55 protein-coding genes and 2 tRNA genes (2 of these 57 only partly in view) are annotated in these 56,287 nt (G+C 58.0%); 33 read left to right on the top strand and 24 right to left on the bottom strand.

Going from position 1 to position 56,287, the window contains the following annotated elements:
* The 4 genes from ADS46_RS01440 to ADS46_RS01455 all read left to right on the top strand — a co-directional run.
* Positions 1-645, top strand: the 3' portion of a protein-coding gene (locus ADS46_RS01440; RefSeq protein WP_066315290.1) for an O-succinylhomoserine sulfhydrylase. The gene continues 555 nt to the left of window position 1, outside the view; only the last 645 of its 1,200 coding nucleotides appear in the window; the start codon falls outside the window, past its left edge; its stop codon occupies positions 643-645.
* A 190-nt stretch (positions 646-835) separates the two neighbouring features.
* Positions 836-1,381: a cytochrome b gene (locus ADS46_RS01445; protein ID WP_066315292.1), complete on the top strand. Its 546-nt coding sequence runs from the start codon at positions 836-838 to the stop codon at positions 1,379-1,381.
* A gap of 79 nt (positions 1,382-1,460) precedes the next feature.
* Entirely contained in the window at positions 1,461-2,045 is a 585-nt protein-coding gene (locus ADS46_RS01450) for a YceI family protein (protein WP_066315294.1), read from the top strand.
* A 140-nt stretch (positions 2,046-2,185) separates the two neighbouring features.
* Positions 2,186-3,472, top strand: a complete 1,287-nt coding sequence (locus ADS46_RS01455; RefSeq protein ID WP_066315491.1) for an MATE family efflux transporter — start codon at positions 2,186-2,188, stop codon at positions 3,470-3,472.
* Here the strand turns inward: ADS46_RS01455 and ADS46_RS01460 are convergent.
* The 4 genes from ADS46_RS01460 to ADS46_RS01475 all read right to left on the bottom strand — a co-directional run bounded on the left by ADS46_RS01460 (position 3,462) and on the right by ADS46_RS01475 (position 7,506).
* Positions 3,462-4,949 (bottom strand): uracil permease, encoded by a 1,488-nt coding sequence (locus tag ADS46_RS01460; protein ID WP_066315307.1) that lies wholly within the window; start codon positions 4,947-4,949, stop codon positions 3,462-3,464. The two genes, ADS46_RS01455 and ADS46_RS01460, sit on opposite strands and share 11 nt — an antisense overlap.
* An 89-nt stretch (positions 4,950-5,038) precedes the next feature.
* Positions 5,039-6,229 (bottom strand): aromatic amino acid transaminase, encoded by a 1,191-nt coding sequence (locus ADS46_RS01465; protein ID WP_066315309.1) that lies wholly within the window; start codon positions 6,227-6,229, stop codon positions 5,039-5,041.
* A complete protein-coding gene (locus ADS46_RS01470; RefSeq protein ID WP_066315311.1) occupies positions 6,230-6,568 on the bottom strand; it encodes a 4a-hydroxytetrahydrobiopterin dehydratase in 339 nt (112 codons plus the stop codon).
* A 41-nt stretch (positions 6,569-6,609) separates the two neighbouring features.
* A complete protein-coding gene (locus ADS46_RS01475; protein WP_066315320.1) occupies positions 6,610-7,506 on the bottom strand; it encodes a GGDEF domain-containing protein in 897 nt (298 codons plus the stop codon).
* Between the two features lie 295 nt (positions 7,507-7,801).
* Between ADS46_RS01475 and cobA the strand changes: the two genes are divergently transcribed.
* The 4 genes from cobA to dcd all read left to right on the top strand — a co-directional run bounded on the left by cobA (position 7,802) and on the right by dcd (position 11,411).
* Positions 7,802-8,608, top strand: a complete 807-nt coding sequence (cobA, locus tag ADS46_RS01480; protein ID WP_066315322.1) for a uroporphyrinogen-III C-methyltransferase — start codon at positions 7,802-7,804, stop codon at positions 8,606-8,608.
* A 161-nt stretch (positions 8,609-8,769) separates the two neighbouring features.
* The gene (locus ADS46_RS01485; RefSeq protein WP_066315324.1) at positions 8,770-9,888 is read left to right on the top strand and encodes a kinesin; all 1,119 of its coding nucleotides are present in this window, start codon (positions 8,770-8,772) and stop codon (positions 9,886-9,888) included.
* Positions 9,889-10,032: 144 nt separating this feature from the next.
* Positions 10,033-10,833: an iron-sulfur cluster carrier protein ApbC gene (apbC, locus tag ADS46_RS01490; protein ID WP_066315328.1), complete on the top strand. Its 801-nt coding sequence runs from the start codon at positions 10,033-10,035 to the stop codon at positions 10,831-10,833.
* Between the two features lie 11 nt (positions 10,834-10,844).
* Positions 10,845-11,411 carry a dCTP deaminase gene (gene dcd / locus ADS46_RS01495; RefSeq protein WP_066315332.1) on the top strand — a complete coding sequence of 189 codons (567 nt, stop codon included), beginning with the start codon at positions 10,845-10,847 and terminating at the stop codon, positions 11,409-11,411.
* A gap of 77 nt (positions 11,412-11,488) precedes the next feature.
* On the opposite strand, the gene purN is transcribed toward dcd, so the two are convergent.
* Positions 11,489-12,229: a phosphoribosylglycinamide formyltransferase gene (gene purN, locus ADS46_RS01500; RefSeq protein ID WP_066315333.1), complete on the bottom strand. Its 741-nt coding sequence runs from the start codon at positions 12,227-12,229 to the stop codon at positions 11,489-11,491.
* A complete protein-coding gene (gene purM / locus ADS46_RS01505; protein ID WP_066315335.1) occupies positions 12,226-13,299 on the bottom strand; it encodes a phosphoribosylformylglycinamidine cyclo-ligase in 1,074 nt (357 codons plus the stop codon). Before purM ends, purN begins: the two co-directional genes overlap by 4 nt.
* A 196-nt stretch (positions 13,300-13,495) precedes the next feature.
* Here purM and ADS46_RS01510 point away from each other — a divergent pair, with 196 nt between their 5' ends.
* Positions 13,496-14,596 (top strand): AI-2E family transporter, encoded by a 1,101-nt coding sequence (locus ADS46_RS01510; RefSeq protein ID WP_066315342.1) that lies wholly within the window; start codon positions 13,496-13,498, stop codon positions 14,594-14,596.
* Positions 14,593-15,297, top strand: coding sequence for a DnaA regulatory inactivator Hda (gene hda / locus ADS46_RS01515; protein ID WP_066315345.1), 705 nt, complete (start codon positions 14,593-14,595; stop codon positions 15,295-15,297). Before ADS46_RS01510 ends, hda begins: the two co-directional genes overlap by 4 nt.
* A 121-nt stretch (positions 15,298-15,418) precedes the next feature.
* On the opposite strand, the gene ADS46_RS01520 is transcribed toward hda, so the two are convergent.
* Positions 15,419-15,793 carry a phasin family protein gene (locus ADS46_RS01520; RefSeq protein WP_066315349.1) on the bottom strand — a complete coding sequence of 125 codons (375 nt, stop codon included), beginning with the start codon at positions 15,791-15,793 and terminating at the stop codon, positions 15,419-15,421.
* Positions 15,794-16,085: 292 nt separating this feature from the next.
* Between ADS46_RS01520 and ADS46_RS01525 the strand changes: the two genes are divergently transcribed.
* Entirely contained in the window at positions 16,086-17,474 is a 1,389-nt protein-coding gene (locus ADS46_RS01525) for a class II fumarate hydratase (protein WP_066315360.1), read from the top strand.
* Here ADS46_RS01525 and ADS46_RS01530 read toward each other — a convergent pair.
* On the bottom strand, positions 17,471-18,541 hold the full coding sequence (locus tag ADS46_RS01530; RefSeq protein ID WP_066315363.1) for an endonuclease/exonuclease/phosphatase family protein: 1,071 nt from the start codon (positions 18,539-18,541) through the stop codon (positions 17,471-17,473). The genes ADS46_RS01525 and ADS46_RS01530 overlap by 4 nt on opposite strands.
* Positions 18,542-18,728: 187 nt before the next feature.
* On the opposite strand from ADS46_RS01530, the gene ADS46_RS01535 reads away from it, so the two are divergent.
* Both ADS46_RS01535 and ADS46_RS01540 read left to right on the top strand, forming a co-directional pair.
* Positions 18,729-18,805, top strand: a tRNA-Val gene (locus tag ADS46_RS01535).
* A 42-nt stretch (positions 18,806-18,847) separates the two neighbouring features.
* A tRNA-Val gene (locus ADS46_RS01540) sits at positions 18,848-18,924 on the top strand.
* Positions 18,925-19,028: 104 nt separating this feature from the next.
* Here ADS46_RS01540 and ADS46_RS01545 read toward each other — a convergent pair.
* From ADS46_RS01545 to ADS46_RS01560, 4 genes are all read right to left on the bottom strand, one after another.
* Entirely contained in the window at positions 19,029-19,508 is a 480-nt protein-coding gene (locus ADS46_RS01545) for a GAF domain-containing protein (RefSeq protein WP_234346741.1), read from the bottom strand.
* 90 nt (positions 19,509-19,598) lie between these two features.
* Entirely contained in the window at positions 19,599-20,384 is a 786-nt protein-coding gene (locus tag ADS46_RS01550; protein WP_066315367.1) for a MetQ/NlpA family ABC transporter substrate-binding protein, read from the bottom strand.
* Positions 20,385-20,477: 93 nt separating this feature from the next.
* Positions 20,478-21,131 carry a methionine ABC transporter permease gene (locus ADS46_RS01555; RefSeq protein WP_066315370.1) on the bottom strand — a complete coding sequence of 218 codons (654 nt, stop codon included), beginning with the start codon at positions 21,129-21,131 and terminating at the stop codon, positions 20,478-20,480.
* Positions 21,112-22,155, bottom strand: a complete 1,044-nt coding sequence (locus ADS46_RS01560) for a methionine ABC transporter ATP-binding protein (protein ID WP_066315373.1) — start codon at positions 22,153-22,155, stop codon at positions 21,112-21,114. Before ADS46_RS01560 ends, ADS46_RS01555 begins: the two co-directional genes overlap by 20 nt.
* A 434-nt stretch (positions 22,156-22,589) precedes the next feature.
* Here ADS46_RS01560 and ADS46_RS01565 point away from each other — a divergent pair, with 434 nt between their 5' ends.
* From ADS46_RS01565 to moaE, 10 genes are all read left to right on the top strand, one after another.
* Entirely contained in the window at positions 22,590-23,219 is a 630-nt protein-coding gene (locus ADS46_RS01565; RefSeq protein WP_066315376.1) for a riboflavin synthase, read from the top strand.
* A gap of 230 nt (positions 23,220-23,449) precedes the next feature.
* Positions 23,450-24,748, top strand: a complete 1,299-nt coding sequence (locus ADS46_RS01570) for an NCS2 family permease (RefSeq protein WP_066315380.1) — start codon at positions 23,450-23,452, stop codon at positions 24,746-24,748.
* 30 nt (positions 24,749-24,778) lie between these two features.
* Positions 24,779-25,324 carry an adenine phosphoribosyltransferase gene (locus ADS46_RS01575; protein ID WP_066315382.1) on the top strand — a complete coding sequence of 182 codons (546 nt, stop codon included), beginning with the start codon at positions 24,779-24,781 and terminating at the stop codon, positions 25,322-25,324.
* A gap of 7 nt (positions 25,325-25,331) precedes the next feature.
* Entirely contained in the window at positions 25,332-25,811 is a 480-nt protein-coding gene (gpt, locus tag ADS46_RS01580; RefSeq protein WP_066315383.1) for a xanthine phosphoribosyltransferase, read from the top strand.
* Positions 25,812-25,813: 2 nt separating this feature from the next.
* Entirely contained in the window at positions 25,814-26,497 is a 684-nt protein-coding gene (gene ung, locus ADS46_RS01585) for a uracil-DNA glycosylase (RefSeq protein ID WP_199825169.1), read from the top strand.
* A 91-nt stretch (positions 26,498-26,588) separates the two neighbouring features.
* Positions 26,589-27,218, top strand: a complete 630-nt coding sequence (gene upp / locus ADS46_RS01590; protein WP_066315389.1) for a uracil phosphoribosyltransferase — start codon at positions 26,589-26,591, stop codon at positions 27,216-27,218.
* An 89-nt stretch (positions 27,219-27,307) separates the two neighbouring features.
* Positions 27,308-28,555, top strand: coding sequence for a uracil-xanthine permease family protein (locus tag ADS46_RS01595; protein ID WP_066315397.1), 1,248 nt, complete (start codon positions 27,308-27,310; stop codon positions 28,553-28,555).
* 26 nt (positions 28,556-28,581) lie between these two features.
* The gene (mobB, locus tag ADS46_RS01600; RefSeq protein ID WP_066315399.1) at positions 28,582-29,145 is read left to right on the top strand and encodes a molybdopterin-guanine dinucleotide biosynthesis protein B; all 564 of its coding nucleotides are present in this window, start codon (positions 28,582-28,584) and stop codon (positions 29,143-29,145) included.
* Between the two features lie 4 nt (positions 29,146-29,149).
* The gene (gene moaC, locus ADS46_RS01605; RefSeq protein ID WP_066315400.1) at positions 29,150-29,956 is read left to right on the top strand and encodes a cyclic pyranopterin monophosphate synthase MoaC; all 807 of its coding nucleotides are present in this window, start codon (positions 29,150-29,152) and stop codon (positions 29,954-29,956) included.
* A 2-nt stretch (positions 29,957-29,958) separates the two neighbouring features.
* Positions 29,959-30,411 carry a molybdopterin synthase catalytic subunit MoaE gene (gene moaE / locus ADS46_RS01610; RefSeq protein WP_066315401.1) on the top strand — a complete coding sequence of 151 codons (453 nt, stop codon included), beginning with the start codon at positions 29,959-29,961 and terminating at the stop codon, positions 30,409-30,411.
* 28 nt (positions 30,412-30,439) lie between these two features.
* Here the strand turns inward: moaE and ADS46_RS01615 are convergent, their stop codons facing one another.
* Positions 30,440-32,035 (bottom strand): ribonuclease J, encoded by a 1,596-nt coding sequence (locus tag ADS46_RS01615; protein WP_066315402.1) that lies wholly within the window; start codon positions 32,033-32,035, stop codon positions 30,440-30,442.
* Between the two features lie 273 nt (positions 32,036-32,308).
* On the opposite strand from ADS46_RS01615, the gene purU reads away from it, so the two are divergent.
* Complete coding sequence (gene purU / locus ADS46_RS01620) at positions 32,309-33,163, top strand: formyltetrahydrofolate deformylase (protein ID WP_066315405.1); 855 nt, start codon at positions 32,309-32,311, stop codon at positions 33,161-33,163.
* Here the strand turns inward: purU and lexA are convergent.
* Positions 33,160-33,819, bottom strand: coding sequence for a transcriptional repressor LexA (lexA, locus tag ADS46_RS01625; RefSeq protein WP_066315408.1), 660 nt, complete (start codon positions 33,817-33,819; stop codon positions 33,160-33,162). The genes purU and lexA overlap by 4 nt on opposite strands.
* Positions 33,820-34,116: 297 nt before the next feature.
* On the opposite strand from lexA, the gene ADS46_RS01630 reads away from it, so the two are divergent.
* The 4 genes from ADS46_RS01630 to ADS46_RS01645 are packed head-to-tail and all read left to right on the top strand — an operon-like array spanning position 34,117 to position 36,991.
* Positions 34,117-34,794, top strand: a complete 678-nt coding sequence (locus ADS46_RS01630; protein WP_066315412.1) for a TetR/AcrR family transcriptional regulator — start codon at positions 34,117-34,119, stop codon at positions 34,792-34,794.
* Complete coding sequence (locus tag ADS46_RS01635) at positions 34,772-35,296, top strand: L,D-transpeptidase (protein ID WP_066315414.1); 525 nt, start codon at positions 34,772-34,774, stop codon at positions 35,294-35,296. The genes ADS46_RS01630 and ADS46_RS01635 overlap by 23 nt, the downstream gene beginning before the upstream one ends.
* Positions 35,297-35,355: 59 nt before the next feature.
* Positions 35,356-36,381 (top strand): beta-N-acetylhexosaminidase, encoded by a 1,026-nt coding sequence (gene nagZ, locus ADS46_RS01640; RefSeq protein ID WP_066315417.1) that lies wholly within the window; start codon positions 35,356-35,358, stop codon positions 36,379-36,381.
* A 31-nt stretch (positions 36,382-36,412) separates the two neighbouring features.
* Positions 36,413-36,991 (top strand): hypoxanthine-guanine phosphoribosyltransferase, encoded by a 579-nt coding sequence (locus ADS46_RS01645; RefSeq protein ID WP_066315419.1) that lies wholly within the window; start codon positions 36,413-36,415, stop codon positions 36,989-36,991.
* A gap of 12 nt (positions 36,992-37,003) precedes the next feature.
* Here ADS46_RS01645 and ppsR read toward each other — a convergent pair whose 3' ends face one another.
* Positions 37,004-37,837, bottom strand: coding sequence for a pyruvate, water dikinase regulatory protein (gene ppsR / locus ADS46_RS01650; protein WP_066315422.1), 834 nt, complete (start codon positions 37,835-37,837; stop codon positions 37,004-37,006).
* A gap of 227 nt (positions 37,838-38,064) precedes the next feature.
* On the opposite strand from ppsR, the gene ppsA reads away from it, so the two are divergent.
* Together ppsA and ggt are read left to right on the top strand one after the other, a co-directional pair.
* Positions 38,065-40,440: a phosphoenolpyruvate synthase gene (gene ppsA, locus ADS46_RS01655; RefSeq protein WP_066315428.1), complete on the top strand. Its 2,376-nt coding sequence runs from the start codon at positions 38,065-38,067 to the stop codon at positions 40,438-40,440.
* 105 nt (positions 40,441-40,545) lie between these two features.
* On the top strand, positions 40,546-42,336 hold the full coding sequence (ggt, locus tag ADS46_RS01660) for a gamma-glutamyltransferase (protein ID WP_066315429.1): 1,791 nt from the start codon (positions 40,546-40,548) through the stop codon (positions 42,334-42,336).
* Between the two features lie 6 nt (positions 42,337-42,342).
* Here ggt and ADS46_RS01665 read toward each other — a convergent pair whose 3' ends face one another.
* The 3 genes from ADS46_RS01665 to acnB form a co-directional block, all read right to left on the bottom strand.
* Positions 42,343-44,226: a glycerophosphodiester phosphodiesterase family protein gene (locus tag ADS46_RS01665; RefSeq protein WP_066315431.1), complete on the bottom strand. Its 1,884-nt coding sequence runs from the start codon at positions 44,224-44,226 to the stop codon at positions 42,343-42,345.
* A 60-nt stretch (positions 44,227-44,286) separates the two neighbouring features.
* Complete coding sequence (gene rraA, locus ADS46_RS01670) at positions 44,287-44,778, bottom strand: ribonuclease E activity regulator RraA (RefSeq protein WP_066315433.1); 492 nt, start codon at positions 44,776-44,778, stop codon at positions 44,287-44,289.
* Between the two features lie 153 nt (positions 44,779-44,931).
* Entirely contained in the window at positions 44,932-47,535 is a 2,604-nt protein-coding gene (acnB, locus tag ADS46_RS01675; RefSeq protein ID WP_066315436.1) for a bifunctional aconitate hydratase 2/2-methylisocitrate dehydratase, read from the bottom strand.
* 419 nt (positions 47,536-47,954) lie between these two features.
* On the opposite strand from acnB, the gene ADS46_RS01680 reads away from it, so the two are divergent.
* Complete coding sequence (locus tag ADS46_RS01680) at positions 47,955-48,608, top strand: tRNA-(ms[2]io[6]A)-hydroxylase (protein WP_066315439.1); 654 nt, start codon at positions 47,955-47,957, stop codon at positions 48,606-48,608.
* 30 nt (positions 48,609-48,638) lie between these two features.
* Positions 48,639-52,538, top strand: a complete 3,900-nt coding sequence (locus ADS46_RS01685) for an AAA family ATPase (RefSeq protein WP_066315441.1) — start codon at positions 48,639-48,641, stop codon at positions 52,536-52,538.
* 74 nt (positions 52,539-52,612) lie between these two features.
* On the opposite strand, the gene ADS46_RS01690 is transcribed toward ADS46_RS01685, so the two are convergent.
* The 4 genes from ADS46_RS01690 to queC are packed head-to-tail and all read right to left on the bottom strand — an operon-like array spanning position 52,613 to position 55,057.
* Positions 52,613-52,867, bottom strand: coding sequence for a YkgJ family cysteine cluster protein (locus tag ADS46_RS01690; protein WP_066315443.1), 255 nt, complete (start codon positions 52,865-52,867; stop codon positions 52,613-52,615).
* Entirely contained in the window at positions 52,864-53,697 is an 834-nt protein-coding gene (locus ADS46_RS01695) for a 6-pyruvoyl trahydropterin synthase family protein (RefSeq protein ID WP_066315446.1), read from the bottom strand. Before ADS46_RS01695 ends, ADS46_RS01690 begins: the two co-directional genes overlap by 4 nt.
* On the bottom strand, positions 53,697-54,344 hold the full coding sequence (gene queE, locus ADS46_RS01700; protein ID WP_066315448.1) for a 7-carboxy-7-deazaguanine synthase: 648 nt from the start codon (positions 54,342-54,344) through the stop codon (positions 53,697-53,699). The genes ADS46_RS01695 and queE overlap by 1 nt, the downstream gene beginning before the upstream one ends.
* Positions 54,344-55,057: a 7-cyano-7-deazaguanine synthase QueC gene (gene queC, locus ADS46_RS01705; protein WP_066315451.1), complete on the bottom strand. Its 714-nt coding sequence runs from the start codon at positions 55,055-55,057 to the stop codon at positions 54,344-54,346. Before queC ends, queE begins: the two co-directional genes overlap by 1 nt.
* A 181-nt stretch (positions 55,058-55,238) precedes the next feature.
* On the opposite strand from queC, the gene ADS46_RS01710 reads away from it, so the two are divergent.
* Positions 55,239-55,655 (top strand): SRPBCC family protein, encoded by a 417-nt coding sequence (locus ADS46_RS01710; RefSeq protein ID WP_066315457.1) that lies wholly within the window; start codon positions 55,239-55,241, stop codon positions 55,653-55,655.
* Positions 55,656-55,740: 85 nt separating this feature from the next.
* On the opposite strand, the gene ADS46_RS01715 is transcribed toward ADS46_RS01710, so the two are convergent.
* Together ADS46_RS01715 and ADS46_RS01720 are read right to left on the bottom strand one after the other, a co-directional pair.
* Complete coding sequence (locus ADS46_RS01715; RefSeq protein ID WP_066315459.1) at positions 55,741-55,980, bottom strand: DUF2789 domain-containing protein; 240 nt, start codon at positions 55,978-55,980, stop codon at positions 55,741-55,743.
* A gap of 79 nt (positions 55,981-56,059) precedes the next feature.
* Positions 56,060-56,287: the final stretch of an asparaginase gene (locus ADS46_RS01720; RefSeq protein WP_066315460.1), read on the bottom strand. Its footprint extends 810 nt past the window's final position; only the last 228 of its 1,038 coding nucleotides appear in the window; its start codon lies off the right edge, out of view — the gene reads right to left on this strand; it ends in the stop codon at positions 56,060-56,062.

Below are 56,287 nucleotides of genomic sequence, written 5' to 3' on the forward strand. Positions count from 1 at the left end.
ATCGACAACTGCTTTTTGACACCGGCCCTTCAACAGCCCATCGCGCTGGGGGCTGACCTGGTGATTCACTCCGCAACCAAGTACCTCGATGGGCAGGGGCGTGCGGTAGGCGGTGCCGTGGTGGGTAAACACGAGGTGCTGGAAGAGGTGTTTGGCGTCGTGCGCACCTGTGGCCCCTGCATGAGTCCGTTCAACGCCTGGATATTTACCAAAGGGTTGGAAACGCTCTCGCTGCGGATGAAGGCTCACTGTGAACAGGCTCAAACCCTTGCCGAATGGCTTGATGCCCACCCAGCGGTTAACAAGGTGTTCTATAGCGGCCTGGTCGACCATCCGCAGCATGAACTCGCCAGGCAGCAGCAGGACGGCTTTGGCGCGGTGCTTGGGTTCGAGGTCCTCTATGGTCAGGAGGGCGCGTGGCAGGTGATCGATGCGACCCGCATGCTGTCGATCACCGGCAACCTGGGAGATGTCAAAACGACGATCACCCATCCCGCCACGACCACACATGGTCGCTTGAGCGATGAGCAACGAGCGGCTGCCGGTATTTCGCCGGGGCTGGTGCGTGTCGCCGTCGGGCTGGAAAACCAGCGAGACATTCAAAATGATCTCGCCAGAGGGTTGGATGCCTTGCTGGCAGGTTAGTCGCCTGCCAAACGCGATCTGAAACCGGCCCATGGCCGGTTTTTTTAGCCCGTCTTGATTATGTAAAGGCGTTGTCCAACGTTTTTTACGAATGGTGTGTTCTGCTTTTTTCAGCGGTTTACAATCCATTTTGCCGCTATCATCACTTTCAGATCACGCCTAAGGAAGGCGTCCAAGAAAGGAATATCCGATGTGGGGAAACACGCAAGCTGGCTGGGGCATCATCAGTATTATGTTGCACTGGCTAAGTGCCATCACGATTGTCGGGCTCTTTGCCTTGGGCTGGTGGATGACCGGGTTGGGGTATTATGACCCTTGGTACAATCTGGGCCCCTGGGTACATCGCTCGATTGGCATGCTGCTTTTCGCCGCGACCCTGGCGCGCATCGCCTGGCGGTGGTCGCAGCCTACGCCCCGGGGGCATGGAAGCCGACTTGCCATTCTGATGGCGCACCTGGGCCACGTAATGCTGTATGTCACCCTGCTTGTGGTCATGACCACGGGGTATTTGATCTCCACTGCGGATGGAAGTGGTATTAATGTCTTTGACTGGTTCGTCGTGCCTGCGCTGGTGCATGGTTTGCCACAACAGTCGGTGATTGCCGGTGACCTGCATTGGTACAGCGCCTGGGCCTTGATGTTGCTGGCTGTGGGGCACTCGCTGGCAGCCTTCAAGCACCACTTTCATGATCGCTACGACACATTACGGCGTATGTTGAAACCCACATCGCGTTGACGTATCAGGCTTTCCCGACGGGATGGCTTCAAGGAGCACCTTTCAAGACGGTGCTTTTCATCGAGAAAGGAGTTGCAGCATGTTGAAGAAAACCTTACTGACCACGGCCGTTGCCGCCGCAGGGCTTGTCACGCTGGGCCAGGCTCAGGCAGCTGATTACACCATCGATACTGAGGGGCAGCACGCCTTTGTACAGTTCAAGATCAGCCATCTGGGCTATTCCTACATCCTGGGTAGCTTTGAAGATTTCTCGGGTGAGTTCAGCTACGACGCCGATGATCTCGATGCATCATCTGTCGACATGGAAGTCCAGGTAAGCAGCCTGAACAGCAACCATGGCGAACGCGATCGTCACATTTTGAGCAGTGATTTCCTCAACGCAGAAGAATATCCCACGGCTACCTTTACCTCGACAGGTTTTGAGTCGACCGGTGATGATGAAGGTGTGGTGACCGGCGATCTGACCCTGCATGGTCAAACCCAGGAAATTGAAATGCCCGTCACCCTGATGGGCGAAGGCGAAGACCCCTGGGGTGGCTACCGTGCTGGCTTTGAAGGCAGCACCATGATTACGCTGGGCGATTTTGGTATTGATATGCGCGACTTCCCCGAAGCCATGCATGAGCTGGAGCTTTATGTGACCTTCGAAGGTATTCGCCAGTAATTCAGCGCTTCTAAAAGCGCCACCACGCCTTCGGGGGTGGTGGCGTTTTTTGCGTTTATTCAACAGGAGTATAGGTGTTGGCGGCTAGCACTCAGCAAACGGCAGGATTGGGCAAAACCCTGTGGCGGCAAACCTGGCCGATGGCGATTGGGGTATTGTCGCTACTTGGGTTTCAACTGGTTGATAGCGCCTTTATCGCCCGCTTGGGCACGGTGCCGCTGGCTGCCCAGTCGTTCACCTTCCCGCTGTCGTTTCTGATCATCGGGATTCAGGTGGGGATGGGGATCGCCATCGCGGCGTTGATATCCCGTGCGCTGGGGGCTGGTGAAAAGGCCCGTGCCAAGCGGTTGAGCAGTCTGGTGCTGATGGCGGGTGGCGCCGTGATTGCTTGTCTGGCTATGCTGCTGTGGGCCTTTCAGATGCCGATATTCAGTTTGTTAGGCGCCGAAAGCAACACCTTTGGGTATTTGCGCAGCTATTGGCCGCCGCAGCTGTTATCGGCCTGGCTAGGGGCACTGCTCTATTTTGTCTACAGCGTTTTTCGTGCCCATGGCGATACCCGGCTGCCGGGAAAAATGATGGTGATCACCAGTCTGATCAACCTGGCCCTGGATCCCGTACTGATCTTCGGCATAGGGCCGTGGCCCGGCTGGGGGCTGCCGGGAGCCGCCTGGGCGACGGCGATTGCCTTTGGCTTTGGGTTGCTGGCAACCGGGGGCCGTTTGTGGAAACGCGGCTGGGCTTCGCGAGAAGGGCTATGGCAGGAAGGTCGGCAGTCTTGGCGGCCTTTCATGGGCATTGCGGCACCGGCCATGGTGAGTCAGCTTATGCCGCCCCTGGCCGCCATGCTGGCGATTTCGGTGGTGGCTGGCCTGGGTGAGAGCCAAGTCGCTGCCTGGGGATTGGCAAGCCGCCTGGAAACGCTGTCGTTAATGGTGATTTTAGCCATGACGATGTCGTTGCCGCCCTGGCTGGGGCGTTGCTATGGGGCCGGTGATTGGGACCAGATCCATCGTCTCCTGCGCCTGGCGCTGGGTGTGGCGGTGGTCTGGCAGTTGACCCTGGGTATATTGCTGGCGCTGGGGGCGCCCTGGCTTGGCATGGCGCTGGCAGGCAACCCGGATGTGCAGCATGAACTGGTGCTGCTGATTCGCTTCCTGCTGCCAAGCTATGCGGCGCTTGGCGTCTGTATGCTGGTGGTATCCGCGGGCAATGCGCTGGGGTGGCCATTACGTGCGATGCTACTGTCTGGCGCACGCTTGTTTGTGTGCTACTTACCCTGTCTGTGGCTCGGTGAGCAATTGGCCGGATGGTGGGGATTGGCCGCCGGAGCGGCCTTGGGTAATGTGCTTGCCGGGTTAGTCGCCTGGCTGCTGCTGAGACGTATTCTGTCCCGTCCTCACCGGCAAGCGGGGGTTACGGGCTAGATGATGTGGGCTTTTCCTGAAACGCAAAGTAGCCGAACAAAAGTGCCATCGCCAGATAGCCCATGCTGAAACTGGGTGCCGCGTTGATGCCGAGCTCTGACGCGTGCATCAAGCCGACAAACGAGAAAGCCGCTGCGATCAGGGCGAAGATGGCTGCCCGTCGAAACTGATGATCGATCACGGAGACCGTCATGGCGCCCAGGAAAATGGCCATGAACATGGCGCCCTGACCGGTGGCCACAATGGCGGTGGAAATATCGCTGACGATGTCTTCAGCGCCGCGGTTAAAGCGCGTCATCACGTAGTTGGCAAAGTAGGGCAGCATGGCCAGCGCGACCGCGGGGTAGTAACGGCTGTCGTTGGACTGAAACGCCGTGGCGATCATGGAAATGCCCACAAAGACCAGGATAGGAGCGACCACCGAGACGGGGATGATCGCCGAAATCATGGCGATTAACCCGAACATGGTGGCGATGGCGTAAACGGCCCCGTTCAGCAGGCTATAGCCACGCCCGGCCCCCATCCACTTCGCCCCAACGGTGGCAATATACACCGTGGTGGGGAAGACGCCGCCAAACAGGGCTCCCAGCATGGTGCCTACCCCATCGACCGCCTGGCATTCACGTACGTCGTACTTGTCGCCGGCGGCTTCCATGGCCTCGACGTTGTTCATGGTTTCGATGGCGTTATACAGCGTAATCGGCAACACCACGGTCAGAATGGCGAGCATGCCAGTGGCCAGCAGCCCCAGGCCTTCCCACCAGGCCAGATTGGGCAGCAGCGGGTAAAAACCCAGGTGAGTAAAGGCGTCGCTGAAGCGATCTCCACCTGCATCACCAATCAAGTAGGCCATTGCGGTGCCCAAAATGATCGCGAATAGCGAGGTGGGGATTTTCAGTGGCATGCTGACCCGGGCAAGCAAGCCGACAATAATGATGGCCAGCACCAGCAAGCCAATCACCGGCATTTCCAGCGTTTTGAACAACATTTCGCCAGCAATAAAGGTCAGCGCCACCCCGGCAACGGCGCCGAGCATGGCAGCTCGCGGAAGATGATATTGCACCCAGCGGCCGATCAGGCTGATGGCGGCTTCAATGGCGCCGCTGATAAAGCAGGCGGCTACTGCCACTTGCCAGGCGAGGGTGACATCTCCTGTCAGCTCCTTGGCGGGCAGCAAGACGCCGAACAGGAAGACGAACATGACCGGCGTGGAAATGCCGTAGGACAAGGCGGTCACATCCGTGCGCTGCTCTTTGCGGGCTAGCCGTGAGGCGCTCCAGGCGTAATAGAAATTGCCGACCATCACGGCAACCGCCGCGCCGGGCAGCACTTGTCCATAGACGATGGAGGCAGGAAAACCCATGCCAAGCATGGTGATGGCAATGATGACAAAGTTCGCAATGTTGTTCTGGAACAAAGCGAAGAATGCGTCGGTGTCTTCTTTCTTGTACCACGGGTAGTGATGTTGCGTCGCCATGACTGCCTCTGGTTAATGGGGTATCGGTGAGGGGCTAAACAAAAATGCCCAGGCAAGCCTGGGCATGGAAACGCACTTTGCCTGCGTGTCTAGTCGTTAACCGCGGCAATCGCCTTCGCCAGGTAAGGCAGGTTTTCCTGGGAGAAACCGGCCACGTTGGCGCGACCCGAGCGCACCATATAGATACCGAACTCGTCGCGCAGTCTGTCGACCTGTTCCGGCGTCAGGCCGGTGTAGGAGAACATGCCGCGCTGCTCGGCAACACACGCATACTTCTCATCCAGCCCGTAGGGTTTCAGGGCTTCGACGAAATCACGACGCAGGGTGTTGATGCGGTCGCGCATTTCGGTCAACTCCTCGCGCCACATGGCGGACAGTTCAGCGTCATGCAGAATCTCGCTGACAATGGCACCGCCGTGTGCGGGCGGGTTGGAGTAGTTTTCCCGCGCGACAATGGCGACCTGTGAGCGGATGTTTTCCATCTGCTCGGCATCTTTAGCCACCATGATCAAGCAGCCGGTGCGCTCGCAGTAAATGCCGAAGTTTTTCGAGCACGAGCTGGTGATGATGACCTCGTCCAACTGCTCGGCAAACAGCCGAACACCGTAGGCATCTTCATCCAGGCCTTCTCCGAACCCTTGATAGGCAAAGTCGATGAGCGGCAGTAGCTGGCGCTCTTTAACCACCTCGAGCACTTGCTGCCACTGGGACTTGGAAAGGTCGAACCCGGTAGGGTTGTGGCAGCAGGCGTGAAGTACGACCACATCGCCTTTGGGGATCTTCTTCAACGCCCCCAGCATGCCGTCAAAGTCGAGGCGGTTATCGGGGTCGACATAGGGGTACTTGTGCAACTCGATACCTGCGGCGGTAAAGATGCCATGGTGATTGGGCCAGGTCGGGTCGCTGACCCAAATGCCCCTGTCGGGCAGTTGGGTGGCAATGAAATCGGCCGCTAGACGCAGTGCCCCCGTACCCCCAGGCGACTGGGTGGCACTGGCACGATTGGCTTCCAGTACGGGTGAACTGGCACCCAGTACCATTGGCAGCACAACGCCCCCGTAGGCGGGAGCGCCGTGGGAACCAATATAGGTTTTGGTGGTTTCATTGCTGAGCAAGCGAGCTTCGGCCTCTTTGACCGCACGCATTACCGGCGTATTGCCGTGCGCATCGCGGTAAACGCCAACGCCTAAGTCGACTTTCTGAGGATTGGTGTCTTTTTTGAAAGCTTCGATTAGCCCAAGAATGGCGTCTCCGGGGACTCGCTCAATATGCTCAAACATTTATTCGGCTACCTCGTCGGTTCTAGCGGCAAGAATGAAATCATTTTGGTGCAGACCATCAATCGCGTGGCTCCACCAGGTGACCGTGGTTTTCCCGTACTCGGTGGTGATCACGGGGTGGTGGCCCGCCTGTTCGGCCAGTTCGCCCACGCGCTGTGTGAACGCCAGCGCATTGGCAAAATCACGAAACGTAAAGCTGCGTGACAGCTTCATAATGCCATCGTGATCGACAATTCGCCACTCGGGTAGGGTCTTTAGCTGGCTTTCGCACTCGCTACGCGTCATGGGCCGTGCGTCGCCGCTGCAGGGTTCACACTGTTGTTGGGCCAGTGAGGTCATTTGACTACCTCCTTAATAAGGATGATGAATGTCTTGCACTATCAGGATAGAAGGCAGACGCAGTCACGACCAACATCTTTGGCACTGTAAAGCGCCTGATCCGCGCGCTCGATCAGGCTCGCGATGGGTTCGCCACAACGATATTCGGCAACTCCGATGCTCAGCGTGACCTTGCCGACGCCGATGCCGAAATCATGTTCAGCAATTTGATGGCGTAACCGGTCTGCCAACTGATGGCATTGCTTGACCGGGGTAAGTGGCAAGAGGGCCATGAATTCTTCACCCCCCAGCCGGGCAATCATGTCCTCACTGCGCAGCAGCGATTGCGCCAGGGTGGCCAGCCGTTTCAGGACGTCATCGCCCTGGAGATGCCCCCACCGGTCGTTGATATGTTTAAAGTGGTCGATGTCGAGCATCATGATGGATAGCGGAGTGCCGTGTCGCGAGCTCAGCGATGCCAGGTGGGTCAACTGGACCATTAGCTTGCGCCGGTTAGGCAGGCTGGTAAGGGGGTCGGTATCGCACAGCTTGCGAAGCCGCTGTTCTTCGCTGACCTGGTCGCTGATATCCATCATGATGCCATGCCAGCGAACGCCATTCGGCATGGGTTCGGGGGTGGCGCTGACGCCTATCCACTTTGCTTTATGCCCGGGTGGCGCAAGGCGGAACCGAGTGGCCAGCGGCAGCATGCCCTGGGCCGAGCGTTCAATGGCTGACATCAGTTTCGGATAATCCGCGCCGGTCAACTGCTCGAGCGCCGTATGGGCATCCTCTGCCAGTTGGTCGCGATCAATCGGTGCTGACGTCACCCCGGCGCCTTCCATGAACGGAATGGACATATGGCCATTGTGGTGCCGGAAGAACTGAAAGACGACGCCAGGAATCTGACTGATAAGTTGCTCGGCGTTGAGCGATAAGGGGATATCATTCACGGACATGCGTGAATCTCCGAAGCTGTACCATTGGAAAGCGGTGCCATCAAAAAACAATCGGCTAGGATAGCCTTAAAAACGTAATTGGAATGTAAGCTATTTCCTACAATTTGATACATTTACATATTTTTTTGCTATATCTAGAAAAGCAATGAGACTAAAAAGATATATAATACGTTGGTTTAACGTTGCTAATGGCATATACGAGCGAAAAGCATTACGTTTGTGCATATTAAATAGTCTTTTTATTCCGATGAGGTGTGTTTTGTCGCACAGCACGTCTATACAAGATGACGCATGCATGCAGGGGCGCGTCAGCCTGGTAGGGGCTGGGCCAGGGGATCCTGAGTTACTGACGCTCAAGGCGTTCAAGCGCTTGCAGCATGCGGATGTGGTGTTGCACGACCGCCTGGTAAGCGACGAGATCCTGGCGCTGCTGCCGTCAAGGGTTCAGCAGTTTTATGTTGGCAAGGCACGTTCGTCGCACAGTGTTCCCCAGGAGGGTATCAACCAGGCCCTGGTGGACTGGGCCAGAGCAGGCAACCGCGTGGTTCGGCTCAAGGGGGGCGACCCGTTTATTTTTGGCCGTGGAGGGGAAGAGCTTGAAACCCTGATAGAGGCGGGTGTCCCCGTGGAGGTGATTCCGGGGATTACGGCAGCGTCGGGCTGTGCAGCCTATGCGGGTATTCCGCTGACCCACCGCGACCATGCGCAATCGGTGCGTTTTGTCACCGGCCATCTCAAAAACGGTGAGTGTGATCTGGACTGGCAGACATTGGCGCGCCCGGGTCAGACGCTGGTGTTTTATATGGGGTTGGGGAGTGTCGAGGTGATCTGCAAAGCGCTGATCACTCACGGCATGGCCGACGATACGCCGCTGGCGCTGATTGAGCAGGGCACGACACAGCAGCAACAAACGCATATTGGCAGCTTGCGCGCCCTGCCTGATACTTTCTATACCGGTTACATAAAGCCTCCGACCTTGTTGATTGTCGGTCATGTGGTGTCATTGAACGCACAGCTGGCATGGTTCGACGTGGATCAGACCGATGCCAAGGGGTTTCGCCAAGGTAAGCATCCAACGCCACCCGCCGGTTCTGGCGACTAGCGTTAAACTATCAACGCTAGCGTCTTGCCCTCAGAGTGGCTAGATACTCTAAGCTGTGTATGCTGGTAGCTAGCAGGCTGATAGTTATCACTGTCTGCTGCCCAATGCGCAGCCAACACCGGTACGCGTAACGCGCAGCGAATACCAAAGGGAGAGGCGACATGTCAGACGAGCAGCAAACCGATCAAAAGCCGACCGATAGCAAGCCGGATATGAAGACACTGTTTCGTGATAATCGCGTGAAGGGGATCGCGGGTATCGCCGCGATTGCCGTGATCTGGGCGATAATGGCTCAGTCAAACGTCGGCACCAGCCGGGACCGTGTCGCGGCGCTGGAAGAGCAGGTGGCAAACGTTGAGGAAGAAAACACATCGCTGACCCAGCAACTCAACGAAGTTGACGATGCCGAAGCGGATCTGTCGGCACTGCAGGAGGAAATGAGTACGCTTGAAAACCAGCAGTCCGAAGAGCAGCAGGCCCTGGAAAACCTCCAGCAGCAAGTGAGCGATACGCGTTCTGAGCTTGAGTCACTGCAAGAAGAGCGCGACTCGCTGCAAACCAGCGTTGACGAACTGAACCAGCAGGTAAGCGACGCGGAAAGCGAGCTGGAAACCCTGCGCGCAGAGCGTGATCAGGTTCAGCAGGCCAGCGAGGAAGCTGATCAGGCGCGCCAGGAAGCCGAAGAAGCCCGTCAGAATGCTGAAGATGCGCGCCAAGAGGCAGAAGAAGCCCGGCAGGAAGCGGCCAACGAACGTCAGCAGGCGGTTGAAGAGCGTGACGCCGCCAGAGAAACGCTGGATGACGTCAACAGCCAGATTGAGCAGGCGAATGAGCGCTTGTCCAGCCTTCAAGACGACATCGCCAACGCTGAAGCGGAGCGCGATGAGGTTCAGCAGGCCCGTGACAGCGTTGCCAGCGAGCGCGATGCGTTGCAAGAAGAGGTCGATTCGCTGAAAGCGCTGCGCGAAGAGGAAGAGAGTAGCCTGAACGATGTGCGCAGCGAGATGGAAGATATCATGGTCGCCATCGAAATGGGCCGCGAGGAACTGGCCAAGATTGACGATCAGGTGTCTACCCGTGAAGAGCAACTGGAGCGCTTGGAAACCCAGTTGAATGAATGGCGTGATGAGCTCTCCACGCTGGATTCGCGTACTGGTAATGCGGCCAATGATGCCGGTGAAAGCGCCAATCAAGGGAGCGGCGATGACGATGCCAGCCAGAGCGGTGACGAGCCATCGTCTGACAGCGAAAGCGACAACCAGGAAGACGAAGCCAGCTAGGCACTTTTTACAAGCGTTGTAGCCTGGATGAGCGGGTGCTGATACGTCAGCACCCGTTCTTTTTGGTGCCGGTTTATGATTTGGCCCGCGAGGAGTATGATTCTTGCACTTATTGATTCAACGCCAGACGAGGAGTCTGTCTAAATGGAAGGCGTAAAACATATCATCGCTGTGGCCTCGGGTAAGGGGGGCGTCGGCAAGTCTACGGTTACCGTGAACCTGGCGCTGGCGTTATCCGCCCAAGGCTATCGTGTGGGCGTTCTGGATGCGGATATCTATGGCCCCAGTCAGGCGCAAATGCTGGGAGTCGCCGAGGGAGTGCGGCCGCAGGCGTCGGGTGACGATAAATTCCTGCCGCTGGAGGCCCATGGGCTGCAAGCCATGTCGATGGCGTTCATGGTCAATACCCGTGAAGCCATGGTCTGGCGTGGGCCCATGGTGGTGGGCGCTTTCCAGCAGATGCTCAATCAAACCCAGTGGGATAACCTGGATTTTCTGCTTATCGACATGCCACCCGGCACTGGCGACATCCAGTTGACCCTGGCCCAGAAAGTTGCCGTTTCCGGGGCTGTGATCGTGACCACGCCGCAAGATATCGCCCTGCTGGATGCGCGGAAAGGCATCGAGATGTTCCGCAAGGTGAATGTGCCTGTACTGGGTGTGGTGGAAAACATGAGCCTTTACCACTGTGAAAAGTGCGGCCATGAAGCCCCGATATTCGGTGCTGGCGGCGGCGACCGTATTGCCGAGGAATATGAAACCGAGGTATTGGGTCGTTTGCCATTGACCCTGTCCATTCGTGAGCTGACCGACTCAGGTCGGCCAAGCGTCGTTTCGGAGCCGGAGGGGTCGGTCAGCCAGACGTTTGCCGCGATTGCCACGCGGGTGGCGCAAAGTGTTGATGACCAGAATAAAGAAAGTCCCACTATTTCCTTCAGCGAGTGACGATGTAACCAATGAGCATCAAGTCCGATAAATGGATCCGGCGCATGGCAGAAAGTGATGCCATGATTGAGCCTTTTGAAGCGGGCCAGGTCCGTTACATTAACGACCAGCGCGTTATTTCCTACGGCACATCCAGCTATGGCTATGATGTCCGTTGCTCCGATGAATTCAAGGTCTTTACCAATATTCATTCGGCGATCGTGGACCCCAAAGCGTTTGATGATAAAAGCTTTGTCGACGTCAAAGGCGATGTCTGCATTATTCCGCCCAACTCCTTTGCGCTGGCGCGGACGGTGGAGTATTTCCGTATTCCGCGCAATGTGTTGACGATATGCCTGGGTAAATCCACCTATGCCCGTTGTGGGATCATCGTCAATGTCACTCCCCTGGAACCGGAGTGGGAAGGGCACGTCACCCTGGAGTTCTCGAACACGACCAATCTGCCGGCCAAAATCTATGCGCACGAGGGTGTCGCGCAGATGCTGTTCCTGGAATCCGACGAAGTGTGCGAGACCTCCTACAAGGATCGTGGCGGCAAGTACATGGGCCAGCGCGGCGTGACGTTACCGCGTACCTGAATGATGCCTGTCTGCCAAGCAAAAAAGCCGAGCGGTGTTGGCCGCTCGGCTTTTTTGTACGTTGGCGTAGGACCTGCCTAGACGGACTCGGACTCGTCGAGCTCTTCGGCGGCGTCGGCGTGGGACAGTCGCATGCCATGGAGGGGCAAGAGGTGGCCGTCCATGGTGGCGCCGTCACCGCTGTATTGAAGGCGCCCCTGTAAAAACCATTGTACGGCGATGGGCAGGATCAGGTGTTCACGGGCCTGGACTTTCTGCTTCAGCGATTCAACGTCATCGTCAGAGGTGACGTTGAGTTCGGCCTGTAATACCACCGGCCCGCCATCCAGTTCCTCGGTAACGAAATGAACGCTGCAGCCATGCTGCTTGGCCTCGTCCGCGAGGGCGCGGGCGTGGGTGTTGAGACCCTGGTAAGCCGGTAACAGCGAGGGGTGGATGTTCAGCATCCGGCCCAGGAAGCGCTGCACAAAGCGGGGAGTCAAAATACGCATGAAGCCCGCCAGTACGATGAGGTCGGGCTCATGGCGTTCAATCACCTTGATCAGTGCCCCGTCGTAAGCCTCACGACTGTCGTATTCCCGGTGCGGCAGTGCAACGGCATCAATACCGGCGTCACGGGCGCGCTTGAGGCCATAGGCATCGGCCTCGTTGGATATAACGGCCACAACCTCGCCACCCAGGCGGTCGTGTGACTGTGCCTCGATAAGCGCTTGCAGGTTGCTGCCACTGCCGGAAATCAACACGACCACGCGAGGCGGCGTAGTGGGCTCGGGGGTCATGTCCGTCAAGGTGTCGCTGTTGTAGTCGGTGCTGCTCATGCCGGTAAATTCTCCAACACCACGGCATCCTGCTGGCGTGGTTCAATCTGTCCCAGTCGATAGACGGTTTCGCCTTGGGCTTCGAGGTGGCGCATTGCCTGGCTGGCCTCGGCTTCAGGGACGACGACGACCATACCGATACCGCAGTTAAGAACCCGGTACATTTCGGTGTCGGTGACATTTCCCTGGGTTTGCAGCCAGTCGAATACCGCTGGTCGCGTCCACGCCTGGGTATCGATGCGTGCTGCGAGAGAGTCGGGGAGCACGCGGGGAATGTTCTCGAGCAGCCCGCCACCGGTGATGTGGGAAAGCGCATGAACCGATAGGTCGGTCTCCCGTAGCAGGGAAAGCAGCGCCTTGACATAAATGCGCGTCGGCGCCATCAGGGCATCGCCCAGCGCAACACCGTCGACCTCGGTATCCAGTGGCGCATTGCTGTGCTCGATAATCTTGCGAATCAGCGAGTAGCCGTTTGAGTGAGGCCCGGAGGAGGCCAGGCCGAGTAAAACGTCGCCTTCCGCTACGCGGCTGCCATCGAGGATCTCGCTTTTCTCGACCACGCCAACGCAGAATCCGGCCAGGTCGTAGTCGTCCCCTTCGTACATGCCGGGCATTTCGGCGGTCTCGCCACCGACAAGCGCGCAGCCTGCCTGTTCACAGCCGACACCGATACCGGTGACCACGTCCGCCGCGATATCGACATTTAATTTACCCGTGGCATAGTAGTCGAGGAACAACAAGGGCTCGGCACCGGCAACGATAAGATCGTTGACGCACATGGCCACCAGGTCAATGCCGATGGTGTCGTGTTTGCCGAGGGTCATGGCGAGACGCAGCTTGGTGCCCACGCCGTCGGTGCCGGAGACCAGTACCGGCTGTTGATACCCTTGAGGTAGCTCGCAAAGCGCGCCGAATCCGCCGAGCCCGCCCATGACTTCCGGGCGCGTCGTGCGCTTGGCAACGTGCTTGATGCGATCGACCAGCGCATTGCCAGCATCGATGTCAACGCCTGCGTCTTTATAACTGAGTGACGGTCCCGATGAGGCGTGCGAAGAAGAGGTGTCGGTCATGACAGGTCCTATGGAGCAAATTACGGTGCGATAGTGACTGGCGAACGCCGCCAGAGCCGGGCAATAATTGAACGGGATTGTAACACCCGGTGGCAAGGCTCGCATCGGCTCGCGTATGACGTTAACAAAAGCAGGCGGTTTTTCTTTATATCCGGCATAGTAGGCTATCGTGACAGTGGCCATCTAAAGGAGTTATATGCGCAATTCATGGTGGGGGATTCTGCTGTTAATTCTGGTGTTTGGAATCTTGTATCTGCTGGATGCCGTTTTAATGCCGTTTATTGCCGGTATCATCCTGGCCTATCTGGCGGACCCGCTGGCCAATCACTTCCAGCGTTGGGGGATGAATCGTGCGGTGGCCGTCAGCAGCGTTTTCTGTGTGCTGCTGCTGGTGCTGGTTGTCAGCCTGCTGATCATCATCCCCCTCGTGATTCAGCAGTTGAAGCAGTTAAGTGACGCCGTGCCGGGTATCTTTGCCTGGGGGGAAAATACCCTGGCGCCGCAGGTGTTCGAATGGACCGGTTACGACCTACGTTCTGAACTGGTCAATGTGCGCGAGACGCTGGTCGAGAACTGGCGCGATGCCGGTGGTTATCTGGCCCAGGCACTCGGGCAGATAGGCCGCTCCGGGATGGCCTTCGTGTCTTGGATCACCTACGTGGCGCTGATCCCTGTCGTGACGTTTTACCTGCTGCTGGACTGGGATCGCCTTATCACCAATATTGGCAACCTGATCCCTCGCCAATGGGCGGATGATGTTAGCCGTCTGGTGAGCCGCTGTGATGAAGTGCTGGCGTCGTTCCTGCGTGGCCAGCTGCTGGTCATGCTTTGCCTGGGCATTATCTACGCAAGCGGGTTGACCCTGATCGGGCTGGACTTTGGCTTGTTGATCGGGGTGGTTTCCGGCCTGGTGAGCATCGTGCCGTTTCTTGGCTTTATCCTGGGGCTGTGCGTGGCGCTGATTGTCGCGCTTTTCCAGTTTGGTACCTGGTGGGGGCTTCTGGGTGTTGTCGCCGTGTTTACGATTGGCCAGGTGGCGGAAAGCGTGGTTTTACAACCCAAGCTGTTAGGCGACAAGATAGGCCTTCACCCGGTCGCGGTTATTTTTGCAGTGCTGGCGGGTGGGAACTTGTTCGGCCTGACGGGGGTGTTGCTTGCCTTGCCCGCCGCGGCGGTCATCATGGTGCTGCTGCGTGAGGCCAGGGACCGTTACATCAACAGTGATCTGTATAACGCCGATGACGATCACAACGCCCACGAGATGCCCGCGATCGGCGATGATAGGGAGTCTTCATGAGCCAGGTGCCGGCGCAGCTCCCCCTCGGGGTGGGTTTGCGCGACGACGCTACGTTTCATAACTATTACGCTGGGGAGGTCAATGCGGCATTGCTTGACCGCCTAAAGCAGCAGTGGGCGCAAACCGGCGAGGATTTCATTTATCTATGGGGCCTGCCGGGTTCAGGGCGTAGCCATTTATTGCAGGCTGCCTGTCATGCCGCTTCCGATCGAGACAAGCGGGCCCTTTACCTGCCGTTGGCCGAGCTAGGTCATTTTCCACCCTTGATGCTGGAAGATATCGAGCGGCTCGACTTGGTCTGTATCGATGATCTGGAGCAGGTGATAGGCCGGAAGCGCTGGGAGGAAGCGCTTTTTCATGCTTTCAATCGCCTGCGCGATGCCGGCAAGCATCTCGTGATTGCCGCCAATGCGCCGCCTCGCCAATTGCAGGTGGTTTTACCCGACCTGGCTTCGCGGCTGACCTGGGGGACGGTGTTCCACCTGCATCCGCTCAATGACGATGACCGTCTGGCGGCGCTAAAGTTAAGGGCCCATGCCCGTGGGATGCAATTGCCCGACGACGTAGGCCGCTATATTCTGCATCGCGGGCCGCGTGAACTTGGCGCGCTTTGCCGAGCGCTGGAAACGCTGGATCAAGCCTCGCTTTCCGCCCAGCGTAAGTTGACCATCCCGTTTGTGAAATCCGCACTGGGCTGGTAATGCTGGTCGGGTAATAAGGCCAGGGCAATAAAAAAGCCACCAGCGGTGGCTGGCGGCTCGTCAATTATCGTCTACCTTTATGCGCATGACACTCAATCATGCAAGCGACCTGTTATGCCAATCAGGCCGTTTTACCCATCTTGCTGGCAGCCGTTTGCGCCTGCTTGATGTTGTCTTCGGTAATCTTCTGGCTTTTCTGAACGAAGTCCTGCTGTAGAGAAACAACGTTATCCGCATCGCTTTTGAGGCGTTCTGCCACTTCTTTAGCCACTTTCTGCTGATTTTCCATGTAGCTGCGAAGTTCTTCGGCGTCTTTGACGCTCATCAGCTTGCGTGCCTGGGCAAGGCTGGTATCGACGTAGGCTTTCTGCGCATCAAGCTGCGCATTGAAAAGCTTTTCTGTCATGTCGACACTCAGCGCGGCATAAGCGCGTGCTGGAGCCATGAAGAAATTGTCGAACTGCTGTGTCCACTCGTTGGTGTTGAAAGTGCTCATGATCAAATCTCCTGATTAGCGGTGCTAACGCATCTAAATGAAAGGGGTAGCATCGCTGGACGACACATCGTCCTGTGGTGCTTTTCCCTTGTGTTATGCGTTGCAGCATAGCAGGCACTTTTGTGCAGTGCAACATGCGTGCGGTGCAACATGATCGTGCAATAAGGCTGATGGCAGGTCGCTTGAGTTTTATACTGCGGCCACTAGTCTAGAATTAAATCCGTTTCACGATGGCATGTTGGTAAATTACCGTACCGACGTTTAGCTGCCGATATCGACAAGGAGGATTACCATGAAAACGCGCATTGAACGCGACAGTATGGGGGAGCTGGATGTTCCTGCCGAGGCATTGTATGGTGCCCAGACGCAACGCGCAGTGAATAATTTTCCGGTCTCGCACAGCCCGATGCCGGTCGCCTTTATTCATGCCATTGCACGCATCAAGCTTGCCGCCGCCCAGACCAATCTCACGCTGGGTGAGCTGGATCCGGATCGCGCCGAGGCGATCAGGCAGGCTGCCCAGGAAGTGATCAATGGCGATCACGACGAGCACTTTCCCGTGGATGTGTTTCAGACCGGCTCGGGCACTTCCAGCAACATGAACGTCAATGAAGTCATCGCCACCCTGGCCAGCCGTCGGGGTGTTGAGGTCCTGCCCAATGACCACGTCAATATGGGGCAGTCGAGCAACGATGTGATTCCGACAGCGATCCATGTATCGGCTGCATTGGCGGTGCATGAGTCGCTTCGCCCGGCGCTGGTACATCTTCGCCGTACCATCGATTCACGGGCTGACGAGCTTTCGGATGTGGTCAAGACCGGCCGCACCCACCTCATGGATGCCATGCCGCTGCGCATGGATCAGGAGCTGGGCGCCTGGTCGAGCCAACTGGGGCAGGCCATCGAGCGGCTGGACAGTTGCCTGATGCGGCTATGTCGTCTGGCGCAGGGTGGTACAGCTGTCGGTACAGGCATTAACGCACCGCAAGGGTTTGCCGACCAGGTGGCCGCTCAGCTAACCGAGCAAACGGGGCTGACGTTTACGCCCAATGACAGCTTTTTTGCCAGCATTGCCTCCCAGGATGCGGCCGTGGAGCTGTCCGGGCATCTCAAGGGCTTGGCGTGCATTGTCATGAAGATCGCCAATGACCTGCGCTGGATGAACTCCGGGCCGCTTGCCGGTCTGGGTGAAATCGAGCTCGAGGCGCTTCAACCGGGTAGTTCGATCATGCCCGGTAAGGTGAACCCGGTGATCCCGGAATCCGCTGCGCAGGCCGCCGCCCAGGTGATTGGGCTGGATACGGCGATAACGGTGGCCGGGCAGAGCGGGAATTTTCAGCTGAACGTCATGCTGCCCCTGGTGGCCTATAACTTGCTGACGGGCATCACGCTGATGACCAATACCACGCGGCTGTTAGCCGACCGTGCCATTGCGACGTTCAAGGTGCGGCGGGACAACATTGAGGCACCGCTCGCTCGCAATCCCATTCTGGTCACGGCACTTAACAGCGTGATTGGTTACAATGCGGCAGCGGCCATCGCCAAGGAAGCGTATCAAACCGGGCGGCCGATCATTGATGTCGCCGAGGAGCACACCGACCTTGGGCGTGACAGCCTTGAACGCCTGCTTGACCCAGAGGCGCTCACGCGAGGTGGCGTGCCGGATAACGACAACGGTTAAGTCTGCTGCTCTTCGCGCTGCCCCTGGCGAATGGTCTGACTTGCCTCGCTTTCCTCCTCAGTGCTTGCCTCGGGTGTCTCGTGCTCGTCCTGGCGGGCGGGCCGGTAGCTAAGCGTGGCAAGCATCGGGAAGTGATCCGAGCCAAAGCCCTTCAGGCGATGCATGCGGCCGAGCGTGAAGTGCTCGCTGACAAAAATATGGTCGAGGGGCCAGCGCAGAATCGGGTATTGAGCGTGAAAGGTGCTGTACATCCCCCGCCCTCGACGAGGATCCAGCATGCCGGCAACGCGGCAGAAGCGCCGAGTGGTGCGCGACCAGGCGACATCGTTAAGGTCGCCTGCAACCAGCGTTGGCTGCGGTGTCTGCTGGATCTGCTTGCCCACCCATAACAGCTCGGCATCCCGCCAGAGCGACTTCTCGCTTTCACCCGGCGCGGGAGGGCGGGGATGCACCGCAAACAGTCGAATCGCCTCGCCACTCGGTAGCCTGACATGGGTATGGATAGAGGGGATGTCGTCCTGGATAAGCCACTTGATGGATGTGTCCTCAAGCGGCAGGCGTGAATAAAGATGCATGCCGTAGAGGTTATCCAGAGGGATCTTGACGCTATACGGCCACTGTGCGTTCAGCGCCGGGTCGAGCTGGTCCTGCCACCATTGATCAGATTCCAGCGTGAGAATGATGTCGGGCTTGTGCGCGTGGATCTGATCGATAAGGCCAGAAGACCAGCGGTTAGTGGTCAGGACATTGGCGACGAGTAGCGTAATGTCGCGGGCTTCATTGCAAACCTTGGTCGAGCGGACCTGTTTGGGCCATAGGCGCGTCCAGGGAAGGATATAGCACGCCTGGATGATAATGACGGCCAGGCAAATGACGAGCGTAATCATTTGCCATCTAGGTGAGGCTGGCATGAACAGCGCCGCTATAAAGCAGGCTGTGGCCAGGGTCGCAATCTGTAGGCGTGGAAATTCAAAGCTACGAATCCACCACCAGCGCAGTCTGATGCGGGCAATCAGTGTTGCCAGTAACAGGACGATCGCGATGCTTCCCAGCAATAGGCCTGGCATGGCCGGTCTCCCATGTTGTCGTGCGTTCGTCGAGTGGCGCTTTTCCAGTGTAGCATTCGGTCGATTCGGGGAGTGCGATAAGTTCCCGCAGGCGACGTGGCCGTTATCGACTGGCGATACCTTGCTAGATCGATAAATAGCTTGCAATTCAGTGGCGGAAACGTAAAATACGCATCCGTTGCTCGGCAGGACCATAGCTCAGTTGGTTAGAGCGCCACGTTGACATCGTGGAGGTCGGCGGTTCAAATCCGCCTGGTCCTACCATCTTGATTGCCGTCAAACGGCCAAGTAGCAATGGCACATTTCAGGACCATAGCTCAGTTGGTTAGAGCGCCACGTTGACATCGTGGAGGTCGGCGGTTCAAATCCGCCTGGTCCTACCAGATTTCCGATTGCGCCCCGTCATTTTCCTCATGGCGGGGCGTTTTTGTTCTTGCGTGATGGGGTTTGCGGGAGGGCGTATCGCGTTGTCAGTGACGTTAGTTCGTCAGTGATCCCAGACAGGCAGGTCGGTTTGGCGTTTAAAGGTAGTCAGCAACGCTTCAATACCGGTTTGGTCTGCATGACTGAAGCGTGCTTCCAGCGGGCTGTCGATATCCAGCACACCCCATAGCTGATCATCGTTGACAATCGGCACGACCAGTTCCGCCCGGGACTCGATATCGCAAGCGATATGGTCGGCAACGCTGTGAACATCGTCAACGCGCTGGGTGGCACGCGTTCGCGCTGCAGCACCGCAGACCCCCTTGCTGAAAGGAATGGGATGGCAGGCGGGCTTGCCCTGAAAAGGGCCCAGCGCAAGCATTTCGGGTGAGCGTTGCAAATAAAAGCCGACCCAATTCAAGTGGGGTAGCGACTGCATGATGAAGGCGCAGGTCTGCGCGCTATTGGTTAGCCATTCGCGGGTATCCAGCAGGGCGGCGAGCTGGCGATCGAGGAGGTCATAGTTGACGGTATCACGTGACATGGTGGCTCCCTGGTTATGCATATTCATAACGACACCGGGCCGACAGTTGTCGGCCCGGTGTCGTTGGTCTCTTGTCTAGCTGGGGCGGGGTTATTTCCAGCCGGGTACGGCGGCACCATCGAAAAGCTCTTCGGCTTTCTCGATCACTTCTTCGCTCTGGTAGGCGTCAACCAGCTGCTGGATCTCTTCGCGGTCTTCATCACCCCCGCGAACGGCAATCAGGTTGACGTAGGGCGATTCCGGACCTTCCTTGATCAGCGCGTCGTCAAGGCTTAGACCGGCAGGCTGGGCAAAGGTGTTGTTGATGAAGGCCATGTCGACATCCGGCAAAACCCGCGGTAGCTGCGCGGCTTCGATTTCGCGGAAACGGAAGTCGTTGGGGTTCTCGGCGATATCGATGGGCGTCGCTTCGAGGTTTTCGGGATCATTCAGCGTAATGAGGCCTTCATTATGCATCAGGATCAGCGCGCGACCTTCGTTGGACGGGTCATTGGGCAGCGCAATCTGGGCACCTTCGGGCAGTTCGTCAACGCTGTCGTATTTCTCTGAGTATGCGCCGATGGGGTAGACGAAGGTGTAGCCTGCAATGGCGAAATCATAGCCACGATCATTCACCATGGACTGCATGTAGGGCTCGTGTTGATAAGCGTTGGCGTCCAGGCTGCCATCTGCCAGTGCCGCATTGGGCGTTACGTAGTCTGTGAATTCGATAATTTCGACGTCAAGGTTGTACTCTTCCTTGGCAATTCGGGCAGCGACTTCCATGACTTCTGTTTCAGGGCCGGCAACGGTGCCCATCTTGATGCTGGCGGCTTGAGCACTGGCGCTAACGGCCAGTGCGAGTGCGGTAATGGTGCCGAGGGCTAATGTCTTCATGGCAACTCCTGTCGAGTGTCAGCTTTGATGAATGGTGATAATAAGGGTAATTTTAATGCTTTTTCGTTATATGTCCACTGAAAAGCAATGCGGTCATTTGCGGTCGGTTTTGCGCACCAGGTAATCCCCCAGGCTCTGGAAGCCCTGTACCATGACAACGAGTACCACTACGGTAATCAGCATGATGGTCGGGTTGAAGCGGTTATAGCCATAGCGGATACCCAGGTCACCCAGACCGCCGCCGCCAACAGCGCCCGCCATGGCGGAGTAGCTGACCAGAGTGACCAGCGTGATGGTAAGGCCGGTGATAATACCGCCCCGCGCTTCGGGGATAAGCACCTTGGTGATGATCTGCCAGGGGGTTGCGCCCATGGCCTGGGCAGCCTCGATCAAGCCCGGTGAGAGCTCATTGAGGGCGCCTTCGATCAGCCGGGCAACGAAGGGAATCGCGGCAATGGTCAACGGCACTGAAGCCGCATTGATGCCGATGGAAGTGCCCACCAGCATCCGCGTGAAGGGAATGATCGCCACCATCAAGATAATAAACGGAATGGAGCGGCCAACGTTGGTCACAATGCCCAGGGCATGGTTCAGTAATGGCTTGGCCAGAATCTGCCTGGGTCGCGTTACATAGAGCATCACGCCCAGCGGTAGCCCGAGTAATGTCGAGATCAATCCCGATATGCCGACCATGTAGAGGGTATCGAGCGTTGCCTGAATAATAAGCTCAATCATTGCGCTGGACATAGCCTAATACCTCTACCTGTAATTGATGGTCTGCCAAGTAGTCCATAGCGGCTTGCGTCTGCTCAGACGTTCCCAGCAGTTCGGCAATCATCAAGCCAAGCGTTCTTTCCTGAATCGATTCCACCTTGGCCTGCAGGATGCTCACATCGACGCCGCAATCCCTTGCCAGGCGGGAAATAAGCGGCGTGGATACCGCATCTCCTGAAAACGTAAGCCGCACGACCGGGTGCGCGTTGGCATCGGGGTTGTCGCTGAGGCGTTCAAGCAGCTCCTTGGGGGGCGACAGCTGCAGAAAATCGTTGAGAAAGTCGCGCCCCAACTGTGTGCGGGGTGCGGTGAAGAAATCGCCGACTTCGGCGTCCTCGACCAGCTCGCCATTGGATATCAGGCCGACACGATGGCAGATCGATTTAACCACTTCCATTTCATGGGTAATCAATAAAATGGTGATGCCGAGCTTATGGTTGATATCGCGCAGCAGCTCCAGAATCGAGCTGGTCGTCTGCGGGTCCAGTGCGGAAGTGGCCTCATCGCAGAGCAGGACGCGAGGGTTGCTGGCCAGCGCCCGGGCAATCGCAACGCGCTGTTTCTGCCCGCCGGATAGCTGCGCCGGAAATTGATCCGCCTTGTCGGACAGACCAACCATTTCAAGCAGTGGGCTTACGCGCTCACGAATATCTCGCCTGGGCTGACCCATCAACTCCAGTGGCAGCGCTACGTTGTCGAAGACATTGCGCGTGGTGAGCAGGTTGAAGTGCTGGAAGATCATGCCGATGCGGTGGCGTGCCTGGTTCAGCGCCGTGTTGCTCAATCGGGTGATCTCTTGCCCATCGACGGTCACCGTGCCCTGGGTGGGCCGCTCAAGCAGGTTGACGCAGCGAATGAGCGTCGACTTGCCCGCGCCGGACAGGCCGATAACACCGTGAATGGCGCCTTTGGGGATCGCCAGGTTCACGCCCTTGAGGGCGTGAACGGCGTCGTGGCCGGAGCCGTAGGTTTTGCTGACATTATTCAGTTCGATCATGGCGTCTGCCTTTTCTATAGGCCGAAGACGAAGGTGAGCGCGCAAGCGTAGGGGAGGGAATAAAAAAAGGCCACCCTTTCGGGTGGCCATCAACGCTGGACACACCCTTTTAGCTGCACTTCACCAAGCATTCACTCGGCGGACGCCCGCAATCTGGGTACAAATCGGCGTCTTTACATTTGCGGCGGAAGTCTAGAGAGCTAGCCAGGCGATGTCAAACCAAAAGAATAACATCTTATATCGCTGTTCAATTTAATAATTTTTTTAACTGATTTTTGCTTCTTTAAAAGTGTTAATTTCTCTTTTCTGGAGGCCTGGGTTTTCTGCAGGCATGAATACTGGGTTACGTTGATTGGTCGCGCATGCCTCTGGGGTGCACAAACAGGTTTGTGCAGTAGTAAGCTTGCGCACGGATCACTTAAAGCGAGGGCGCTATGTTCACTGGCATCGTGCAAGGCAAGGTAGAAGTCGTAGAAGTGCATGAGCTTGATAAGTTTCGTACGCATGTTGTGCAAATGCCCGATGCATTGCGCGAGGGATTGGCAACCGGCGCTTCGGTGGCGCACAACGGTGTCTGTTTGACGGTCACGGACATTTCAGGTGACCGGGTGAGCTTCGACTTGATGCGCGAAACGCTGCGGCTGACCAATCTTGGTGCAGTCGAGGTCGGGCAGTGCGTCAATATCGAGCGAGCGGCACGCTTTGGCGATGAAATTGGCGGGCATTCGATGTCGGGCCATGTGATTTGCATGGCGGAGGTGACCGCCATTGATGAAGCGCCCAACAACCGTCGGCTGTGGTTTGCGTTACCGGCTTCAGTGGGGCGGTTTGTGTTTGAGAAAGGCTATATTGGCGTCGATGGTATCAGTCTGACGATTGGCGATGTGCGACCTTCGTCCGAGGGCGAAGGCGTCGAGTTCAGCGTTAATCTGATCCCTGAGACGCTGGACCGCACAATCCTGGGTGAGCGGATGCCAGGTGACCAGGTCAACATTGAAATCGATCCCCAGACCCAGGTGATTGTTGAAACGGTTGAGCGCGTTCTGGCCAGCCAAATGCGCTGATGGTCGGTATTGCCCAGGGGGTGCGTTTCTGACCGATTGGTTAGAAAGTGGCCTGAAGTTTGCTTATGTGAAGTTTGATTATGTTAAGCGAAGGGAAGTAACAGGCGGGCACCGGCCCGCGTTCGACAACTGCACAAGGTATTCGCATCAGGCGTTACCTTTCGGTAATATGTGCGGCTTTTCGCGCTGCCAGGGTGCATTCAGCGTTCACGCGAAGGATAAAAAAACCTATGAATTTTCTGGATAAGCAGTTCGGGCTCACTGAGCACAAAACCAACGTTAAAACAGAAGTCATTGCCGGGATAACCACCTTCCTGACGATGGCCTACATCATTTTCGTCAATCCCAGCATCCTTTCTGAGGCCGGGATGGACTATGGTGCGGTGTTTGTTGCCACCTGCGTTGCCGCCGCTATCGGCTGTCTGGTCATGGGGTTGTGGGCGAACTATCCCATCGCTCAGGCGCCGGGTATGGGGCTCAACGCCTTCTTCACTTACGGTGTCGTGCTCGGGATGGGGTATACCTGGGAAGCAGCGTTAGGCGCTGTCTTCTTCTCTGGGTTATGTTTTTTCCTGCTGAGTGTTTTCAAGATCCGTGAATGGATTATCAACTCTATTCCGCTTTCACTGCGACTGGGCATTGCCGCGGGTATTGGCTTGTTCCTGGCCATGATCGCGCTTAAAAATGCCGGTATCGTGGTCGCCAATGACGCTACCTTTGTTGCGCTGGGAGATCTTTCCGAGCCTGCTGCCCTGTATGCGCTCCTGGGCTTTTTCGTGATAACCGCGATGTCCTATCTAAGGATCACCGGTGCCGTCATGATCGGTATTCTTGGCATTACCATTGCGTCGACGCTGCTTGGTCACAATGAATACGGCGGTCTCATGTCCATGCCACCCTCTATTGCACCGACCTTCATGGCAATGGACCTGATGGGGGCGTTGGATGTCGCCATGCTCAGCGTTATCTTTGCTTTCCTGTTCGTCGACCTGTTCGATACGTCCGGCACGCTGGTGGGGGTTGCGCATCGTGGCAATCTACTGGACAAAGACGGCAAGCTGCCTCGACTCGGTCGCGCCATGATGGCCGACAGTACGGCATCGATGGCCGGTGCTGCCCTGGGTACTTCGACCACGACCAGCTATATTGAGTCGACGGCGGGTATTGCATCGGGTGGACGAACGGGTTTGACAGCGGTCGTGGTGGCCGTGCTCTTTCTGGTCAGCCTGTTCTTTGCTCCGTTGGCTGGCTCCATTCCTGCTTTCGCCACCGCGGGAGCGCTGCTCTACGTGGCCGTGCTGATGGCGGGTAGCCTGGCACATGCCAACTGGGAAGACCCTACTGACGCCGCGCCGGTATTGATTGCCGCCCTGGCAATGCCGCTGACCTTTTCGATTGCCGAGGGGATTGCTCTCGGGTTTATCAGCTATGCAGCGATCAAAACCCTGTCGGGCCGTTTCAAAGACCTCAATCCAGCAGTGATCATTCTGGCGCTGCTGTTTGCGGTGAAATTTCTGTTTCTAGACTAACGTGGTTTTATTAATCCAATGAGAGACGCGATGAGCATCTACGGCGATTACATCAAGTCCGTGATACGCACAGTGCCTGACTGGCCTGAGCAGGGGGTCAATTTTCGTGACATTACCCCGCTGCTGCAAAACAGCGCGGCATTTCGCAAGCTGATTGACAGCTTTGTACACCGCTACCAGGAAATGAACCTGGATGCCATCGCGTCGATTGATGCGCGGGGCTTTATTATCGGGGCCCCGCTGGCCTATGAGTTGGGCTGCAGCTTTGTCCCGGTTCGCAAAAAAGGCAAGCTGCCGTTCAAGACCATCAGCGAAACCTACACGCTAGAGTACGGTCATTCGGAAGTCGAGCTTCATTCGGATGCGTTTCAAAAAGGTGACCGTATCTTGCTGATGGATGACCTGATTGCCACGGGCGGCACCATGTTGGCGGCGGCCAATCTTATACAGCGCAGCGGCGGGCATGTGGTCGAAACAGCGACCATTATTGATCTACCCGAACTGGGTGGTTCGCAAAAAATTCGCGATGCGGGCTATAGCGTCTTCGCGGTTTGTTCTTTTACAGAAGACGAGTAACGAACCTATGAGCAGTGAACGCTACCATCAGCACTTTACCGTCTCCTGGGATCAGCTTCACCGCGATGTCCGCCAACTGTGCCATCAGCTGGTCGAGCGAGACTTCAAAGGCATTGTGGCGATTACCCGCGGTGGTCTCATTCCTGCCGCCTTGATCGCGCGCGAGCTGAATGTCCGGCTGATCGATACCGTGTGCATCAAGAGCTATGACCATATGGAGCAGGGCGGACTGGATATCCTGAAAGGGGTTGATCACGACGGTGAGGGTTGGCTGCTGGTCGATGACCTGGTGGATACCGGCAAGACGGCGCGGGCGGTAAGCGAGATGCTGCCCAAGGCGCACTTTGTTACCATTTACGCCAAGCCGGAAGGTCGCCCCCTGGTTGATCAGTATCTCACCGAAGTGGCCCAGCACTGCTGGATCCAGTTCCCCTGGGATATGGGGGTTGCCTATGTTGAACCTCTGGTGGACCAAGTGAAGAAATAATCATGTCGACCCCGCTTCCCGAAGACTGGAATCAGTGGCTTGGCAATGAGTTTCAGGCCGACTACATGCAGTCACTGAAACGTTTTCTGGCCGAGGAAAAAGCGGCCAAGAAAGTCATTTATCCTCATTCATCGCAGTGGTTTCGTGCCTTCGAACTGACGCCGCTCAGTGACGTCAAGGTGGTGATTCTGGGGCAGGATCCTTATCACGGCCCCAATCAGGCGCACGGGCTATGCTTTTCCGTCCAGCCGGGAGTGCCGGTTCCGCCGTCGCTGGTCAATATCTACAAGGAGTTGGCGAGCGATGTAGGTACGGAGCCCGTCAACCACGGGCACCTGGAAGCCTGGGCGAAGCAGGGCGTCTTGCTGCTCAATACCTCGCTGACGGTCGAGAAGGGCAACGCTGCCTCGCACCGGGGCAAAGGTTGGGAGTCTTTCACCGATAGCGCGATCAAGACGGTAAGTGCCCATGCGCAGCCCAGTGTCTTTCTGCTCTGGGGTAGCCACGCCCGGCAGAAAAAAGCCTTGATAGACACTCAGCGTCACCTGGTGTTGGAAGCGCCACATCCCTCGCCGTTGTCCGCCCACCGCGGCTTTTTTGGTACTCGCCATTTCTCCCGGGCGAACCAGTTTCTTGAAGCGCAGGGGCGTGCACCTGTTGATTGGCAATTACCCGCCACCCCTTAACCTGGTGATGGCTTACGGGTAGAATACCGCCCGATTTTGCAAGTTTATGATCACCCGTGTTGCCCATAACCACCTGCTGTGAGGAAGTCCCATGAGTGTCCATGCCATTAACCATCCGCTTGTTCAGCATAAACTGGGACTGATGCGCGAAATGGATTTAAGTACCAAGAGCTTTCGTGAGTTGGCGGGGGAAGTGGCCAAGCTGTTGACGTATGAAGCAACGAAGGGGCTTGAGCTCGAAGATCATACCATTGAGGGGTGGAATGGCGAGCCGATTGAGACACGACGCCTGAAAGGCAAGAAGGTAACGGTGGTGCCGATTCTGCGTGCCGGGCTTGGCATGCTGGAGGGCGTTACTGACCTGATCCCCAGCGCACGGGTGAGCGTTGTCGGGCTATACCGCGATGAAGAAACGCTGGAGCCGGTACCCTACTTCGCCAAGTTCGCCAACGATATCGAAGAACGTATGGCCATCGTCATTGATCCCATGTTGGCCACCGGTGGCTCGATGGTCGCGACATTGGACATGCTGCGTGAGCGTGGCTGCGAGCATATGAAGGTGATCGTCCTGGTGGCAGCGCCCGAAGGAATCAGGCGAGTCCAGGAAGCCTACCCGGATATCGAAATTTATACAGCATCGGTGGATGAGCGATTGGACGATAACGGTTATATCGTCCCGGGTCTTGGCGATGCGGGTGACAAGATTTTCGGCACCCGATAAGAATTGATGATTCAGCGGCCCCTGGCGTTTTGCGTTAGGGGCCTTTTTTTGCCCAGCACTACCCCAAAGACCTGTGAGGAGTTTGCATAATGAATGATACGCCTAGCCAGTCTGCATCCTGGCCTCGCGTGTTGCTGACCGGGGCGCAAATGCTATTCGTGGCGTTTGGTGCTCTGGTTCTAGTGCCGCTATTGACCGGGCTTGATCCAAGCGTTGCATTGTTTACCGCCGGGATAGGCACGCTGCTGTTTCATACGGTGACCCGCGTGACGGTGCCGGTCTTCCTGGCTTCTTCGTTTGCCTTTATCGCGCCGATTCAGGGCTCGATTGCCAGCTTCGGGGTGTCAGCAACGCTCGGTGGCTTGATGGCGGCTGGCCTGGTCTACGTGGCGATCTCGGCGGCGGTGCGCGTCAAGGGTACCGGCTGGCTTCATCGGCTGTTGCCACCGGTGGTGGTCGGCCCGGTGATCATGGTCATTGGCCTTGCCCTGGCGCCGGTGGCGGTGGATATGGCGACAGGGGAAACCAGTGACCACATCGGGTACGGCGCGGCGCTTTTCCTGTCAATGGCAAGCTTGCTGGTAACCCTGATATTGGCCGTGTTTGGCCGTGGTTTGCTGCGGTTGATTCCCATCATGGGCGGTATTGTCGTGGGTTATTGCCTGGCGTTGCTGATGGGGCTGGTCGACTTCACACCGGTGCATGATGCTGGCTGGCTGGCGATTCCCGCGTTTACCGCCCCGAGTTTTCACTGGGCGGCGATTCTGTTTATGATTCCTGTCGCCATTGCCCCTGCGGTGGAGCATATTGGTGATATGGTGGCCATCGGCTCGGTGACCCGGCGTAACTACCTGGAGAAACCGGGACTGCACAGAACCTTGCTGGGCGATGGTCTGGCGACGACAGCGGCCGCATTATTCGGCGGCCCGCCTAACACCACCTATTCAGAGGTGACCGGGGCCGTTACGCTGACCCGGGCGTTCAACCCTCACTATATGGTCGTGGCCGCGGTGCTGGCCATATCGCTGGCGTTTATCGCCAAGCTGGGGGCGCTACTGCAAACCATCCCCGGCCCTGTCATGGGGGGAATCATGACCCTGCTGTTTGGCTCCATTGCGGTAGTGGGCATGAACACGCTGGTCAGGGCAGGGCATTCGTTGACCGCGCCGCGCAACTTGGTCGTCGTGTCGTTGATCCTTGTCTTTGGTATCGGCGGCATGCAGGTGGGTAATGGTCAGTTTACACTGCAAGGCGTTAGCCTGGCGGCGCTTGTGGGTATCGTGTTGAACTGGGTGTTGCCGGACGAGCCAGCAGATGAAGCTGATCACACCCATTAACCTTTTTCATTGGGAGCCAAGCGCTTATGCCGTTAGATCCATCGCTACCCTTTCCCGTGCTGGGAATTGCGGCCTGGAGCGGGACGGGGAAGACGACGCTGCTGGAGCAGTTGTTACCTCGTCTGCGGGTAGAGGGTATCCAGGTGGCGGTGATCAAGCACGCTCATCATCGGTTTGATATCGATCAGCCGGGAAAAGATAGCTATAAGCTACGTAGTGCAGGCGCAGCCCCCATGCTGATTGCATCCCGCCAACGCCTGGCGCTGATGCAGGAAACGCCAGACGGCGAAGAGCCGGACTTGAATCAGTTGCTGGCAATGGTAGCCGTGCATCAGCCTGACCTGGTGCTGGTGGAAGGCTTCAAGGCCTGGCCCCTGGCCAAGCTGGTGCTTTATCGTGAGGGGATAGGCGATGCGGAAATTCTGCATAGCCAGGGTGTCGAAGCCGTCGCGCTTCAGGGGGAGCCTCCCGTCGCGCTGTCGGCCGCAACGACGCAACTGGCACTTGATGATAGCGACGCGATTACACGCTGGATAATCGGTTGGATGGCGGGCCAACGGCTCGATGATGTTTCACGCACTGATAGGTGACTCCATGCAGTTAACGCATCTCAATAGCCGCGGCGAAGCCCGCATGGTGGATGTTGCAGATAAACAGGAAACGCGCCGGGAAGCGGTGGCTTCCGGGCGTATTGTGATGCAACCCGCTACCCTGAAGCAGTTGAGCGAGGGAGCTTTACCCAAGGGTGATGTGTTGGCCACCGCCCGTATCGCGGGCATCCAGGCGGCAAAGCGCACCCATGAATTGATCCCGCTGTGCCACTCGTTGGCACTTTCCAAAGTGGCCATAGAATTTGATGTCGACCCCGATGAAAGCTGTGTCCATGTGACCGCGAACTGCCGCCTGAATGGCCGCACGGGGGTCGAAATGGAAGCGTTGACGGCTGTCTCCGTGGCCTGTCTAACGCTTTATGATATGTGCAAGGCGGTCGACAAAACCATGCGCATCGACGCGGTACAACTGGACAGCAAGCGCGGCGGTCAGCGGGGCGAGTACCAGCGCGAAATGGCACCTGAACCGGCGACGCCGATCGTGACAGGCCAGGGGGCTGCGGGCGAAGTGAGCCTGGGAGGGCGCTGTCATTCGCCCTGCGTGCTGGTCAAGTTTCTTGCCGAGCTGCGCGAGCAGCTGGGTGAAAACGAGCGGGTAGTGACTTTCGATCAACTCGAAAGTCGCGATATTGCGGGCCTCAAAGTAGCGCTGGCGGCTCAGGACGAACGTTTTCAGCTGTTGCAGGACCAGCGTACGCTATGCGCCATCAACCAGGTCATGGCCAATGATGACGCGCGAATTACCGACGATGACGAGGTTGCTTTCTTTCCGCCGGTCACCGGGGGCTAAACATGGACATTACCATTCGCGTTCAAGAGGCACCTTTCGACATGGCCTATGGCTATGAGGCCAGTATTGCAGGCCGCACGGATATTGGCGGCGTCGTCAGCTTTACCGGCCTGGTGCGTGATTTCAACGAAACGCCCGATGTCACTGGGTTAACCCTGGAACATTATCCAGGCATGACCGAGTCAACCTTGCAGCGTATTGCGGAAGAGGCGGGAGAGCGCTGGACGCTAAGCGCCGTCACGATTATTCATCGTGTCGGCCACATGCGCCCCGGCGATGCCATCGTCAGAGTGCTGGTGGCGAGTGCCCATCGTCGCGAAGCCTTTGAAGCCTGCGATTTCATCATGGACTGGCTCAAGACCCGGGCACCGTTCTGGAAGAAAGAGCATGGTCGCCACGGGGATTACTGGGTCAAGGAACGTCACTCGGATATCGAGGATGCCGCCCGCTGGTAACCTTATGGCATTGGCGGGCGTGGGGAGGCTATTCGTCAGCCATTGTCGCTGGCAGCTCGCTGGCCATGATCTGCAGATGAACGTCAGGTAAATGCTGTAGCCGTTCTGCCAGCCAGGCAATCAGGCGGGGCTGGAGGCCCAGCCGCAGGTCCGCCAGGGTATCTGCATGGAGTTCGGCAAGCTGATCATCCAGCCATTCACTGAAGCTGTCTTCGTCGAATGAACTGGCACTGGTATTATCCAGCATCAACCGCCCGACGCGCGTCCATCCGGTCTGGGTGGCCGTCACCGGTAGCGCCAGATAGAGGCTGCCCCGTCGAGGGAGGGTGCTGTTTTCACTCTCCAGCCCAGGGTGGGGCACCACGCTGTTCTGACTGACGATGCACGGCGGTTGCGGGTAGTGCTGCTCGTGATGCAGCCCTTGCTGATCGAAGCGGATCAAGTCGCCATTGACCGGCGCCAAGGGCGCTTGAATGCCCAGCGACGTCGCCAGCTGCTGGTGAGCCTGTTGATGAAGACTCTCACCGTGAACCGGCAACAGGTGGCTTGGCGTCAGCCACTGATAAAAGCGGGTGATTTCGTCCTGTGCCGGATGCCCGGTCGCGTGAAGCTGCGGGTGACTGAACTCATCGAAGAGCTTGACGCCCAACTGCTGCAGGCGCTTTTTCAACTGTTCGATGGGTCGCTCGTTACCCGGAATGGCTTTGGCGGAAAAAATCACGTTGTCACCGGGCTGTAAGTCCACGTGAGGATGACGCCCCTGGGCAAGTCGCTGCAGGGCGGCGCGCGGCTCACCTTGGCTGCCGGTGGCAATGACCACGACTTCATCCGGCGGCAAATACCCCAGATCGTGAGCGGGCACCACGGCGGGAAAGTCGTCCAGATAGCCGAGGCCGCGTGCGACACCCACCATGCGCTCCATCGAGCGCCCCATCAGGCTGACGCGCCGACCACACTGGTAAGCTGCGCGGCCAATCGCCAATACGCGGGCCAGATTACTGGCGAAGCAGGAAACAATGACGCGCCCTTCGCAGCCAGCGAGTGTTTCAACAAGCGCTCTTGCAACATCGCCTTCGCTGCCCGAGTGGCCGGGGATAGGGGCATTGGTGGAATCACCCACTACCAGGTCAACCGGCGCCAATGCCTTGAACTGCGCCTGATTGATCGGCGCACCGATAATCGGTTCAGGATCAAGCTTCCAGTCCCCGCTATGCAATACCCGGTAGCGGCCTGCCATGACCATCAGCGAGCAGCTCTCGGGTATCGAGTGCGGAACCGCCAGGTAGCGCAGGGTGAAGGGGCCGCTTTCCAATGCCTCACCGGGTTCGACCACGTGAATGGCGGCGCTGCTTAGTTGGTGTTCGGCAAACTTCAGGCGCAGCAGGCCTGCCGCCAGCGGCGTCGCATAGATCGGGCACTGCCAGTGGGGCCAGAGCCAGGCGACCGCCCCAATGTGGTCTTCGTGTCCGTGGGTGATGTAGAGCGCTTGCGGTGAAATGCCCAGGGCTTTGGGGGTTTCCAGGTTGGGCACCTGCAACGGCGCATTGGGTAAATCCTGGCGGATCATCATGCCGCAATCCACGGCGACCCAGTGGTCTTCGTATCCATAAAGCGTCAGGTTCATGCCAATTTCCCCGCAGCCGCCTAACGGCAAGAGGCGTAAGGGAGGGCGACGACGGGGACGAATATGAACGCGCGGTGGATGCATCAGAGTAATAAAGCCTAGAAAGTAATTGGTTAACTATACGGGATGGGGCGGGCGGCTAACAATCGCTGCCGTTGCGGGCGGTGATTGCGGGCGCTGCATTCTGTACACTAGACGTTTGTTTAATGCCAACGGACGGCCCGATCGTCGCCGCCCGGCAACTGTGAACGGCAACTTTGAAGAGTAATGACTATGTCGCATTTTTATCGTCTGGTGGTGTCCTGCCCGGACCAGGTGGGGATCGTCGCGAAGGTTTCGAGTTTTATCGCGGATCAGGGCGGGTCGATTACCGAGGCCAGCCAGCATTCCGATCTGGAAACCGGGCGTTTTTTCATGCGCTACGAAATATTGGCGGATTCGCTGGGCATGTCGGCAGAGGCGTTACGTTCGGCCTTCGAGCCGGTGGCGGAGCGGTTCGACATGCAATGGGCGCTGGTCGATACTCAGAAACGGCAGCGGGTTGTTCTGATGGTCTCACGAGAATCCCACTGCCTGGTCGATCTGCTTTACCGCTGGCAGGTGGGGGAGCTGGACTGCGATATCGTGGGCGTTATTTCCAACCATGATGACATGCGTTCGTTAACCGAGTGGTATGGAATTCCGTATCACCATGTGCCGGTAGATCCGGCGGACAAGACAGCGGCCTTTGAGCAGGTGCAGGCGCTTATTGACGATGCCCGGGCCGACAGCATCGTGCTGGCGCGCTACATGCAGATTCTACCGCCAGCGTTGTGTGAACGCTACGCGGGGCAGGTAATCAATATCCACCACAGCTTTCTGCCGTCTTTTGCTGGCGCCAAGCCTTACCACCAGGCTTATCAGCGTGGCGTCAAGCTGATAGGTGCCACCTGCCATTATGTGACTCAGGAGCTGGATGCAGGACCCATCATCGAGCAGGACATCCACCGGGTCAGTCACTGTCACACGCCGACCGACCTGGTACGTTTTGGCCGTGATGTGGAAAAAGCCGTTCTTGCTCGCGGCCTTCGCTGGCACCTGGAAGACCGCGTGCTGGTGCACGGCAATAAAACCATCGTGTTCAGCTAGCCGAGCGACTGGCCATTGCCGCCGCGGATGACGCCGACCCCAACCCCTTCAATATCGAGCGGTTGGGTGCGTAAATCGATATTGATCGGATCGAAGTCGGGGTTTTCCGCAATGAGTGTGACCTGGTGGCCCTCGCGTTTGAAACGCTTGACGGTTACCTCGTCTTCCAGGCGGGCGACAACAATCTGGCCATCGCGGACGCGCTGGGTACGATGCACGGCAAGCAGGTCGCCTTCGAGGATGCCAACGTTCTGCATCGACAGCCCGCGCACGCGCAGCAGGTAATCGGCCCTGGGCGTGAAGTAGTCGGCGGGCAGGGGGCAGTAACGATCGATGTGCTCAGCGGCCAGGATGGGGCTCCCCGCTGCGACTTCGCCAATGATGGGCAGGCCGCTGGCAGCGTCTGAGGCTGGCAGGGCGTCTGGCGTTTCCTGGGGCTCCTGGTTGGGCAGGCGTATGCCACGAGACGTATTGCGAATAATGCGAATGACACCTTTGCGCTCGAGTGCGCGCAAATGCTCTTCCGCTGCATTGGGTGAGCGGAACCCCAGCGCCTTGGCTATTTCAGCCCGAGTGGGCGGATAGCCGAGCTCACCCATGGTCTTGACAATAAAGTCGAACACATTTTGTTGGCGAACGGTTAATGGCCGCGACATACCAGCCTCCAGATTGAATAAGTGAGCAAGACTGCGTTTCTGTTGACCTATCCGGCGTGGTTAACAGTGCGTAATTAACAGTATGTGGTTAAGTATACAGCATGTTCTCCTGTCCAGTATATCTTTGAGATAAGTCAGCTAACAAATTGATGTATATAGGGATGCGAGGTCACGATGGGGACGGGGCAAGTGCTCAGGTAAACGTTGAGAGGTAACAACCGATAACGTAGTATCCTAGTTTGTTTAAAACATCCGTTTTTTATGGCCCGCTTTTTTGGCCCGTTTTAGGAGAGCAGCATGGCTCAATCGGATACGGTGACGCGCATTCTGGATACCGCTGAAGTGCTTTTTGCCGAGCGCGGCTTTGCCGAAACCTCTTTACGCAACATTACCAGCAAGGCACGGGTCAATCTTGCCGCGGTGAACTATCACTTTGGATCCAAGAAAGCACTCATCCAGGCAGTGTTTGCTCGCTATCTGGATCCGTTTTCCCAACGCTTTCATAGCGCCCTGGATGAACTTGAAGCCCGCTACGAGGGTCGTGACATCCCCCTTGAAGTGCTCCTCGAAACCATGGCCACAACCGTGCTGACGGTGCCTGCCGAACGCAATAGCCTCAAAGTCTTCATGCGTTTGCTGGGGCTTGCGTACAGCCAGGCTCAGGGGCATTTACGGCGCTACATCCAGCAGCAATACGGTGATGTGTTCAGCCGTTTCACCGAGCTGGTTCGCCGTGCGACACCGGATCTGCCGGACGCCGAGCGCTTCTGGCGGCTACACTTTATGCTCGGTACCGTCATCTTTACGCTTTCAGGACTGGATGCGCTGCGCGATATTGCCGAAAAGGATTACCACCAGCATGTCTCGGTCCGCGACCTGGTTCGCCGACTGCGGCCGGTAGTGGTGGCGGCGATGAACGCGCCATTACCTGATGAGAAGGACATTGAGCACCATGCAGACACCGTCGCTCATTGACATGCCGCCCCGGGAGGGGCTGTGGCTTGAAATCGACGCCCACTCACAACGGTTGCGCGCCTGGCAAGGCGATATGTGCCGTCATGAGTGCGACATTTCCACCGGTCGCCAGGGCCTGGGTAATCAGCAGGGTAGCGGGCAAACGCCGCTGGGCTGGCACTATATTCGTGCCGCCATTGGCGCCGATGCCCCGGAAAATGCTGTCTTCAAAGGACGCCGCTGGACGGGAGAAGTCTTTAACGCCGAGCTGGCTGAGGCGTTTCCCGAGCGAGATTGGATTCTGACGCGCATTCTATGGCTGTGTGGCCTGGAACCGGGGATAAACCGCGGTGGTCAGGTCGATTCCCAGCGTCGCTATATTTATCTGCATGGTACGCCGCCGGACCAGCCCATGGGACAGCCCGCCTCCCATGGCTGCGTACGGCTGCGTAATGCAGATCTTCTTTGGCTGTTTGAGCATGCGGCACCAGGGACGCCTGTCTGGTTACACGACAGCCGTTGATCGTTGGACTCCTCGCTAATCATCGTCTAGAGTTAGCGCCTTTTTTTGGACATCCCGCTATGACACATCCTTTGGGCTCGGTCATGTTGGACCTTGAAGGGACAACGCTGACCGCCGCGGAGAGGCAGTTGCTTAAAGCCCCCGCGGTGGGTGGCGTTATCCTGTTTGGACGCAATGTCGAAGATGCCCACCAGGTCAGAAAACTGTGCGGCCAGGTGCGTCAGCTTCGCCCCGACGTGTTGCTGGCAGTGGATCAGGAAGGCGGTCGCGTCCAGCGTATCAAGCAAGGACTGACGCGCCTGCCACCGATGGCCCGGCTGGGCGATTATTACCAGCAGGATCGTGCGGCGGCCCTGGGGCTTGCTCAGGACACCGGTTGGCTGCTGGGCATGGAAATGGCCGCCTGCGGGTTGGATATCAGCTTTGCTCCCGTGCTGGATGTCGATAGTGGCTTGAACAGCATGATTGGCGACCGCAGCTTTGGCCCTGAGGCCGCGCAAGTTACTGAACTGGGTGGCGCGCTGGTGGCCGGGCTACATGAGGCCGGTATGGCAGCGATCGGCAAGCATTTTCCCGGTCATGGCGGCGTGGCGGGCGATTCACATCTTGCCTTGCCCGTTGATGATCGGCCTTTTGAGACGCTCAAACAGCACGATCTGGTGCCTTTCAGCGCCCTGGCCAAAAAGCTTGATGGTGTCATGCCAGCGCATATTGTTTACTCGGCATTTGACAAGCGACCCGCCGGCTTTTCACCCAGTTGGCTGGGGATGCTGCGTCAATCGCTGGGATTTAAGGGCTGTATCTTTTCCGACGATTTGAGCATGGCGGGTGCCCATGAGGCCGGTGGGCCCCGCGAACGCGCAGCGGCTGCGCTTGCCGCGGGCTGTGACATGTTGCTGGTATGCAATGATCGCGAGGCGGCGCTTGAGGTCGTTGCCGCCGTTCCAACGCCTCAGTCTGTCAGGCCCGGCAAGCTACGCTACAAACGCGCGCGTCCCGATCTGGATGCGCTACCGGCGCTCAGCCGCTGGCGGCGTACGCATGCCCAGCTAGAGGCCATGGCCGCTCATTCACGCAGCAGTTAACGATTGTTTTACCAAGTAGACTGGAACTTCAATGGCAAAGCTAGACAAAGAAGCGCTCGCATCCCTCGACACCATGCGCGAGCTCATGGACAACGCAGACTGCTTGATTTCCCAGCAGCAGGTGGAGCAGGCGCTGGACCGAATGGCTGAGCAGATCAGCGCGGATCTGGGCGATAAACTACCGGTCTTTTATTGCGTCATGAATGGCGGCTTGATCACCACAGGCCACCTGTTGACCCGGTTGGGCTTTCCGCTTGAGGTCGACTACCTGCACGCCACGCGCTACCGCAACGAAACCCGTGGCGGAGAGCTTTTCTGGCGGGTGTCGCCGGAGATTCCCATGGCCGGTCGGCATGTCGTTATCGTCGACGACATCCTCGATGAAGGCACGACGCTGGCGGCCATTCTGAACTATTGCCAGGAAGCGCAGGCTGCCAGCATTACCACGGCGGTCCTGGTCGACAAGCGCCACGACCGCAAGGCAGTGCCCGGGCTGAAGGCTGACTACTGTAGCCTGGAGGTCGCCGACCGGTACGTATTTGGCTTTGGTATGGATTACAAGGGTTACTGGCGCAATGCCCCTGGCATCTTCGCGCCCAAGGGCATGTGATCTCATGGGCCCCTAGCGGGGTGAAAATCGCCGTGCCAAGCCGGTTTCAGCAATCATGCGAGTGGATATTTCTTCCACTGAGAAGCGCGTGGCGTCGATATAGGGGATGTGCAGGCGGCGGTATAATGCTTCAGCCTGTTCGATCTCCTGCATGCATTGGTCCATGGAGCTGTAGCGACTGTTGGGCCTGCGTTCGTTGCGAATGGCGGCCAGCCGCCTGGCGTCGATTGTCAGGCCAAACAACTTGTGCCGATGGGGGGCAAGAACCCGGGGCAATTTCAGCATGCCGTCTTCGTCCAGGTCGTCTTCCGTGAGGGGGTAGTTGGCGGCGCGAATGCCAAATTGTAGCGCCAGATAGAGCGACGTGGGGGTTTTGCCGCAGCGCGAAACCCCGACCAGTATAATGTCGGCTTTATCGTACTGGTGGGTGCGTGCGCCATCGTCGTTGTCCAGCGCGAAGTGCACCGAGTGAATGCGGTCCATGTAAACATCGTCGCTGCCAATCGAGTGCGTTCGCCCAACGCTGTAGGAGGAATGGGTCGCGAGCTCCTGTTCGAGCGGTTCCAGAAAGGTGGAGAAGATATCCACCTTGAAGCCGGCGGCCTTGCGAATCACGTCGCGGATTTGCTGATCGACAATGGTGTCGATAATGATCGGCCTTTGGCCGTCCCGAACGGCCGTCGCATCGATGATCTCGGCCAGGGCCTGGGCTTTGTCCAGAGTGTCGATATAGGGCTTGGTCTGCATGTTGATCTCGACATCGCTGAACTGGGCCAACAGGCTTCTCCCCAGGCTCTCTGCGGTGATGCCCGTCCCATCCGAAATGAAAAATGCCGTGCGCTGCATGGTGTTTGCTCTCCTGAACGTTGTGCCTATTGTGGGTCGGGATGACGTCCGGCACAACGGTGCTCGAGTCGCGACTACAACAAAGGTTCAAAAAGGCCGCCTGTTGTAAAAATCCTCCATCGCCTTCGCTATTAGACCAATGGCGAATACACCGGGGCGGTGCTAGGGTGTCCGCATTCATCTCTGGCGGTTGTCGTGATCGCTGGCCTATCGAGCGAGGGGGTTGCGTGAACAATTACATTCTATGGTTCGATCAATTGGGTATGGCTGACGTCGAACGCGTGGGTGGCAAAAACGCCTCGCTTGGCGAAATGATCTCCAATTTATCGGGAGCGGGGGTCACGGTGCCAGGTGGCTTTGCTACCACGGCTCATGCCTACCGAGAGTTTCTCGCCCATGAAGGTCTCAACGAGCGTATCAACCAGATGCTGGCGCGGCTGGATGTCGACGATGTCAAAGCATTGGCCGAGGCCGGGAAGACGATCCGTCAGTGGGTGATCGACACGCCGCTGCCCCCGACGTTCGAAAAAGAACTGCGTAGCGCCTACGAAAGCCTTCAGCAGCGTCACCCTGCGTTGAAGGTTGCCGTGCGCAGCTCGGCCACCGCGGAAGACTTGCCGGATGCCTCCTTCGCCGGCCAGCAGGAAACCTTCCTCAATATCGAAGGGTTCGACAATATCAAGCGCGCCGTCCACGAAGTGTTCGCGTCACTGTTTAATGACCGGGCCATCTCTTACCGTGTTCATCGCGGCTATGCGCATGAAAATGTCGCGCTATCTGCGGGTGTGCAGAAAATGGTGCGCTCGGAAACGGGCGCGTCGGGTGTCATGTTCACGCTGGATACCGAGTCGGGCTTCCGCGACGCCGTCTTTGTGACAGCTTCCTGGGGGCTGGGTGAAACCGTCGTCCAGGGGGCGGTGAACCCGGATGAGTTCTATGTTCATAAGCCGACCCTGGCCGCGGGCCGGCCCGCTGTGCTGCGCCGCAACCTGGGTTCCAAGCTGATCAAGATGGTCTATACCCAAGATGCCAGCGCAGGCAAGTCGGTCGAGACCATTGACGTGCCGCTACAGGATCGCGGTCGTTTCTGCCTCAACGACCAGCAGGTCATGGCGCTGGCGAGCCAAGCAGTGACCATCGAGCAGCACTACCAGCGCCCCATGGATATCGAGTGGGCGCTGGATGGCGACGATGGTGAGCTCTACATTGTGCAGGCCCGGCCGGAAACTGTCGTCTCCCAGCAGGAAGGCGGCAAACTGGAGCGTTTCCAGCTACGCGAGAAAGGCCGCACCCTGGTCACCGGCCGCGCCATCGGCCAACGCATCGGCCGTGGTACCGCCAAGGTGGTCATGACGCCAGACGACATGGACAAGATCCATGACGGCGATGTGCTGGTAACCGACATGACCGATCCCGACTGGGAGCCGATCATGAAGCGCGCTTCAGCCATCGTGACCAATCGCGGTGGCAGGACCTGCCACGCGGCGATCATTGCCCGTGAACTAGGCATCCCTGCGGTGGTCGGCTGTGGTGATGCCACCACGCGGTTGGTCGAAGGCAGTGACGTCACCGTTTCCTGCGCTGAAGGCGATACCGGGCATGTGTATGAAGGCCTGCTGGATTACGACTGCAAGGTGTCCAACGTCGATACCATGCCCGAGATTCCTTTCAAGATCATGATGAACGTGGGCAACCCCGATCGCGCCTTTGGGTTTGCCAGCCTTCCCCATGCCGGGGTAGGGCTCGCGCGGCTTGAGTTCATCATCAACCGCATGATTGGTGTTCACCCCAAGGCATTACTGGAGTACGACACCCTGCCGTCTGACCTTCAGCAGGTGATCGACATGCGCACGGCCGGTTATACCGACCCGGTCAGTTTCTACGTCGATAAACTCGTTGAGGGCATTTCGACACTGGCTGCTGCCTACTACCCGCAGCGCGTTATCGTGCGGCTGTCGGATTTCAAATCAAACGAGTACGAAAACCTGATTGGCGGCAAGCTCTACGAGCCTGGAGAAGAGAATCCCATGCTGGGCTTCCGGGGTGCCTCGCGTTATATTTCGGAGGCGTTCCGCCCTTGTTTCGAGCTGGAATGTCGGGCGCTCAAGCGTGTCCGCGACGACATGGGGCTCGACAATGTCGAGATCATGGTGCCCTTCGTGCGCACCACGGAAGAAGCCCGGGAAGTGGTCGAGCTGCTGGCGACCAACGGGCTCAAGCGTGGTGACCATGGTCTCAAGGTCATCATGATGTGCGAACTGCCCGCCAATGCGCTGTTGGCCGACGAGTTTCTCGAGCATTTCGATGGTTTCTCGATCGGTTCCAACGACCTGACACAGCTCACCCTTGGGCTTGATCGTGACTCGGGTATCGTGGCGCACCTGTTTGACGAGCGTAACGAAGCCGTCAAGAAACTTCTTTCCATGGCGATTCAGGCCTGCAGGGCCCAGGGCAAGTATGTCGGCATCTGCGGTCAGGGACCCTCTGACCACCCTGACTTTGCCAAGTGGTTGATGGAGCAGGGGATTGATTCGATATCCCTCAACCCGGATGCGGTGCTCGAAACCTGGTTCATGCTAGCAGGTGAAACCATCGCTGACTGATCGGCAGCCGGTTTGATGCAACGCGCCCAGCCATTGTGCTGGGCGCTTGGGTTTAATAGGCTACGCTCTAACTTTGGTCTGTATACATTGGCGGAGTCGGTCGTGATGCCCTCGAAAAAAATGCGGTGGCTGCTACCCAGTCTTTTGGTAGTGCCTTTACATGGTTGGGGCTTCGACTATGAAACCCCCTCCATCTCACCCGAAAGCGAATCTGGCTACGAAGAAAAACCTGGCTGGTCTGCCGATTCCTTCGCGGTGGCCGCTGCCAACCCACTGGCCACCGATGCGGGCTACCAGATATTGAAGGCCGGCGGAAACGCGATCGACGCAGCCATCGCTGTCCAGTTGGTGCTGGGACTGGTGGAGCCGCAATCAAGTGGCCTTGGCGGCGGGGCGTTCTTGCTTTATTACGATGGCGATGATGTGCGCGCGTACGATGGGCGTGAGACGGCCCCCGCCGCGGTGGATGGTGAACTCTTCATGCAGGATGGCGAGCCGTTGGCGTTCATGGATGCCGTGGAGAGCGGCCGGTCGGTCGGCGTGCCGGGAACGCTGCGGCTAATGGAAAAAGCCCACGCGGCTCACGGCAGTCTGCCCTGGGAGGACCTTTTTGTGCCTGCGATGACGCTGGCAGAAGAAGGCTTTGCTGTCAGTGAGCGGCTTCATTCGAGCCTTGCCGATGTTGATGCCCTGCGCGATGACGATCTGGCGCGGGATTTCTATTATGACTCGGAAGGCGAGCCCATTGCCGTGGGCGAGACCCTCAAGAATCCGGCCCTTGCGGCGCTATTAAAGCGTATCGCCGAGGAAGGCAGCGGTGCCTTTTATCAGGGAGACGTTGCCCAGGATATTGTCGATGAGGTCACCCAGCATCCCGCTCGGCCCGGCGCGATGACGCTGGATGACCTTGAAGGTTATGACGCCATTATCCGCGATCCTATCTGTACGCCCTGGCAGCAATGGGAGGTCTGTGGTTTCCCGCCGCCATCGTCCGGCCACCTCACGATCATGCAGATCCTTGGCATGCTCGATCAGCAGCCCCTGCTTGAAGCCCCTCTGGACGACGGAGTCACCAGCAGCGGCTGGTTGCACCAGTTTCTGGAAGCCTCCCGGTTAGCGTTTGCCGACCGCAATTACTATATAGCCGACCCGGATTTCGTCGAGGCCCCCGGTGGTGATTGGTCGACAATGCTGGCGCCGGACTATCTCGCCAAGCGCAGCGCGCTGATTGGTCAAGAAAGTATGGGAGGCGACGCCGAACACGGTCGGCCCGGCGATATGGATACCAGCTGGGCGGCGCAGCCGACCCAGCCTGAATACGGTACCAGCCATATCAGCATCGTCGATGCCGAAGGCCGGTCGGTTGCCATGACCACGACCATCGAGCAGGCCTTTGGCTCGCGCATCATGAGCGATGGGGGGACCGACTTGCCGGGCGGCTTTTTGCTCAACAATGAGCTGACCGATTTTGCCTTCGAGCCGGAGCAGAACGGTGAACCGGTGGCCAATCGAGTTGAACCCGGCAAGCGCCCGCGTTCCAGCATGAGCCCCACGCTTATCTTCGATCATGACAGTGGCGAGTTGGTCGGTAGCCTTGGGTCGCCCGGTGGCGCAGCAATCATTCATTACACCGCGCGAACGCTGATAGCACTGCGTGACTGGGGAATGAATGCGCAAACGGCGTTGAACCTGCCCCATGCGGTGACCCTGGGCGATCAGGTTTGGGTTGAGGAAGGCCGTTTCCCGGAGGCCACCCTCGACGCTCTGAGAGAGCGAGGGCATGACATCAGCGAGCGCGAGCTGACCAGCGGGCTTCAGGCGATCATGCGCTTCGAGGATGGCACGCTGTTTGGCGGCGCGGACCCACGCCGGGAGGGCGTGGTGATGGGCGATTGAACGAACCTAGCGCCGGAGCCAGTTGCGTAGCTTCACCAACATCAGTGCGCCGTCGCTCAGCGCGCGACGATCGTTGCGCAAAGCGACCAGCCGTTTGGGATAATCGGTGATGATCGCGTCCACGCCAAGATCAATGAGCGTGGACATGCGGCTCCGGCTGTTGACCGTCCAGGCGTGCACTTCATAGCCATAAAGCTTCGCCAGCTTTATTTCCTGCGTGGTGATACGATTATGGCGAAGGCCCAGGGCGTCAAAAGCACCGCGATCCAGTGTGCCTGGCAAAATCAGCTGGGCGATAAGCGTGACCTTGAGTTCTGGCGCTTGCCGTTTGATGAACGGCAGCAAGCCCGGCGACGTGGTGGCCATGCGCATGCTGTGCATGGCATTCGGGTAGCCGCACTGGGCGTAGGCGGCTATTGGGCTGTCAGCCGATGCCCAGCACTGATAGCGGGCATCGGTCTCTTGCTGCAGCTCTCTTAAGACGGCATTGCTGAGCGCCTGCCCCTGGCCCGACAATGGCTTTATGTCGATCATCAGGTCGGCGCGCCCGCGCACCAGTGCCAGCGCATCGTCGAGCCCAGGAATGGACTCCCCCTCATACACATCGCCAAACCAGCTGCCAACGTCGTAGCGCTCGAGCTCCTCACGCGTCAAGTCCCCGAATGCCTGCTGGTCGCCTGTCAGGCGTGCCATGTTGCGGTCGTGATAGAGCATGACCTCCTGGTCGGCTGTCAGGCGAACGTCGATTTCAATGGCGTCGGCACCGTCCACGATCGCCTGATCCACCGCCGCCAGGGTATTTTCCGGGGCGGCCATTGAGCTGCCGCGATGGGCAATGATCGTCACGTCGTCGCGAATGTCGAAGCTTGTCAGTATCCACCAGGCCTGAAGGGCTGCAAAGGCCAGCACGCTGAGCTCCACGGCCCAGGCAAAGCGCCCCGGGTGGGCATCGGCAGGTGGCGCTGGACGTGCCTCGCGGTGGGCCAGCTGAAGGTACAGGCAGGCTGACAAAAGGACATTGACGGCAATGCCCAGAAAGGTGATCGCCAGTGTGATCAGCACATAACCGGTCAAATAGCCCAGCATTGCCGGTACCAGGACAGCTGTATGCTCGGGTAACCACCACAGTAGCGGCGTGAATAAATAATCAAACAGCAGGGTGGTGGCAATCGGCAGCACGATAATCAGTAACAGAACCAATATGACGGCAATGCCAATCGAGCGATGCCAGCCTCGGGTGAGAACGACACTGCGGCGAAGCGCCTGCCACGGCGAATATTCATCCAGGGCCACCAGAGGTAGCGCCAGCAGCCAGCGTAAATAGAGCTTGGCGGCCAGGAACATCCACACCAGCAATAGTGGGGTCGCGCAGGCAACGAAATACCACAATACAGGGGGCTTGATGCGCTGAAGGTAGTAAGGATCGATACCACTCAGCCAAATGTCATACAGCCAGGTCAGGGCGAACATGAAGGGGGTCAGCAGTATCAGGTGACTACCCACCTGCAAGATCACCAGCCCCGTCAGTGCAGGTAGTCGGCGGCTGCTGAGCCAGAGCGCCTCAAACGCAAGGCGATAGTGATTGTCGCGAGGCCTGGTCGCGACCTGGAGCATGCCGGCCTGCTGCCAGTAAAGCACCACGAAGAACAGTCCAATGCCGATCAACATGCCCAATAAACCCAAAGGGCTGAACACGAGCGAGACCAGGTCGTTATTGGTTACGACGCTACGCCGCAACTGGGAGAGCAGGGCACGCATGACCCAGGCGATGGCGGGTAATAAAAGGGCTGACGCTAGCAGGGTGAAAAATAAATGAAACGCAATCAGCGGACGTAGGTGATCACGTAATGTGCGGGCGAGGGCATAGCCAAGCTGATTCAAAGGCTGCATGGACACAAAAAGGTAATGAAAAGAGACTTTAGGGTGGCAGCAAGCGCCACCCCTGACAAGTCACGCTTGATCAAGCGGAAGTTCGCGATCGGCGATCAGGATGCCGTTATTGTCAGCGTACAGCCAACTGCCCGACGTGATGGTGACGCTTGCAAAGCTTATGGCCACATCGCGCTGTCCTTCTCCACGCTTTTCGCTTTTACGTGGATGACACCCCAGCGCCTGAACGCCCAGGGGCAGGGTGGCGAGGATGTCCACGTCGCGAACGCAACCGTACATCACGACGCCAGCCCAGCCATTCTCGACCGCTTGTTCAGCCAGCATATCACCGAGCATGGCACAGCGAGGGGAACCCCCCGCATCCACGACAAGGATGGCGCCATCGCCAGGTTCAGCGACGGCTTGCTTGACGAGCGAGTTATCTTCAAAACACTTGACTGTGCGTACCGGACCGTAGAATGCATCAACGCCGCCAAAGCTGGCAAAGATGGGTTCCAGTACCTGGACGTCTGGAAAGGCATCGCATATATCGGGGGTAATAATCGTCGGCATGGCGAATTCCTGTCTGGTGACTCAGAGTCTAAACATAAGAAAAAACGCCCCGCCCTGTAGAACAGTGGCGGGGCGTTCGTTCATCGGCTCAAAAGAGCGCGGAGCTCTTCTGCGATGGTGCGAGCATCGGCGATGGAGCGGTAGCGTTGAAGCTTACGCTTCTTGAGCCACCGGAATCACGTTTGAGGCGATCTTCTGATACTCCTCAATTTCGTGAAAGTTCATGTAACGATAGATCTCGCCTGCCATGGCGTCAAACTCTCCCATGTAACGGCGGTACTCGTCGACCGTAGGCAGGCGACCTTCGACGGCAGCCACTGCCGCCAGCTCGGCTGACGCAAGGTAGACGTTCGCGCCATCGCCGAGCCGGTTGGGGAAGTTGCGCGTCGAGGTGGACACAACGGTGCTCTTGGCGGCGACGCGCGCCTGGTTGCCCATGCACAGCGAGCAGCCGGGCATCTCCATGCGTGCACCGGCACGGCCGTAGATGCCGTAGTAGCCTTCTTCGGTAAGCTGGTGCTGATCCATCTTGGTTGGCGGTGCCAGCCAGAGGCGGGTCTTGAGGCTGCCTGCGGGCTGTTTCTCGAGCAGCTTGCCGGCAGCGCGGAAGTGGCCAATGTTGGTCATGCACGAACCGATAAATACTTCGTCGATCTTTGTGCCGGCAACGTCTGAGAGTAGACGCGCATCGTCGGGATCATTCGGCGCACACAGGACCGGCTCTTTGATTTCGTCGAGGTCGATTTCGATCACTTCGGCGTATTCGGCATCCTTGTCGGCACGCATCAGTTTAGGATCGGCAAGCCAGGCTTCCATCCCTTCGATACGGCGGCTGATAGTGCGCTCATCGCCGTAGCCATTGGCGATCATCCACTTGAGCAAGGTGATGTTCGATTTGAGGTACTCGGTCACGCTCTCATCGGAGAGGGTGATGGTACAACCGGCGGCCGAACGCTCGGCAGAGGCATCGGAAAGCTCGAAGGCTTGCTCGACGGTGAGGTCCTCAAGGCCTTCGATTTCCAGGACGCGCCCCGAGAAGGCATTTTTCTTGCCGGACTTCTCGACCGTCAGTAGGCCCTGCTTGATGGCATACAGCGGAATGGCGTGAACCAGGTCGCGCAAGGTGACGCCAGGCTGGCGTTTGCCCTTGAAGCGCACCAGTACGGATTCAGGCATGTCCAACGGCATCACGCCCGTTGCAGCGGCGAAGGCGACAAGACCCGAGCCTGCCGGGAAGGAAATACCCAGCGGGAAACGGGTGTGGGAGTCGCCACCAGTGCCAACGGTATCCGGCAGCAGCATGCGGTTGAGCCAGCTATGAATGATACCGTCGCCGGGGCGCAGCGAAACGCCTCCACGGTTCATGATGAAGTCGGGCAGGGTGTGGTGAGTATCCACGTCGACCGGCTTCGGGTAAGCGGCGGTATGGCAGAACGACTGCATCACCAGGTCGGCCTGGAAGCCCAGGCACGCCAGGTCTTTCAGTTCGTCGCGGGTCATGGGGCCCGTCGTGTCCTGAGAGCCCACCGTGGTCATCTTGGGTTCGCAGTACATGCCGGGGCGAACGCCGTCCATGCCGCAGGCCTTGCCGACCATTTTCTGGGCCAGGGTAAAGCCTTTACCCGTGTCGTTGGGTTGCTCGGGCAGACGGAATACATCCGAAGGGGCAAGGCCCAGGGATTCCCGAGCTTTGCCGGTCAAGCCACGACCGATGATAAGCGGGATACGCCCGCCTGCACGGACTTCGTCGAGAATCAGCTGTGTCTTGAGCTCGAAGGTCGTCAGTACCTCGTCAGTTCCATGCTTGCAGACCTTGCCTGCATAGGGGTAGACATCGATGACATCGCCCATGGCCAGCTTTTCGACATCCATTTCGACCGGTAAAGCGCCGGAGTCTTCCATGGTGTTGAAGAAGATGGGGGCAATTTTGCTGCCAAAACAGAACCCGCCTGCGCGCTTGTTAGGCACATGAGGAATGTCATCGCCGAAGAACCACAGCACGGAATTGGTGGCTGACTTGCGCGAAGAACCCGTACCCACAACGTCGCCCACATAAGCCACAGGGAAGCCCTTGGCCTTGACCTCTTCGATCTGCTTGAGCGGACCGGTCTTGCCCGTTTCCACGGGGTCGATGCCATCACGCTCGTTTTTGAGCATGGCATTGGCATGCAAGGGAATATCCGGGCGCGACCAGGCATCCGGTGCGGGTGACAGGTCGTCGGTGTTGGTTTCGCCGGGTACCTTGAAGACGGTCAGGGTGATCTTTTCTTCGAGCGCTGGCTTGGAGAGGAACCACTCGGCGTCGGCCCATGACTGGATAACATCCTTGGCGACACTGTTACCTGCCTTGGCACGTTGTTCGACATCATGGAAGGCATCGAACATCAGCAGGGTATGCTTGAGCTGTTCGCCGACTTCACGGGCGAGTTCGTCGTTGTCGAGCAGTTCGACCAGGGAGACTATGTTGTAGCCGCCCTGCATGGTGCCAAGCAGCTTGACGGCATGCACTTTATCGATGAGGGGCGATGTGGCTTCGCCTTTGGCGATGGCTGTCAGAAAACCGGCTTTTACGTAAGCCGCTTCGTCAACACCCGGGGGAACGCGGTTGGTAATGAGGTCGAGAATGAACTCTTCTTCGCCAGCCGGGGGCATTTTAAGCAGCTCGATCAGAGCGGCGGTTTGCTCGGCATTCAGGGGCTTGGGGGGAATGCCCTCTGCAGCGCGTTCCTCGACATGTTGGCGGTAAGCTTCAAGCACGTTTGGGGCCCTCTCATCTGCTTTTATGGTGGCGACGGCACGTGGGCTGTGCGCTTCACAATGCCACCGGACACTGACATACGCTTGACAAACAGCGTTGGTTGGATGGCCGCAATTCTACGTCAAACTGTCGACAATGTTAAGGTGAGTCCGCTGCCATGGCGTTGTACTTTATGCTGATGCGCATGAACAAAGGTGTGAAACACGCTAGGACCAAACGTTCTGGCATGCTTTACTAGCAAAAAAGCACTCGCTATCGACAGAGGTTGCATAAAGTGTGATTCTCGTAACGCCGCGTTACCATCTGTCGGGTTGATGACCTGCGTCAGGCTGATCAGCTGACCGTACTGGCATATTCGAATTACCCAAGATGTTATAATTGTTGTACAATTATGTGATAGTTATTTAGTGATGGTGTTATGTCGATACAAGTAATCCCTGACAAAGCGGGCCATTCGCTCGATGCGAGCGACCTGTTGCCTGACAGCTTGAATGACTTTCTGGGATGTACGACGCCAGATGCCTGGCTTGTCTGGGCCCTGGAGAATCCCGAAATTCTGCTGATTGACCATGCTCAATGTGAAAAGAAGGCCGCCTCCACGGCGATGAGTCTGCTGTATCGCTATGTGGACCAACCGCTGTTATTGAGCAAGATGTCGCAACTTGCCCGGGAAGAACTGCTGCATTTTGAGCAGGTCGTGACCCTCATGGAAGGCCGGGGGGTAACCTACAGGCACTTGACGGCTTCGCGCTATGCGGAAGGGTTACGACGCCATGTTCGTCCCCAGGACCCTGAGCGATTGATTGATGTGTTGATTATTGGCGCGCTCATCGAAGCGCGGAGCTGCGAACGCTTTGCTTGCCTGATTCCCTACCTTGATGAGGAACTGGCAAAGTTCTACCGCACCCTGGTCAAGTCTGAAGGCCGACACTTCGAAGATTACCTGTTGCTTGCCCGGCAGCAGACCGATCACTCGATTGACGAGCGGATCGCGTTCTTTGTTGCCTGTGAAGCAGAGCTAATCAGTTCGCCGGATACGGCTTTCCGTTTTCATAGCGGCGTGCCAGCGTAAGTTGCCGTTCGTCCAGACAGGATGTTTACTATGCGCGATGCTCAAAAGTATGACCAACTGACCCTGTTCGGTCATTTTGCCCTGACCCAGGGTGATGATGTGCTGACCCACTTTAGCTACGATAAAGTGAAAGCGTTGCTTGTCTACTTGCTGCTGCATCGACAACCTGTCAATCGCGCTGCACTGGCCGAACTGCTGTGGCCTGATCAGGGCCTTTCGTCAGGCCGCACCAACCTGCGACACGCCTTGCATTGCCTGCGTCAATCATTGGGCGAAGATGCAGAACAGGTGCTTAACGTATCGCGCCAGACCATTGCCTTTCAGCTTCCGGCCAATTGGCAGGTCGATCTGCATGAACTGCAGACGCTGCTCGAAGGGCCGCGGGATCTGGCCACCCTGGATGACGTACTCACCTGTTATCAGGGCGACTTGATCGAGGAATTGCAGCTCGCCAACTGTAGTGAGTTCCAGCGCTGGCTGGTGCAGGCGCGCAACGAATGGCGTCAGCGGGTTATCCGCTTTGCCGAACAGGTGCTGGATAACTATCAGGAAGTCCCTGACGGCCTTCTGGAAACGCTGGTCAGTCGGTTTTCCGGCTATGGCCCTTTCCATGAGCGGTTGGTTAAACAGCTCGCTGAACAAAAGCAGATGGCGGCAGCCCACGAGCAATACAACAGCTACCTGCAGTTGCTCGCCTTGTCAGGCCAGCAGCCGGAGCCTAGCTTCTTGCAGCTGGCAAGCTACTGGTCCGATGGCCACCCGGACGCCCGCGTCATGTCGCCTCAAGGCGCCTTTTCGCGAGCGCTTGCCACCGACAGCCAGCCCTTGCGTGAAGATGAGATCGAGCTTCGCCAGCTCTCGGTGATGGCCATTCGGTTGCGACTCCAGGGGGACTGGCAGGATCGCGCCGCGACGCGTGACTGCCTCGCGCTGCAACTGGAATTACTGCGCTGGCTTGAGCAGCAATGCCATCATTTGGGTGGTTTCTGGTTGCCGGGTGCTACAGGTGGCCTGGGACTTGCGTGTTTTGGTACCCATGGCCCAGCCCATCAGCTGGCTGAACTGGTCGCGCTTTATGAGCATTGCCGTCAGACGCTCCCCCAAGAGTCTGCCAGGCACTGGACGGGTGAAGGTGAGCTGCCACAGTTCGAACTGGCAGCCGGGCTGCACAGCGGGCGAGTGGTTTATTTACCGGAGCGGCAACTGGCGGATCCGTTGGGCCAGGTAACGCAAATATCCCTGGAGCTGATGAGCGCTGCCGAAGGCAGCGAGCTGGTCATCTCGCAGGAGTCGAGCCAGCATATGCCACCGGCGCTGGACCTTCAGCCTCGTCTGGTCTCGCGGGTCATGTCCAGCGATGGTCGGGTACGCCAACGAGCCTTGGTGCTGGGCCAGAACGAAGGTGGCCGTGATGCACTGCCGCCGAGCCTGGTGGGTCGCGAAACCTCGTTAAGAACCCTGAGAGATGCCCTGGCCCGAGCCGGTATCGGACTGCGCCAAAGTGTGCTGGTACGCGGCGCGTCAGGCATGGGGAAATCGGCCCTGATGGTTGGCTTCCGCCAGCTTGAGATAAGCCGCGACGCCGCTATTTGCTGGCAGCCCACCACCCGCCTTTCGGTGCTGGAGCCCTATGGCGTTGCGCGCACGCTTCTGTCCTGGTATCTGGATGGGGCGCCGGACCAGGATGCACTGCACGCCCTGCAAACCGATCTGGCTTTCAATGCGCTGAGCGATGAGCAGCAATGCTTGCTTGAAGAAGCCCTTGGTGTGCGTAGCGTGCAGGAAGTGTCCCAGTTGACACAGAACGGTGAAGCGGTCGAGCTGGTGGTGATGCTGTTACACCGCTTGATCGAACGGCAGGCGGCCACCCACACACTTGTGCTGATGGTGGATGACCTTCAGTGGTTAGACGAACCCTCGTTCAAGGTACTGTCAGGCCTTCAGGCGCGGTTGCCCATCAACACGGCCTTTATGCTGGTGGCCAGTCATCATGGCCGTGAACCCCTGCCGGTCAAGCTGCACTGGGATCAGCAAATCACCCTGGGCCGCCTGGGTGAACTCGAGTCCTCTCGGCTGTTATCGCAACTCTCGCGTCGTTACCGTATTCACCTGAGCCCACGGCTGCGTAATCAGATTATCGAACGCTGTGATGGCGTACCGCTGTATTTGCAGGAAATCTGTCGGCGCCTGGATATGGATCGCCGGGAAGGACGGAGCGTCCAGTTTGATGAGTTGCCCAAAGGGTTGCTTGGTCTGTTGGCCAGTCGCATCGACCAGTTGGAAGCGGACCGTGACATTGCTCACATTGCCGCGGTACTGGGCAAACGCTTCCGGCTGGACTTCCTCAGCGAATGCAGTGGCTATGACACAGCGCGTTTGCAGCAGGCGCTGGAGCATATGCGCCAGCTCGAAATTATCGAGCCGGTGGATAACGGTTCAAACGAACAAGAGTTCCAGTTCAGCCACCAACTGCTCCAGGAGGCGGCCTATCTTTCCTGCCCTCGCGACGTGCGCGTTACCCTTCATCAGCAGGTGGTGAGCCTGATAGAACAGCGCTTCCCGATGTGGATCAGCCGCCATCCCGGTGATTTTGCCACGCACCTGCGGCGAAGCGGTCACTACGCGCGCGGCGCACGTTATTTTGAGCTAGCCGCCCGGGAAGCGCTAAAAGTAAGCGCCAATCGCACCGCATTGCGCATGGCGGATTTTGGACTGGCCAGCCTGCGCCACGTGGAGCACGAGGTCGAGCGCGAGGTGAGTCTGTTAACGGTGCGCGGGCAGGCTGCCTTTGCGCTCGAGGGGCATGGCTCGCCCACCGCCCACGAAAGTTTCGTGCGTGCCCGTGAGTTGTTGCGCCACTCGGGCGCAGATGCCCTGGAAGACCCTGAAGACCTGGAGCAAATCTTTCTGGTCAAGTGGGGGCTGTGGGTAGGACGCAGTCAGCGCTACGCGCATGCCGATGCCTTCGCGCTGGCGTCCACGCTTGGTGACATAGCCGTACGGCTCGACGACCCTCGCTACCAGCGACTGGCTGACTACGCACGTGCGCATTGCGAATACTGGGCGGGGCGTGTGCAGCAGGCCAATGACCATCTGAATGAAATCGACCCGCTCAACTCGCCGATGATGATCGAGTGGCTGCCGTTCTCTGACCATCCGCAGGTAACAGCGGCGTGTTTCCAGGGCTGGGCGCTATGCCTATGTGGTGATTACCAGCGTGCCGAACGACAGGTCTCTGCCGCGATACGGCTCGCGGAAAAGCTGGGCCATCCCGGTACGCTTGCCATGGCGCTACTGTTTGCCGCCTCGCTCTATCGTCAGCTTGGTCATGTGCATTTAGCGGCGCGTCATGCTGAAAAGGCAGCGGCGATGACCGCCACGCCGGATTTACAGCTGTGGCAAATTAGCGCCCAGGGGATTCTGGGTTGGCAGCGTGCGCTGGCGGGCGATCACGGGGGGCTGACCCAGCTGCGCGATAGCCTGGACCAGATGGCAGAGCTTAACGGGCGTGATCGCTTCAAGCGTCCAGTGCTTTGGTACTCGGATGCCTGTATTGCCCTGGGAGAACTGAGTGCTGCAGAAGATTACCTGGATCAGTGTCTGGTGATTGCCAAGGAGAGGTCCACGCTGTTTCTGCCCGAGCTTGCCACCCAGCTTGCCCGGGTACGTATCATGCTCAACCATCCGGCCAATGAAGTGCGTGCGTTGGCCGAGATGGCGATTTCCCAGGCGCGGGAGCACGGTAATCGCCATCAGGAGTTGGCAGCACTGGAGTTATGGTTGACGCGCATCGCCCCCGACGACGAAGCGGCGCGGGATGCCTTCCATCGTCTGTTGAGCGACGTTAGCCATAGTGACGCGCCGGTCCTGGTCCGTTGGGTCAGCCTGGTGGATCGTCGTCTGGCCTATCCCGAGCGCCTGGAGAGTTAGCAGCCTGTCGGCCTTAACACTGATCGACTGCGAATCCGTGATTCTCGCGACGATCGATCAAGCCCGACAGGCGGCTAGGTGTTATCTTCCAGCCATGTCAGGGTGATCAGTGCTTCTTCCCGCTGCCGTCCGCAGACGGCAGTGTCAAACTGAAACTGTTCGCACACGGTCGGTCGACGGGGATCTCCGAACAGGCGGCATAAATTATGCTCGTCCAGTTGCGCGCAACGCAAGCCTGCCGGTTTGCCTTCGGGCATGCCTGGTATGGCTGAGCTGATCGACGGTGCAATACAGCATGCCCCACAGCCTGCCCGGCACTCATCACTCATGGGCTTGCCTTGGCTATCGCGCCTTTATTAAACCCCTCGAATGCGTGCACTGTTGAGGCTTCAAGGCTTTGAGCAGCAAGCTGTTCCGCCAGCCAGTGGGCAATGTTTTCCACCGTTGTGGGGGTAGTCAAGACTGCGCAGCGCTCCTCGGGTAGCGTGAGGGTAAAGGTTCCCTGATCCGCTTGATAGCGGCACGTCAGGGCCTGCTTGTCGCGGGCGATAATGTCATTTTCTTCTACCAGGTAGCGATTATCGAGCCAGGCCGCCCACTGCCGTTCGAGTTCATGCTGGCGGTTTCCCCGTTGCCAGATATGCAGGCGTGAGCGATGCCCATGGGCAATGCGCTGGCAGTTGCCCTTGTGCAGTTTCAGACCATGACTATACCCATAGGCAGCGCCTTCGATGGCTTCATCACTGAGGCTTAGCTGAACCCGTGTAACGTTTGCCGGCCGCTGCTCAGTGAGCGTCTGGCTTAAACTGGCGGCGACGGCGTCGCGCTCGATGGTGGCAACGGGCAGCAGGGTGAAAGCCTGTTCCGGCCCTTTTACTTCCATGGCATAGGGCGTCGTGGTGCGCACGCACAGGCCTTCCTCGCAGGGGCTGACAGTGACCCCGGAAGCCTCGACAGGTACCAGAAGCGTGTGGTCCAGGCCGCTATCGAGGTGATGCTTGATCCATGGCTTGACCTCGCCAAAATCCAGCAGCATGCCGTCTTTGCCAAGCTCGCCATCAAGGACCGCGTCGACTTGCCAGCTAATGCCCTTGAGGCCCTCTTCTGGGCACCACAGCGATGCGTCGATATGGGTGAGTTGATTAACAAATAAGGACATCAGTCAAAGCCTGCGATTTTGTGCGTCTGAAGCGATAAACGCCATTGCGGGTTGGCTAAACAATAGGCCGTGGTACGCGCGACAGTGTCGTCGTCTTGAGCGTCTGAAGGGGAAAGGTCCATTGGCTGAAGAAAAAAGTGGCGAAAGTCGAGTTTCGCAAATGCCTCGGGCGGTGCCTCGGTCTGGGGATAGACCAACTTGAGTTCGTCGCCCTGATCAATCACCAGCGGGTTCTTGCCCTTGGGGCTCACGCACAGCCAGTCAATCCCGGCGGGAGGGGTGAGCGTCCCATTGGTTTCAACCGCTACTTCAAAACCCACGCTGTGCAGCGTGGCGATCAGTGCCGGATCAAGCTGCAGCAGTGGCTCGCCACCGGTAAACACCACATAAGGAATGGCAGTACCTGAGTCACTGGGCCAGAGCGTGCTGATGTGGTCGGCCAGGGCGGCGGGTGTTTCGAAACGACCTCCGCCTTGGCCATCGGTGCCGACAAAATCGGTATCACAGAAGGTACACCGGGCGGTTGCCCGGTCCCGTTCGCGACCGCTCCATAGATTGCAGCCGCTGAAACGGCAAAAGACGCTTGCCCGGCCGGCCTGGGCGCCTTCCCCCTGCAGCGTATAGAAGGCTTCTTTTACCTGATACATCAGCGTGCCTCCTGTTGTGAGGCGCAGGGGTGTGAGGCATAGGGGAGTGGGTCGGTCACGCCATTCGCTGCAAAGGCGGCTAGCCGTTCGCGGCAGCTTCCGCACTGCCCACAGGCCAGTTCGCCTCCTTCATAGCAGGTCCAGGTGTTTCGGTAGTCAAGCCCCATTGCCAGGCCTTGCCGAAGGATGTCGGCCTTGCTGGCATGCAGGTAGGGGGCATGTACCTTGACGGGGGAGAAGTTGGCAATCTGTGCGACCTGATTCATGGCCTCCACAAAAGCCGGGCGGCAGTCGGGGTAGAGGACGTGGTCACCGCCATGGGCACCGTAGTCAACGCGCTCTGCGCCGATGTTGACAGCGTTCGCAATAGCCAGGGACAACAATATCATGTTGCGGTTAGGGACCACGGTCGCCGCCATGTTGTCGCCGTCGTAATCGCCCTGGGGCATTGCCTGGTCGGTGTTGGTCAATGCTGAGTTATCAATCAGCGAGTGAATCGCCCGGATATCCACGACCTGATGGGGGACATCCAAGTGTTGGCATACCTGGCGGGCAGCATCGAGTTCACGGGCGTGGCGCTGGCCGTAATGAAATGACAGCGCATGAACGTGATAACCTTCATTCAGCGCCCGGTGGAGAAGGGTGAACGAGTCCATGCCGCCGGAATATATCACCACGGCGGTGGCTCCATGCGGAGCTTGGGAAGTTGACATGATAAGTACTCTTATGCCGGAGAATTTATTGATCGTAGCGTGAAGAAAGCCGCTACTGCGTTCCGGGGTCCGGTCCGGAAGGTTGCAAGTGTACGCAATCGAGGTGTTTCTGGCTAGCGCCAGCATGCTCACAATATGGGCTGAAAGTGCTACGCTAGGGGCTTCATTCAAGGGGTTTTATATGGCCACTATTGAACATAGCGCCATCGTCAGGGCCGCGCCCGAACGGGTATTCGCGCTGTTAAGGCGCGTCGAGGACTTTGCCGATTATTCGGACCTGATCAGCGATATCGAACCGCTAGGCGACGAACGCTATCGCTGGCATGTTCGTGCACTCAGCATGGACTGGACATTTGACGTAGTGGTGACCGAGGTTAAATCGCCGGATGTGCTCGCCTGGGAATCGGTCAATGGGGTCAAAAACCAGGGGCGCTATCGTTTGCGTGAAGTGCCGGAAGGCACAGAAGTGGCGCTGACGCTGAGCTATGAAATAGGTAACCGTTTCATGGCAAAGGCCGTGAACAAGGCGGCAACACCGCTGGTGGGCAAGGTGAGTCGGCAAATTCTCGAGCGGGTTGAAGCGCGTCTGCAGGGATGAGTGGCGCGGCGCTCGGGTAGCGCCCATTGGCCGATGCCATCCAGGGCGCCCGGAAACGCCCTGCATTGACATTGACGCGGCTGGTTTACGCTGGCTTGTGCATGGATGCATCAAGATGGTCGACGACTTCCGCCCAGTCGGCATCTTCCTCGACGGCTTCCTTGAGAAACTCTGCCTGCCCTTCATTCCAGCAGGGGGCGTCGGCCAGCGGCATTGTCTCGGGAAGAGGCGCGTGGCGTTGAATGAATCGCTCAATCGAGGCTGCGTCAGATGCAAGGCCCAACTGTTCGAACAGCTCGCTGAAATAATGAACCGGCTTTTCCATAGAGGTTATTCCTGTTGATCCGACGAGTGTGCTGTCACTCTCACTCTAGCGTTAAACGCCGTGATTGCCAGGCGCATATTTAACGTTCGCCAACCAGGGAGCTCAGGAAACGACGGCGACGATCCTCTTCCGGGATCGGCTGGGCGAGCAGGTGCACAAGCTTTCCAAAGGCGGCTTCAGGGGTCATGTCGTCGCCGGATAACACGCCAGCGTCGAGAAGCCCTTTGCCGGCAGCATAAGCGCCCAAATGAACGCTGCCTTGAGGGCACTGGCTGATGGCGGCCAGCATTTTGCCCTCGCCGCTGGC

Origin of the sequence: Halomonas sp. G11 (assembly GCF_001663515.1) — a bacterium.
Lineage (GTDB): Bacteria > Pseudomonadota > Gammaproteobacteria > Pseudomonadales > Halomonadaceae > Vreelandella.

Coding starts and splice junctions, on each gene's coding strand:
- ADS46_RS01445 (WP_066315292.1), top strand. CDS start 836: ATGTGGGGAAACACGCAAGCTGGCTGGGGCATCATCAGTATTATGTTG.
- ADS46_RS01450 (WP_066315294.1), top strand. CDS start 1,461: ATGTTGAAGAAAACCTTACTGACCACGGCCGTTGCCGCCGCAGGGCTT.
- ADS46_RS01455 (WP_066315491.1), top strand. CDS start 2,186: ATGGCGATTGGGGTATTGTCGCTACTTGGGTTTCAACTGGTTGATAGC.
- ADS46_RS01460 (WP_066315307.1), bottom strand. CDS start 4,949: ATGGCGACGCAACATCACTACCCGTGGTACAAGAAAGAAGACACCGAC.
- ADS46_RS01465 (WP_066315309.1), bottom strand. CDS start 6,229: ATGTTTGAGCATATTGAGCGAGTCCCCGGAGACGCCATTCTTGGGCTA.
- ADS46_RS01470 (WP_066315311.1), bottom strand. CDS start 6,568: ATGACCTCACTGGCCCAACAACAGTGTGAACCCTGCAGCGGCGACGCA.
- ADS46_RS01475 (WP_066315320.1), bottom strand. CDS start 7,506: ATGTCCGTGAATGATATCCCCTTATCGCTCAACGCCGAGCAACTTATC.
- cobA (WP_066315322.1), top strand. CDS start 7,802: ATGCAGGGGCGCGTCAGCCTGGTAGGGGCTGGGCCAGGGGATCCTGAG.
- ADS46_RS01485 (WP_066315324.1), top strand. CDS start 8,770: ATGTCAGACGAGCAGCAAACCGATCAAAAGCCGACCGATAGCAAGCCG.
- apbC (WP_066315328.1), top strand. CDS start 10,033: ATGGAAGGCGTAAAACATATCATCGCTGTGGCCTCGGGTAAGGGGGGC.
- dcd (WP_066315332.1), top strand. CDS start 10,845: ATGAGCATCAAGTCCGATAAATGGATCCGGCGCATGGCAGAAAGTGAT.
- purN (WP_066315333.1), bottom strand. CDS start 12,229: ATGAGCAGCACCGACTACAACAGCGACACCTTGACGGACATGACCCCC.
- purM (WP_066315335.1), bottom strand. CDS start 13,299: ATGACCGACACCTCTTCTTCGCACGCCTCATCGGGACCGTCACTCAGT.
- ADS46_RS01510 (WP_066315342.1), top strand. CDS start 13,496: ATGCGCAATTCATGGTGGGGGATTCTGCTGTTAATTCTGGTGTTTGGA.
- hda (WP_066315345.1), top strand. CDS start 14,593: ATGAGCCAGGTGCCGGCGCAGCTCCCCCTCGGGGTGGGTTTGCGCGAC.
- ADS46_RS01520 (WP_066315349.1), bottom strand. CDS start 15,793: ATGAGCACTTTCAACACCAACGAGTGGACACAGCAGTTCGACAATTTC.
- ADS46_RS01525 (WP_066315360.1), top strand. CDS start 16,086: ATGAAAACGCGCATTGAACGCGACAGTATGGGGGAGCTGGATGTTCCT.
- ADS46_RS01530 (WP_066315363.1), bottom strand. CDS start 18,541: ATGCCAGGCCTATTGCTGGGAAGCATCGCGATCGTCCTGTTACTGGCA.
- ADS46_RS01545 (WP_234346741.1), bottom strand. CDS start 19,508: ATGTCACGTGATACCGTCAACTATGACCTCCTCGATCGCCAGCTCGCC.
- ADS46_RS01550 (WP_066315367.1), bottom strand. CDS start 20,384: ATGAAGACATTAGCCCTCGGCACCATTACCGCACTCGCACTGGCCGTT.
- ADS46_RS01555 (WP_066315370.1), bottom strand. CDS start 21,131: ATGTCCAGCGCAATGATTGAGCTTATTATTCAGGCAACGCTCGATACC.
- ADS46_RS01560 (WP_066315373.1), bottom strand. CDS start 22,155: ATGATCGAACTGAATAATGTCAGCAAAACCTACGGCTCCGGCCACGAC.
- ADS46_RS01565 (WP_066315376.1), top strand. CDS start 22,590: ATGTTCACTGGCATCGTGCAAGGCAAGGTAGAAGTCGTAGAAGTGCAT.
- ADS46_RS01570 (WP_066315380.1), top strand. CDS start 23,450: ATGAATTTTCTGGATAAGCAGTTCGGGCTCACTGAGCACAAAACCAAC.
- ADS46_RS01575 (WP_066315382.1), top strand. CDS start 24,779: ATGAGCATCTACGGCGATTACATCAAGTCCGTGATACGCACAGTGCCT.
- gpt (WP_066315383.1), top strand. CDS start 25,332: ATGAGCAGTGAACGCTACCATCAGCACTTTACCGTCTCCTGGGATCAG.
- ung (WP_199825169.1), top strand. CDS start 25,814: ATGTCGACCCCGCTTCCCGAAGACTGGAATCAGTGGCTTGGCAATGAG.
- upp (WP_066315389.1), top strand. CDS start 26,589: ATGAGTGTCCATGCCATTAACCATCCGCTTGTTCAGCATAAACTGGGA.
- ADS46_RS01595 (WP_066315397.1), top strand. CDS start 27,308: ATGAATGATACGCCTAGCCAGTCTGCATCCTGGCCTCGCGTGTTGCTG.
- mobB (WP_066315399.1), top strand. CDS start 28,582: ATGCCGTTAGATCCATCGCTACCCTTTCCCGTGCTGGGAATTGCGGCC.
- moaC (WP_066315400.1), top strand. CDS start 29,150: ATGCAGTTAACGCATCTCAATAGCCGCGGCGAAGCCCGCATGGTGGAT.
- moaE (WP_066315401.1), top strand. CDS start 29,959: ATGGACATTACCATTCGCGTTCAAGAGGCACCTTTCGACATGGCCTAT.
- ADS46_RS01615 (WP_066315402.1), bottom strand. CDS start 32,035: ATGAACCTGACGCTTTATGGATACGAAGACCACTGGGTCGCCGTGGAT.
- purU (WP_066315405.1), top strand. CDS start 32,309: ATGTCGCATTTTTATCGTCTGGTGGTGTCCTGCCCGGACCAGGTGGGG.
- lexA (WP_066315408.1), bottom strand. CDS start 33,819: ATGTCGCGGCCATTAACCGTTCGCCAACAAAATGTGTTCGACTTTATT.
- ADS46_RS01630 (WP_066315412.1), top strand. CDS start 34,117: ATGGCTCAATCGGATACGGTGACGCGCATTCTGGATACCGCTGAAGTG.
- ADS46_RS01635 (WP_066315414.1), top strand. CDS start 34,772: ATGCAGACACCGTCGCTCATTGACATGCCGCCCCGGGAGGGGCTGTGG.
- nagZ (WP_066315417.1), top strand. CDS start 35,356: ATGACACATCCTTTGGGCTCGGTCATGTTGGACCTTGAAGGGACAACG.
- ADS46_RS01645 (WP_066315419.1), top strand. CDS start 36,413: ATGGCAAAGCTAGACAAAGAAGCGCTCGCATCCCTCGACACCATGCGC.
- ppsR (WP_066315422.1), bottom strand. CDS start 37,837: ATGCAGCGCACGGCATTTTTCATTTCGGATGGGACGGGCATCACCGCA.
- ggt (WP_066315429.1), top strand. CDS start 40,546: ATGCCCTCGAAAAAAATGCGGTGGCTGCTACCCAGTCTTTTGGTAGTG.
- ADS46_RS01665 (WP_066315431.1), bottom strand. CDS start 44,226: ATGCAGCCTTTGAATCAGCTTGGCTATGCCCTCGCCCGCACATTACGT.
- rraA (WP_066315433.1), bottom strand. CDS start 44,778: ATGCCGACGATTATTACCCCCGATATATGCGATGCCTTTCCAGACGTC.
- ADS46_RS01680 (WP_066315439.1), top strand. CDS start 47,955: ATGTCGATACAAGTAATCCCTGACAAAGCGGGCCATTCGCTCGATGCG.
- ADS46_RS01685 (WP_066315441.1), top strand. CDS start 48,639: ATGCGCGATGCTCAAAAGTATGACCAACTGACCCTGTTCGGTCATTTT.
- ADS46_RS01690 (WP_066315443.1), bottom strand. CDS start 52,867: ATGAGTGATGAGTGCCGGGCAGGCTGTGGGGCATGCTGTATTGCACCG.
- ADS46_RS01695 (WP_066315446.1), bottom strand. CDS start 53,697: ATGTCCTTATTTGTTAATCAACTCACCCATATCGACGCATCGCTGTGG.
- queE (WP_066315448.1), bottom strand. CDS start 54,344: ATGTATCAGGTAAAAGAAGCCTTCTATACGCTGCAGGGGGAAGGCGCC.
- queC (WP_066315451.1), bottom strand. CDS start 55,057: ATGTCAACTTCCCAAGCTCCGCATGGAGCCACCGCCGTGGTGATATAT.
- ADS46_RS01710 (WP_066315457.1), top strand. CDS start 55,239: ATGGCCACTATTGAACATAGCGCCATCGTCAGGGCCGCGCCCGAACGG.
- ADS46_RS01715 (WP_066315459.1), bottom strand. CDS start 55,980: ATGGAAAAGCCGGTTCATTATTTCAGCGAGCTGTTCGAACAGTTGGGC.